Source organism: Bradyrhizobium sp. I1.14.4 (assembly GCF_050435825.1).
Lineage (GTDB): Bacteria > Pseudomonadota > Alphaproteobacteria > Rhizobiales > Xanthobacteraceae > Bradyrhizobium.
In genome coordinates this window covers 1-55,762 of record NZ_JBNDLA010000035.1, presented here as the reverse complement: position 1 = coordinate 55,762, position 55,762 = coordinate 1, and the positions used below count along the sequence as shown (strand labels likewise).

Here is a 55,762-nt window from a genome sequence, read left to right as displayed (position 1 = left end):
GCTGAAGAGAAGACCGACTTCACCGTCGTGCTGGCTGCCGCCGGCGACAAGAAGATCGAGGTCATCAAGGAAGTCCGCGCCATCACCGGCCTGGGCCTGAAGGAAGCCAAGGACCTCGTCGAAGGCGCTCCGAAGCCAGTCAAGGAAGGCGTCAACAAGGACGAAGCCGACAAGATCAAGGCCCAGCTCGAGAAGGCTGGCGCCAAGGTTGAGCTCAAGTAATGCGCGATCCGGGAGCGCCGCAGGGCGCTCCCGGGCCATGCAAACGGCGTGCGACAGGTTGTCGCGTAGTGCGCCGGACACAAAAAAGTGTGGGGATCCGTGGACTTAACCCTCGAATCTCCTTTATTGCCATCCCATATCGGGTTGGCAGCGGAAAAACACGGTAGGCGGCGGGGGCGGCAGGGCTCTCGGCGGAAGCCGTTGGGAGACAGTCAGATTTCGGGCTTTTTCAGTCCGTAAAGCGGAACGTTTGGACGGGCGGGTGCAGTGATGCGCCCCGCGCGTCGCTTTGCGTTTTGAAGGCGACGGAGGCCGAGCCGGGGATTTAATTCCTGACTTTGCGTTTCGTTCCTTCGGGGCGATCCGAAATTCAACCCGGGGGCGATGGCAGTCGCGTCCGGAAGGTTCGCCCCACAAAGGCGACGAAAATGAGAGGCCATGATGGCGCAGCAGACATTCACCGGTCGCAAACGCGTACGCAAGTTTTTCGGTCACATCAAGGAAGTCGCCGAGATGCCGAACCTCATCGAGGTTCAGAAGGCATCCTATGACCAGTTCCTGATGGTTGACGAGCCTGTCGGCGGGCGCCTCGACGAGGGCCTGCAGGCGGTGTTCCGCTCGGTATTTCCGATCTCGGATTTCTCCGGCACCTCGATGCTCGAATTCGTCCGCTACGAGTTCGAGCAGCCGAAATATGACGTCGACGAGTGCCGCCAGCGCGGCATGACCTTCGCTGCGCCGCTCAAGGTGACGCTGCGCCTGATCGTGTTCGATATCGACGAGGAAACCGGCGCCAAGTCGGTGAAGGACATCAAGGAGCAGGACGTCTACATGGGCGACATCCCGCTCATGACGATGAACGGCACCTTCGTCGTCAACGGCACCGAGCGCGTCATCGTCTCGCAGATGCACCGTTCGCCCGGCGTGTTCTTCGATCACGACAAGGGCAAGACCCACTCGTCCGGCAAGCTGTTGTTTGCCGCGCGCGTGATTCCGTATCGCGGTTCCTGGCTCGACATCGAATTCGACGCCAAGGACATCGTGTTCGCGCGCATCGACCGCCGCCGCAAGCTGCCCGTGACTTCGCTGATGTACGCGCTCGGTCTCGATGGCGAGCAGATCCTGTCGATTTTCTACAAGAAGATCACCTACAAGCGGACCAAGGACGGATGGCGCGTGCCGTTCGACGCCAACCGCTTCCGCGGCTACTCGACCATCAACGACCTGATCGACGCCGACACCGGTAAGGTGGTGCTCGAGGCCGGCAAGAAGCTGACCGTGCGCAGCGCGCGTCAGATGCAGGAAAAAGGCCTGAAGGCGCTGCGCATGTCGGACGAGGAGCTCGTCGGCAACTATCTCGCCGAGGACCTCGTCAACCCGAAGACCGGTGAAATCTACGCCGAGGCGGGCGAGGAGATCACCGAGAAGTCGCTCAAGGTGTTGAACGAGCAGGGCTACAAGGACCTGCCGCTGCTCGACATCGACCACGTCAATGTCGGCGCCTACATCCGCAACACGCTGTCGGCCGACAAGAACATGACGCGTGAGGACGCGCTGTTCGACATCTACCGCGTGATGCGTCCGGGCGAGCCGCCGACGCTGGATTCGGCGCAGGCGATGTTCCAGTCGCTGTTCTTCGATTCCGAGCGCTACGACCTTTCCGCGGTCGGTCGCGTCAAGATGAACATGCGCCTCGAGCTCGATGCGCCCGACACCCATCGCACGCTGCGCAAGGAAGACATCCTGGCGGTGATCAAGACGCTGGTCGACCTGCGCGACGGCAAGGGCGAGATCGACGACATCGACCACCTCGGCAACCGCCGGGTGCGCTCGGTCGGCGAGCTCATGGAGAACCAGTACCGGATCGGCCTGCTCCGCATGGAGCGCGCGATCAAGGAGCGCATGTCGAGTGTCGATATCGACACCGTGATGCCGCAGGACCTGATCAACGCCAAGCCCGCGGCCGCCGCTGTGCGCGAGTTCTTCGGTTCCTCGCAGCTCTCGCAGTTCATGGACCAGACCAACCCGCTGTCGGAAATCACCCACAAGCGGCGCCTGTCGGCGCTTGGCCCGGGCGGTCTGACCCGCGAGCGTGCCGGCTTCGAAGTCCGCGACGTGCATCCGACGCATTACGGCCGCATCTGCCCGATCGAAACCCCGGAAGGCCCGAACATCGGCCTGATCAACTCGCTGGCGACGTTCGCGCGCGTCAACAAGTACGGCTTCGTCGAGACGCCCTATCGCAAGATCAAGGACAGCCGCGTCACCGACGAGGTGGTCTATCTGTCGGCGATGGAAGAGGGTCGCTACCGCGTCGCGCAGGCCAACGTGCCGCTCGATGCCAAGGGCCGCTTCACCGACGACCTCGTGGTCTGCCGTCACGCCGGCGAGGTGCTGCCGGTGACGCCGGACAAGGTCGACTACATGGACGTGTCGCCGAAGCAGCTGGTTTCGGTCGCCGCGGCGCTGATCCCGTTCCTCGAGAACGACGACGCCAACCGCGCGCTGATGGGCTCGAACATGCAGCGCCAGGCGGTGCCGCTGGTTCGCGCCGAGGCGCCGTTCGTCGGCACCGGCATGGAAGGCGTGGTCGCCCGTGACTCGGGCGCGGCGATTGCCGCGCGCCGCTCGGGCGTGATCGACCAGATCGACGCCACCCGCGTCGTGATCCGCGCCACCGAAGATCTCGATCCGACCAAGTCGGGCGTCGATATCTACCGGCTGATGAAGTACCAGCGCTCCAACCAGTCGACCTGCATCAACCAGCGTCCGCTGGTGAAGGTCGGCGACATCGTCAAGAAGGGCGACATCATCGCTGACGGTCCGTCGACCGATCTCGGCGAGCTCGCGCTCGGCCGCAACGTGCTGGTCGCGTTCATGCCGTGGAACGGCTACAACTTCGAAGACTCGATCCTGCTCTCCGAGCGGATCGTGAAGGATGACGTATTCACCTCGATCCACATCGAGGAATTCGAGGTGATGGCCCGCGACACCAAGCTCGGTCCTGAGGAAATCACCCGCGACATTCCGAACGTTTCGGAAGAAGCGCTGAAGAACCTCGACGAAGCCGGTATCGTCTACATCGGTGCGGAAGTCCGCGCCGGCGACATCCTGGTCGGCAAGATCACGCCGAAGGGCGAGAGCCCGATGACGCCGGAAGAGAAGCTGCTCCGCGCCATCTTCGGCGAGAAGGCCTCCGACGTCCGCGACACCTCGCTGCGCGTGCCTCCCGGTGTGCAGGGCACCATCGTGGAAGTCCGCGTGTTCAACCGCCACGGCGTCGACAAGGACGAGCGTGCGCTGGCGATCGAGCGCGAGGAGATCGAGCGTCTGGCCAAGGACCGCGACGACGAGCAGGCGATCCTGGACCGCAACGTCTACAACCGCCTCGCCGAGCTGCTGGAGAACCGCCAGGGCATCGCCGGCCCGAAGGGCTTCAAGAAGGATACCAAGATCACCCGTGCGGTGCTCGACGAGTATCCGAAGTCGCAGTGGTGGCTGTTCGCCTCGCCGAACGACAAGCTGATGGCCGAGATCGAGGCCATGCGGAAGCAGTACGACGAGTCGAAGAAGGGCCTCGAGCAGCGCTTCCTCGACAAGGTCGAGAAGCTGCAGCGTGGCGACGAGCTGCCGCCCGGCGTGATGAAGATGGTCAAGGTCTTCGTCGCGGTGAAGCGCAAGATCCAGCCCGGCGACAAGATGGCCGGCCGTCACGGCAACAAGGGTGTGGTGTCGAAGATCGTGCCGATCGAGGACATGCCGTTCCTCGAGGATGGTACGCATGCCGACATCGTGCTCAATCCGCTCGGTGTGCCCTCGCGCATGAACGTCGGTCAGATCCTTGAGACGCATCTCGGTTGGGCGTGCGCCGGCCTCGGCAAGCGCATTGGCCAGACCATCGACGCCTACTATCAGAAGCAGGATCTCAAGCCGCTGCGCGAGACCCTGAAGAAGATCTATGGCGAGGACGAAACCATCAAGTCGCTGAACGACAGCGAGCTGGTCGAGCTCGGCCGCAATCTGAGCCACGGCGTGCCGATCGCCACCCCGGTGTTCGACGGCGCCAAGGAGGCCGACATCGAGGAGATGCTGAAGCTTGCCGGCTTCGACGCCTCCGGCCAGTCGACCGTCTATGACGGCCGCACCGGCGATCAGTTCGATCGCAAGGTGACGATGGGCTACATCTATATGCTCAAGCTGCACCACCTCGTGGACGACAAGATCCACGCGCGTTCGATCGGTCCATACTCGCTCGTCACCCAGCAGCCGCTGGGCGGCAAGGCGCAGTTCGGCGGCCAGCGCTTCGGCGAAATGGAGGTCTGGGCGCTGGAAGCCTACGGCGCCGCCTACACGCTGCAGGAGATGCTGACCGTGAAGTCGGACGACGTCGCCGGCCGTACCAAGGTGTACGAGGCGATCGTGCGCGGCGACGACACCTTCGAGGCCGGTATTCCGGAATCGTTCAATGTGCTGGTCAAGGAAATGCGCTCGCTCGGCCTCAACGTCGACCTGCACAATTCCAAGGTGGGACCGGCGTCGACGTCGGAAGCGGCCGAGTAACGCTGCGATCATGCCCGGCGCGGAACGCGCCGGGCCTTCGCACTCCGCTCGGACGTTGAGAGGAGCGCGCTCTGAATAAAAGTTTCGAATTTGCTGCCGGTGACGATCGGCACGCGAGGAGAAGACCATGAATCAAGAGATTATGAATCTTTTCAATCCGACGACGCCGGCCCAGGTCTTCGACCAGATCCGGATTTCGATCGCGTCTCCGGAGAAGATTCTGTCCTGGTCGTATGGCGAGATCAAGAAGCCGGAGACCATCAACTACCGCACGTTCAAGCCGGAGCGTGACGGCCTGTTCTGCGCGCGCATCTTCGGGCCGATCAAGGACTACGAGTGCTTGTGCGGCAAGTACAAGCGGATGAAGTACAAGGGGATCATCTGCGAGAAGTGCTCGGTCGAGGTGACGCTGTCGCGCGTCCGGCGCGAGCGCATGGGCCATATCGAGCTGGCCGCGCCGGTCGCCCACATCTGGTTCCTGAAGTCGCTGCCGTCGCGCATCGGCCTTCTGCTCGACATGACGCTGAAGGATCTCGAGCGGATCCTGTACTTCGAATACTACGTCGTGCTCGAGCCGGGTCTCACCGCGCTGAAGGACCGTCAGCTGCTGTCGGAAGACGAGTATCTGAAGGCGCAGGACGAGTACGGCCAGGATTCCTTCACCGCCATGATCGGCGCGGAGGCGATCCGCGAGCTGCTCAAGGGGCTCGAGCTCGAGAAGCTCGAGGCGACGCTGCGTGCCGACATGGCGGAGACCGACTCCGACATCAAGCACAAGAAGCTCGCCAAGCGGCTGAAGATCGTCGAGGCCTTCCGCGTTTCCGGCAACAAGCCGGAATGGATGATCATGACGGTCGTGCCGGTAATTCCGCCGGACCTGCGTCCGCTGGTGCCGCTCGACGGCGGCCGGTTCGCGACCTCGGACCTCAACGACCTGTATCGCCGCGTCATCAACCGCAACAACCGCTTGAAGCGGCTGATGGAGCTGCGTGCGCCTGACATCATCATCCGCAACGAAAAGCGCATGTTGCAGGAGGCCGTCGACGCGCTGTTCGACAACGGCCGCCGCGGCCGCGTCATCACCGGAGCCAACAAGCGTCCGCTGAAGTCGCTCGCCGACATGCTGAAGGGCAAGCAGGGCCGGTTCCGTCAGAACCTGCTCGGCAAGCGCGTCGACTATTCGGGCCGTTCGGTGATCGTGGTCGGTCCGGAGCTGCGCCTGCATCAGTGCGGCTTGCCGAAGAAGATGGCGCTCGAGCTGTTCAAGCCGTTCATCTACTCGCGGCTCGACGCCAAGGGCCTGTCCACCACGGTGAAGCAGGCCAAGAAGCTGGTCGAGAAGGAGCGTCCGGAGGTCTGGGATATCCTCGATGAGGTGATCCGCGAGCATCCGGTGCTGCTCAACCGCGCGCCGACGCTGCATCGCCTGGGCATCCAGGCGTTCGAGCCGGTGCTGATCGAAGGCAAGGCGATCCAGCTGCATCCGCTGGTCTGCGCCGCCTTCAACGCCGACTTCGACGGCGACCAGATGGCCGTGCACGTTCCGCTGTCGCTCGAAGCGCAGCTGGAAGCGCGCGTCCTGATGATGTCGACCAACAACATCCTGCATCCCGCGAACGGCCAGCCGATCATCGTGCCGTCGCAGGACATCGTGCTCGGCCTCTACTACGTGTCGATCATGCGCGAAGGGCTGCCCGGCGAGGGCAAGATCTTCGGCGACATGGCCGAGCTCGAGCACGCCCTGCATTCGAAGGTCATCCACCTCCACACCAAGATCAAGTACCGGTGGGAAGGCCTCGACGAGGAAGGCAAGCTGTCCAAGCGCTGGATCGAAACCACCGCGGGCCGCGTCATGCTCGGTAACCTGCTGCCGAAGAGCACCAAGATCTCGTACGATATCATCAACAAGCTGATGACCAAGCGCGAGATCTCCGGCGTGATCGACCAGGTCTACCGTCACTGCGGTCAGAAGGAGACGGTGATCTTCTGCGACCGCATCATGGCGCTCGGCTTCTACAACGCCTTCAAGGCGGGCATCTCGTTCGGCAAGGACGACATGGTCGTGCCGGCGTCGAAGTGGAAGATCGTGGACCAGACCCGTACGCTGGCGAAGGATTTCGAGCAGCAGTACAATGACGGCCTGATCACCCACGGCGAGAAGTACAACAAGGTCGTCGACGCTTGGTCGAAGGCCGGTGAAGAAGTCGCCAAGGCGATGATGAAGGAGATCTCCTCCGTCAAGAAGACGGCGAGCGGAGCGGAAGCCGAAGTGAACTCCATCTACATGATGGCGCACTCCGGTGCGCGTGGTTCGCCGGCCCAGATGCGTCAGCTCGCCGGCATGCGCGGCCTGATGGCCAAGCCGTCGGGCGAGATCATCGAGACGCCGATCATTTCCAACTTCAAGGAAGGTCTGTCGGTGCTTGAGTACTTCAACTCGACCCACGGCGCCCGCAAGGGCCTCGCGGACACCGCGTTGAAGACCGCGAACTCCGGCTACCTGACGCGCCGTCTGGTCGACGTCGCGCAGGACTGCATCATCACGCAGACCGACTGCGGCACCAAGCTCGGCATCAAGATGCGCGCGATCGTCGATGCGGGCACGGTCGTTGCCTCGCTCGGCTCGCGCATTCTGGGCCGTACGGCCTGCGATGACGTGCGCGATCCCGCCACCAACGAGATTGTCGTCAAGCGCGACACGTTGATGGAGGAGACCCATGTCGACGCGATCCATCAGGCCGGCATCCAGGAAGTGAAGATCCGCTCGGCACTGACCTGCGAGCTGATCAACGGCATCTGCGCCAAGTGCTACGGCCGCGATCTGGCTCGCGGCACCCCGGTCAACCACGGTGAGGCCGTCGGCGTCATCGCGGCGCAGTCGATCGGTGAGCCCGGTACGCAGCTGACGATGCGCACGTTCCACATCGGCGGCGCCGCCCAGCTCAACGAGCAGTCGTTCGTCGAATCGAACTTCGACGGCAAGATCGTGATCAGGAACAAGGCGATCGCCCGCAACAGCGAGGGCAATCTGGTCGCGATGGTGCGCAACATGGTCGTTGCGATCGTCGATGCCGACGGCACCGAGCGTGCAACCCACCGTATTCAGTACGGTTCGAAGATGCACGTCGACGAAGGCGACATGGTCAAGCGCGGCCAGCGCATCGCGGAGTGGGATCCCTATACCCGCCCGGTGCTGAGCGAAGTCGAGGGCACGATCGGTTTCGAGGATCTGGTCGAAGGTCAGTCGATCTCGGAAACGCTCGACGAGTCCACCGGTATCGCCAAGCGCGTGGTCATCGACTGGCGCACGACGCGCGGCGGTTCGGACCTCCGTCCGGCCATCGTGGTCAAGGGCAAGGACGGCAAGGTGATGAAGCTCGCGCGTGGCGGCGATGCCCGCTACATGCTGTCGGTCGACGCCATTCTGTCGGTCGACATCGGCGCGAAGGTGATGCACGGCGACATCCTGGCGCGTATCTCGACCGAGAGCGCCAAGACGCGTGACATCACCGGCGGTCTGCCGCGGGTGGCGGAACTGTTCGAGGCTCGCAAGCCGAAGGATGCGGCGATCATCGCGGAGACCGCGGGAACGATCCGCTTCGGCCGCGACTACAAGAACAAGCGCCGCATCTCTATCGAGCCGATGGATAAGACCGAGGAGCCGCGCGAGTACCTGATCCCGAAGGGCAAGCACATCCACCTTCAGGACGGCGACATCGTCGAAAAGGGCGATTTCATCGTCGAAGGCAATCCGGCGCCGCACGACATCCTGGCGATCAAGGGCATCGAGGAGCTCGCTGCCTATCTGGTCAACGAAATCCAGGAGGTCTACCGGTTGCAGGGCGTGCTCATCAACGACAAGCACATCGAGGTGATTGTCCGGCAGATGCTGCAGAAGGTGGAAGTCACCGATCAGGGCGACACCGACATGATCTCGGGCGAGCAGGTCGACAAGATCGAGTTCGACGCGCTCAACACCAAGGCCAAGGAAGAGGGCAAGAAGCCCGCCACGGGTACGCCGGTTCTGCTCGGCATCACCAAGGCGAGCTTGCAGACCCGCTCCTTCTTCTCGGCGGCGTCGTTCCAGGAGACCACGCGCGTGCTCACCGAAGCTGCCGTCAACGGCAAGGTGGACCCGCTCGAAGGCCTCAAGGAGAACGTCATTGTCGGCCGCCTGATCCCGGCCGGCACCGGTGCCTCGATGGCGCGGATCCGCGAAGTCGCGGTCAAGCGCGACAAGCTGATCCTCGACGAGCGCGAGAAGCAGCAGGCCGCGATCGTGCCGACGGCTCCGGAAGCGGAGCCGCTGGCGCTGCCGCCCGCGGAATAGGCACCCGCAAGACTACGGTAACGACGAAAAGGCCGGCGTTTAGCCGGCCTTTTTGCTGCTTTCTTTCCCTGCTGCGGTGCAGGGACGCAGTTTGTTCATCTTTCCTTCAGGCAAAAAAGTGCCTTTGCTAGGGTGACTTAGACCGGCTGTTTGGCTGCCGGAGACGACGGAATTCATATGCTTGACTTGGCTATCGTAGGCGGCGGCCCCGGGGGGCTGATGAGCGCCTGGTATTTGAAGCGCAAACTTGGCGACCTCTGTCGCGTCACCATCTTCGAGGCGTCGAACCGCCTCGGCGGCAAGATTGTCACGCGCAAATTCGACACGGCGCCTGCGATGTATGAGGCCGGTGTCGCCGAGATCTACGATTACTCGATGACGGGACCGGACCCGCTGCGCGAGCTGATCCAGCATTTCGGCCTGCAGACGATCCCGATGGATGCCGAGCAGGTGCAGCTCGATGGCGAGCTGCTCGCCGACGTCCCCGGCATGCGCCGCAAATACGGTGCGAAGACCGCGGCCGCGATCGAGGCGTTCCGCAAGCGCTGCAGCGAGCTGGTGTCGCCGATCGAATACTACGAGGGCGTCGGTGCCCACGACAACGAGCACCCCTGGGCCTACAAGACCGCCGAGCAGGTCCTCGACGAGGAAGTCGAGGACGTGACCGCCAAGCGGTTCTTCAAGGTGATGGCGCGCTCCGACCTCGCGACCGAGAGCCACAACACCAACGGCCTCAACGCGCTGAAGAACTATGTGATGGATGTCGACGGCTATATCGGCCTGTATTCGATCCAGAACGGCAACGAGCAGCTGGTCGATTGCCTGCGCTCGGAAGTCAACGCCGACATCCAGCTCAACCATCGCGTTCTCAAGGTCGGCAAGACCGAAAGCGGCCGCTACCAGCTCAACATGATGAACGGCAAGGGGCCGGAGACGCGCGACTTCGATCTGGTGCTGGTCTGCCTGCCGCACTCCTGGCTCGCGACCATGCGCTGGGACGGCGAGACGCTGCGCAAGTCGATGGTCAAGCACGTCGCCTATTTCGATCGTCCCGCGCACTATCTGCGCGTCTCGATCCTGTTCGACGAGCCGTTCTGGGGCGAGAAGATCCCGGGTGCCTGGTTCATGTCGGAATCGTTCGGCGGCTGCTGCATCTATAATGAGGGCGCGCGCCACGATGTCGGCAAGCACGGCGTGCTGAACTGGCTGATCGCGGGCTCCGACGCGCTCGCCTTCGCGAATCTCAGCGACGAGGAACTGATCGACGCCGCGCTGAAGTCGCTGCCGGCCTCGCTCGGCGATGCGCGCGCGCATTTCCTCGAGGGCAAGATCCATCGCTGGTTGTCGTCGGTCAACGCGCTGCCGGGCGGCCTGCCGGTGCGCGACGTCATGACCAACCACCGTCCCGGGCCGAAGGATCACCCCGGCATCGTCGTGGTTGGCGACTATCTGTTCGATTCGACGCTGAACGGACTGCTCGATTCCTCCGACGCCGCGACCGATATCGTCGTTACCGAGATGATGCGGTTGCGCCGCGCCCGCGAGCAGGAGAGCGGCGAGCTGTCCGACAAGATCGATCGCAACTATTTCGACAATTATCGCGGCGCCGGCCCCTACGGCGAAGTCTGGCAGAACTTCACCGACCCGGCCTATATGACGGACCTGATCAAGACGGTCTGGGGCAGGGCGAAGGGCTACAAGCTCCTGATCGCCGGCTCCGCGAGCGGCGAATTGGTCGGCGCGCTGCGCGAGCGAGGCATCGATGCCTGGGGCATCGAGAACAACCGCTACATCCACGGCAAGACGCCGAAGGCGCTCAAGAAGTACAACAAGCTCGGCTCGATCGCCGACATGCCGTTCAAGGACAACGAGTTCGACTTCGTGTTCGAGACCTCGCTGTGCCATCTCGGCGAGAAGCAGGTCGTGCGCGGGGTGCGCGAGCTCAACCGCGTGGTCAAGACCGGCGTCGTGTTTGCGTCGGTGACCTCGGACATGGCGCCGGCGGTGATCGATCGCTACGACCTGCTGCGCGGGGTGAAGAAGCTCGGCACCTGGTGGGAGTGGTCGGAATTGTTCTTCGGCAACGGCTTCGACCTGTCGATGCACCGTCGCGACTGCACCGATGCGCTGTGGACGCTGACGCTGGCCGCCAACAAGGGGCCGGGGCAGTGGTACGCCGACTCCGACAGCCTGCGCTATTCCTTCTTCGACAAGGTCGAATCCGACCTCGACGACTAGCTCTAGCGGAAGCGACCGGCGGCACCTGGCGCAGGGCGATCGGCCTTGCGTCAACCAATTGTCAAACGGCAACAGTGCGGTGATCCCGAATCGACCGGAACGTGTGGCGCGCGCCGGCCGTTCCAAACGCTTTGCCGAATTCATCGTGATCGCATAGGATCGCCGCCGCAGCGTTCGCCGCTGCGGTTTCGATTTGCGGTCATGCCGGCCGTGGAGCATCGGTTGGTTTCATGGCGCCAAGACCTCCTGCATCAGACGATCCGAATCGATCGGCGGCCGAAGATCCCGAGCTGAAGAAGAAGCCAGCCGCCGCGGCCGATCCGCCTGCGGCAACCGCCTCCGCGAAGCCCGCCGCGGCGCCGCCTGATGACGAGGAAGAAGACGAGGACGACGAGTTCGAGCTCGATGACGATGATGATGACGAGGACCTCGTCGTCTTCACCGCCAAGGAAGCCGCCGGCGCGCTCTCCACGATCTTTGGCTTCGTCAGGCCGATCCTGGCGAATTACAAGGGGCCGCTCGCCTGTGTCGCCATCGGCGTGCTGGTCGAGACGTTGTTCAACGTCATCATGCCGCTCAGCCTGAAATTCCTGATCGACGACGCGCTCGGCGAGGAGGATTTCCAGGCGCTCTACAAGATCCTCGGCGTGCTGGCGGTCGCCGGCATCGTCACCTCGATCATCGCGGTCTGGTACGAGCGCTGGGATGCACGGCTGGCCGCCGGCATCATCGCCGACGTCCGGACGCGAATCTTCGATCACGTCCAGAACCTGCCCTCGGCCTATTTCGCGCGCACCAAGCGCGGCGAGATCCTGTCGCGCTTCTCGATCGATCTCGCGGCCTTCGAGGGCTCGGTCAAGACCTTCGCCAACAGCGCGGCGCTGCCGGGCCTCGAATTGGTCGCCGGCATCATCCTGATGCTGTTCCTGAACTGGCAGCTTGCCGTGGTCGCCCTGCTGGTGTTTCCGATTACGCTGATCGGGCCGCGCATCCTGACGCCGAAGGCGGTGCAGGCCAATTACGAGCAGAAGCAGAACGAAGCCGCGCTGCTCGGAATGGTGCAGGAGAACGTCGCCGCGCAGGCCGTTGTGAAGGCGTTCAACCTGCAGCGCCGGGCGCTCGGCTGGTTCACGCTGCGGAACCGCGACGTCCGCGCCAAGGCCGCCTCAGCGATGTTCCTGTCGACCATGGTGGAGCGCACCGTCACCATCGCGGTGCTGCTGCTCCACCTCGTGGTGCTGGCGATCGGCGCCTACCTCGCGACCAAGGGACAGATCACGGTCGGCACCTTCGTGACCTTCGAGAGCGCATTCTGGGAGGTGTCCTACAACATCGCCCATCTCATGCATTTCATTCCGGTGTCGATCTCGTCGGCGGCGGCGGTGCGGCACATCCAGGAACTGCTCGACGAGCCGACCCGCGGCGCCGACCGTCCGGGGGCGCCGGATCTGCCGCGCATCACCAACGACATCTCGTTCGACCGCGTCACCTTCCAGTATGAGGGGGCGCAGACGCCGGTGCTCGACAATCTCAGCCTCAAGCTCAATGCCGGCAAGAGCATTGCGATCGTCGGCCCCAGCGGATCCGGCAAGAGCACGCTGATCAACCTGATCCTGCGGCTCTACGTGCCGGACGAGGGCCGCGTCGCGATCGACGGCGTCGACATCCGCCGGGTGACGCGCGAGTCGCTGCGGGCGAACATGGCGGTCGTGTTCCAGGAGAACATGCTGTTCAACATGTCGATCCGCGAGAACATCCGGCTCGGCAAGGAAGGCGCGACCGACGCGGAGGTCGAGGACGCCGCCAGGAAGGCCGAAATCCATCGCTACATCATGAGCCTGCCGCAGCGATACGACACGCCGGTCGGCGAGCGCGGCGATACGCTGTCCGGCGGGCAGCGCCAGCGCATCGCGATCGCGCGCGCGATCATCCGCAATCCGTCCGTGCTGCTGCTCGACGAGGCGACCTCGGCGCTCGACCAGACCACGGAGGCTGCGATCAACCGCACGCTGCTCAAGGTCGCCGAGGGCCGCACCATGATCTGGTCGACGCATCGCCTGACCTCGGTGGTGGAGATGGACGAGATCATCGTGATCTCCGGCGGCAGGGCGATCGAACGCGGCTCGCACGAGGAGCTGCTGGCCCAGAATGGCGTCTACCGCAAGTTGTGGGACGACCAGGGACATGTGCATCACGACGCGGACGACGAGGATGACGACGACGCGGACGATGATGAAGATGAGGACGAAGACGAGGATGAAGAGGCGTGAGGCCCGCGCCACGTCGTGGGTGACGGCCGGCCGCGAGCTTCGGCGGATCTGGCCTTTACGCCCTGTCTGCGGCGTGCGGACGCTGCCGGAAGCGACTGGCCGGCCGTGCCGCTGACGATGCCGCCGGCGAGCTGTGCAGGCGGCGCAGCCAGCCCCGCCCGAGATAGCCGAGAAAGCGCGCCCAGCGCTGGGCTTGCCAGTAAGGCCCGCTGCCGATCGAGACTTCACGGAAGTTGAATGCCTTGGCGTTCGACCAGGCGTCGCATTCCGCCTTGACCGGATCGTCGTAGAACGCGGTGATCTTCTCCTCGCCCATGCCGTCGGTCGAAAGCCAAGCCGGGATGTGGACGTTGCAGAGCTGAGCCACGTCGGTGAATACCTTGTCGGTCCCGGTACCGGTGACAGGGCAGGTGCTGGCGAAGGCATCTCCGACCAGCACGACGCCGGCCTGCCGATGCCCAGTGCTGACATAGACGTCCGCGGGCCTGATCTTGACGTCGCCGGCGACGTCGAACTCGCCGGTGAGCCGGCGCAGTCGCGGCAGCGCGGCGCTCAGCGTCTCGACCGGATTGCGGCGCATTGCCCGCAGCCAGGGATCGTCGGCCTGGCGATAGGTGAAGAGGTTGGCGCGCATCCGGTTCCCGACCGGAAATAGGGTGATGTAGGGGATGCGGTCGCTCGGCCGCTCCGAGAAATAGGTCATGGCCGCGAACGGGAAGGCGGGGCGGCCCACCGGAACGAAATCGAAACCGATCGAGATCGAGTGGCAAAAGCTCGTGACCAGCCGCTCGATGCCGAGCATCCGGCGCAGCCCGACGTTCAGGCCGTTGGCGAGCACCACGAGGCGCGCCGAGATCTCCTCGCCGCTTGAAAGCACGAGCCGCTGCCGTTCGGAGCTGGTCGCGACATTGACTGCCTTGTCGCAGATGAATTCCGCCGGTCCCGCGATTTCGTTTCGAATCGCTGCGATCAGCGCGTCGTACATGATGCCGTATTGCCGGCTCGGCTGCCGGTCGAGCAGACGGCCGAATCGCGCGATCCAGTTCTCGCCGTCCAGCGTCGCCGAACGGAGCACGGATTCGGCAACGCCGGTCCTGACGAATCGCTCAAGCTGGAGGTCACCGCCGATCTTTTCGACGCGGAAGTCGAACGGATACACTTGGTGGGGGTCGATCAGGAGGGTCGGAATCCCGGCACGGCCGAGCATGGCCGCTGCGGTCGAGCCCGCAAGACCTCCGCCGATGATCGCGATGTCGGTGTAGCGCATGAGGGTTTCCGTGGCCGTCGACCCCGATTTTTGCGCTGCGAATGGCAAATAAAGGCTTAGTTTCGAAGTTTGCCTTCAGGACTAAGTTGTGGAGAGTTGTTTCCAGCCTTATTATATCCGGGTATAATTCGGTGCGCCGCCGACTCGGCCGAGCGAGGTAGGGTGCGGCGACCGTCATGTTTCGTCGCGCGTGGAGCGCCGGCGAAATGCGAAATCTGCAAGCGCCAGAGGCGTTTCTTTGGCTGTCGTTTTGCTTGACTTCACAATCTCTCGCTTATACAACCCGGCCACTTAACGACAGGCGGTGAGCTACGCCAGCGTCGGAACGGAACACCCAAAGGCCCTTTTTGGCGCCGGACGGGCACCAACCTCGACGAATGCCGCTCAAACGCTGTCGATGATAGCTAGGCAATGCCAGGACGATTTTAGTTCTCTTGAGCACGTCCTCTTGAGAGTGAATTCGGATGCATGACCTCGGTGGCGGACCGAACAGCGAACGCTGAACGGTTCGGGATCGCGGTCCTCTGTGGCGTCGATGCGCTTTCCGCTCAGCGATGAGTGGTTGGCGCGATTTCGCTTTGCGCGGGTGCTTGTTCCGCGTCGAGCGGGCCGTACGGGACGGCTAGTCCTGAGAAGAAATTTGCGGAGCCAGTTAAGGTTTTCGCGCGAACTAAAGGGTGAAGGCTGCATGCCGACGATCAACCAGCTGATCGCAAAACCACGTGAAGTGCAGAAGTCGCGCAAGAAGGTGCCGGCGCTGCAGCAGTCGCCGCAGAAGCGCGGCGTTTGCACGCGCGTCTACACCACGACCCCGAAGAAGCCGAACTCGGCGCTTCGTAAGGTCGCCAAGGTGCGCCTGACCAACGGGTTCGAGGTGATCGGCTACATCCCGGGTGAGGGCCATAACCTGCAGGAGCACTCGGTGGTCATGATCCGCGGCGGTCGTGTCAAGGACTTGCCCGGCGTGCGCTACCACATCCTCCGCGGCGTGCTGGATACCCAGGGCGTCAAGAACCGTAAGCAGCGTCGTTCGAAGTACGGCGCGAAGCGTCCGAAGTAAGCGGGAAACGATCAGATGTCGCGTCGCCATTCTGCTGAGAAGCGTGAAGTTCTTCCGGATCCCAAGTTCGGGAACATCATCATTACGAAGTTCATGAACTCGGTGATGTACGCCGGGAAGAAGTCGGTCGCCGAAAACATCGTCTACGGTGCGCTCGGCATGATCGAGGCCAAGACCAAGCAGCCCCCGCTCGGCGTGTTCGAGCAGGCGCTCGAGAACGTGATGCCGACCATCGAGGTCCGGTCCCGCCGCGTCGGCGGCGCGACCTACCAGGTCCCGGTGGAAGTCCGCTCGGTGCGCCGTCAGGCGCTCGGCATCCGCTGGCTGATCTCGGCCGCCCGTGAGCGCAACGAGAAGACCATGACGGAGCGCCTCTCGGCGGAGCTGCTCGACGCCTCGAACAATCGCGGCAACGCCGTGAAGAAGCGTGAAGACGTGCACCGGATGGCGGAAGCCAACCGCGCCTTCTCGCACTATCGCTGGTAAGGCGAATAACGGAATTTAAGGAACAGTCTCATGCCCCGCCAACATGCCATCGAGGACTACCGCAACTTCGGTATCATGGCGCATATCGACGCCGGCAAGACCACGACCACCGAGCGCATCCTGTATTACACCGGCAAGAGCCATAAGATCGGCGAAGTGCACGAAGGTGCCGCGACGATGGACTGGATGGAGCAGGAGCAGGAGCGTGGCATCACGATCACCTCCGCTGCGACCACCGCGTTCTGGAACGGCAAGCGCCTGAACATCATCGACACTCCCGGCCACGTCGACTTCACCATTGAGGTCGAGCGTTCGCTGCGCGTGCTCGACGGCGCCGTTTGCGTTCTCGATTCCAACCAGGGCGTCGAACCGCAGACCGAGACCGTCTGGCGCCAGGGCGACAAGTACAAGGTTCCGCGCATCGTCTTCGCCAACAAGATGGACAAGACCGGTGCCGACTTCTTCAAGTGCCTGGCCGACATCGTTGACCGCCTCGGCGCCAAGCCGATCGCGATCCAGCTGCCGATCGGTGCCGAGAACAACTTCAAGGGTCTCGTCGACCTCGTGAAGATGAAGGGCATCGTCTGGAACGATGAATCGCTGGGCGCCAAGTTCGACTATGTCGACATCCCGGAAGACCTGGTCGAGCAGGCCAAGGAATATCGCGAGAAGATGGTGGAAGCCGCCGTCGAGCTCGACGACGACGCCCTGGCTGCGTTCCTCGACGGCAAGGAGCCGGACGAGGCGACCCTGAAGCGCCTGATCCGCAAGGCCGTGCTGACCGGTGCGTTCTATCCCGTGCTGTGCGGCTCCGCGTTCAAGAACAAGGGCGTGCAGCCGCTGCTCGACGCCGTCGTCGACTACCTGCCGTCGCCGATCGACGTGCCCGCGATCAAGGGTACCGACGATGACGGCAACGAAGTCGTGCGCAAGGCGGACGACAAGGAGCCGCTGGCGCTGCTCGCGTTCAAGATCATGGACGATCCTTTCGTCGGCACCATCACGTTCTGCCGCATCTATTCCGGCGTGCTGCAGTCGGGCACCGGCGTGGTGAACTCGACCCGCGAGAAGAAAGAGCGTATCGGCCGCATGCTGCTGATGCATGCGAACAACCGCGAAGACATCAAGGAAGCCTATGCCGGCGACATCGTCGCGCTGGCTGGCCTGAAGGAAGCGCGCACCGGTGACACGCTGTGCGATCCCGACAAGCCGGTCATCCTCGAGAAGATGGAATTCCCGGAGCCGGTGATCGAGATCGCGATCGAGCCGAAGTCGAAGGCCGATCAGGAAAAGCTCGGCGTGGCGCTTGCCAAGCTCGCCGCGGAAGATCCGTCTTTCCGCGTGTCGACCGACCAGGAGTCCGGACAGACCATTCTCAAGGGCATGGGCGAGCTCCATCTCGACATCAAGGTCGACATTCTCAGGCGCACCTACAAGGTCGATGCCAACATCGGCGCGCCGCAGGTGGCATTCCGCGAGCGCGTGACCAAGAAGGCCGAGGTCAAGTACACGCACAAGAAGCAGACCGGCGGTACCGGTCAGTTCGCCGAAGTGTCGATCGTCGTCGAGCCGAACGAGCCCGGCAAGGGCTATGAGTTCGAATCGAAGATCGTCGGCGGTGCGGTTCCGAAGGAATACATCCCCGGCGTCGAAAAGGGCCTCAACAGCGTGATGGGCTCCGGCGTCGTTGCCGGCTTCCCGGTGGTGGACGTCAAGGTGCAGCTGGTCGATGGCAAGTATCACGACGTCGACTCGTCGGCGCTGGCGTTCGAAATCGCATCGCGGGCTGCGTTCCGCGAGGCGCTGACGAAGGGCAAGTCCGTTCTGCTCGAGCCGATCATGAAGGTCGAGGTGGTGACCCCGGAAGACTACACCGGCTCGGTCATCGGCGACCTGAATTCCCGGCGCGGCCAGATCCAGGGTCAAGACATGCGCGGCAACGCCAACGTCATCAATGCGATGGTGCCGCTCATGAACATGTTCGGTTACGTGAACAACCTGCGCTCGATGAGCCAGGGTCGCGCGACCTTCACAATGCAGTTCGATCACTATGCCGAAGCTCCGGCGAACGTGTCGGCTGAAGTCCAGAAGAAGTTTGCCTGATTGTCGTTGATGGCAGTCAACGATTGAACGGAGAGTCAAATGGCCAAAGCTAAATTCGAACGTAACAAGCCCCACTGCAACATCGGCACCATCGGTCACGTCGACCATGGCAAGACCTCGCTGACCGCAGCGATCACCAAGGTGCTCGCAGAAACCGGCGGCGCGACGTTCACCGCCTACGACCAGATCGACAAGGCGCCGGAAGAGAAGGCGCGCGGCATCACGATCTCGACCGCTCACGTCGAGTACGAGACGAAGAACCGCCACTACGCTCACGTCGACTGCCCCGGCCACGCCGACTACGTGAAGAACATGATCACCGGTGCTGCCCAGATGGACGGCGCGATCCTGGTCGTGTCGGCTGCTGACGGCCCGATGCCGCAGACCCGCGAGCACATCCTGCTCGCCCGCCAGGTCGGCGTGCCCGCGCTCGTCGTGTTCCTCAACAAGTGCGACATGGTCGACGATCCGGAGCTCCTCGAGCTCGTCGAGCTCGAAGTCCGCGAGCTGCTCTCGAAGTACGAATTCCCGGGCGACAAGATCCCGATCATCAAGGGCTCGGCGCTCGCCGCCCTCGAAGACAAGGACAAGACGCTCGGCCACGACGCCATCCTCGAGTTGATGAAGAATGTCGACGAGTACATTCCGCAGCCGGAGCGTCCGATCGACCAGCCGTTCCTGATGCCGGTTGAAGACGTGTTCTCGATCTCGGGCCGCGGCACCGTCGTCACCGGCCGTGTCGAGCGCGGCGTGATCAAGGTCGGCGAGGAAATCGAGATCGTCGGTATCCGCGACACCCAGAAGACCATCGTCACCGGCGTCGAAATGTTCCGCAAGCTGCTCGATCAGGGCCAGGCCGGCGACAACATCGGTGCGCTGCTTCGTGGCACCAAGCGCGAGGAAGTCGAGCGTGGCCAGGTGCTGTGCAAGCCCGGTTCGGTCAAGCCGCACACCAAGTTCAAGGCTGAGGCCTACATCCTCACCAAGGAAGAGGGCGGTCGTCACACCCCGTTCTTCACCAACTATCGTCCGCAGTTCTACTTCCGCACCACCGACGTGACCGGCGTTGTGCACCTGCCCGAAGGCACCGAGATGGTGATGCCGGGCGACAACATCGCGATGGAAGTGCACCTGATCGTGCCGATCGCGATGGAAGAGAAGCTGCGCTTCGCGATCCGCGAAGGCGGCCGCACCGTCGGCGCCGGCGTCGTCGCCGCCATCATCGAGTAAGGGTGGATCAGTCAAGGTTGCAGCGGGTGGGTTCGTCCACCCGCCGCTCACCACTCGCTATTCGCTAATTGAGCGACGAAGAAAGAGATACGGCAATGAACGGCCAAAACATTCGCATCCGTCTCAAGGCGTTCGACCATCGAATCCTCGATACGTCGACCCGTGAGATCGTGAACACGGCGAAGCGCACCGGTGCGCAGGTTCGCGGACCGATTCCGCTGCCGACCCGCATCGAGAAGTTCACCGTCAACCGTTCGCCGCACGTTGACAAGAAGAGCCGCGAGCAATTCGAGATGCGCACTCACAAGCGCCTTCTCGACATTGTCGACCCGACCCCGCAGACCGTCGATGCACTGATGAAGCTCGACCTGGCCGCCGGTGTCGACGTCGAGATCAAGCTCTAAGGTTTTGGATTTTTACGTCCGCCGCTTGCGGACAGAAAGACAGGAAGCACGCCGATGCGCTCCGGAGTGATCGCACAAAAGGTCGGGATGACGCGGGTCTTTACGGAGACCGGCGAGCATATCCCTGTGACCGTGCTGAAGTTGGGCAACTGCCAGGTGCTGGGCCACCGCACGACCGAGAAGAACGGCTACGTCGCTCTTCAGCTCGGCTCGGGCGCCCGCAAGACCGTGTACATGCCCAAGGCCGAACGCGGCCAGTTCGCGGTCGCCAAGGTCGAACCGAAGCGCAAGGTCGCCGAATTCCGCGTGTCCGAGGACGCGCTGATCCCGGTCGGCGCTGAAATCCAGGCGGACCATTTCGTGGTCGGCCAGTTTGTCGACGTGACCGGCACCTCGATCGGTAAGGGCTTTGCCGGCGGCATGAAGCGCTGGAATTTCGGCGGTCTGCGCGCCACCCACGGTGTGTCGGTCTCGCACCGTTCGATCGGTTCGACTGGCGGCCGTCAGGATCCGGGCAAGACCTTCAAGAACAAGAAGATGCCCGGTCACATGGGCGTCGACCGCATCACCACGCTCAATCTGCGGGTGGTTTCGACCGACGTCGAGCGCGGCCTGATCCTCGTCGAAGGCGCCGTTCCCGGCTCCAAGGGCGGCTGGATCTCGGTGCGCGATGCGGTGAAGAAGCCGCTTCCGAAGGAAGCGCCGAAGCCCGGCAAGTTCAAGGTTGCCGGCGGCGAGGCTGCCGAGGCTGCGGCCGAGAAGGAGGGCGTGTGAGATGGAACTGAAAGTCACCACCCTTGAAGGCAAGGAAGCTGGCTCGGTTCAGCTGTCGGACGAGATCTTCGGTCTTGAGCCGCGCAAGGATATTATCCAGCGTTGCGTGCAGTGGCAGCTCAACAAGCGCCAGGCCGGCACCCACAAGACCCAGGGCCGCGCCGACGTCTGGCGCACCGGCAAGAAGATGTACAAGCAGAAGGGCACCGGCGGCGCCCGTCACGGCTCGGCCCGCGTGCCGCAGTTCCGCGGCGGTGGCCGTGCGTTCGGTCCGGTGGTTCGCTCCCATGCGACCGACCTGCCGAAGAAGGTGCGTGCGCTGGCGCTGAAGCACGCGCTGTCGGCCAAGGCCAAGGACGGCGGGCTTGTCGTGATCGACTCTGCCGCCGTCAAGGAAGCCAAGACCAAGGCGCTGCTCGGTCACTTCTCCGGCCTCGGGCTCACCAACGCGCTGATCATCGACGGCGCCGAGCTGAACGTCGGTTTCGCGACCGCGGCCCGCAACATCCCGAACATCGACGTGCTGCCGATCCAGGGCATCAACGTCTACGACATTCTCCGCCGCCAGAAGCTGGTGCTGACCAAGGCTGCGGTTGATGCGCTGGAGGCGCGCTTCAAATGAAGAACATCGATCCGCGCCACTACGACGTCATCATCTCCCCTGTCGTGACGGAAAAGGCGACACTCGCCTCCGAGCACAACAAGGTGCTGTTCAAGGTCGCCGGCAAGGCCACCAAGCCGCAGATCAAGGAAGCGGTCGAGAAGCTGTTCGACGTCAAGGTGAAGAGCGTCAACACTCTCGTTCGCAAGGGCAAGACCAAGGTGTTCCGCGGCAATCTCGGCTCGCAGTCGGACACCAAGCGCGCGATCGTGACCCTTGAAGAGGGCCACCGCATCGACGTGACTACCGGACTATAAGGCGCAACGACGATGGCATTGAAAACCTACAATCCCACGACGCCGGGCCAGCGCCAGCTGGTCATGGTCGATCGTTCGGCGCTCTACAAGGGCAAGCCGGTGAAGACCCTGACCGAGGGCAAGCTCGGCAATGGCGGTCGCAACAACACCGGTCGCATCACCGTGCGTTTCCGCGGCGGCGGCCACAAGAAGGCCTACCGCACCGTCGACTTCCGCCGCGACAAGGTGGACATGCCGGCGGTCGTGGAGCGGCTGGAGTACGATCCGAACCGCACCGCGTTCATCGCGTTGATCAAGTATCAGGACGGCGAGCTGGCTTACATCCTGGCACCGCAGCGTCTGGCGGCGGGCGACACCGTCGTTGCCGGCAACTATGTCGACGTGAAGCCGGGCAACGTCATGCCGCTCGGCAACATGCCGGTCGGCACGATCGTGCACAACATCGAGCTGAAGATCGGCAAAGGCGGCCAGCTGGCGCGTTCGGCCGGCACCTATGCCCAGATCGTCGGCCGCGACCAGGACTACGTGATCGTCCGCCTGAACTCGGGCGAGCAGCGTCTCGTGCACGGCCGTTGCCGCGGCACGATCGGCGCGGTCTCGAACCCGGATCACATGAACATCTCGATCGGCAAGGCCGGTCGTACCCGCTGGCTCGGCTGGCGTCCGCATAACCGCGGCGTCGTCATGAACCCGATCGATCACCCGCACGGCGGTGGTGAAGGTCGTACCTCGGGCGGTCGTCACCCGGTCACTCCGTGGGGCAAGCCGACCAAGGGCAAGAAGACCCGCACCAACAAGTCGACCAACAAATTCATTCTCCTCAGCCGCCACAAGCGGAAGAAGTAAGGAACGCCGGACATGGTTCGTTCAGTCTGGAAAGGCCCGTTCGTCGAGGGTTCTCTGCTCAAGAAGGCAGATGCCGCGCGCGCGTCCGGCCGTCACGACGTCATCAAGATCTGGAGCCGCCGCTCCACCATCCTGCCGCAGTTCGTCGGCCTGACCTTCGGTGTCTACAACGGCCAGAAGCATGTGCCGGTGGCGATCAACGAGGAAATGGTGGGTCACAAGTTCGGCGAGTTCTCGCCGACCCGGACCTTCCACGGCCACTCGGGCGACAAGAAAGCCAAGAAGGCTTGAGGATTAGACGATGAGCAAACCAAAGCGCGAACGTAGCCTCGCGGACAATGAGGCCAAGGCCGTCGCCCGCATGCTGCGCGTCAGCCCGCAGAAGCTCAACCTGGTGGCGCAGCTGATCCGCGGCCGCAAGGCTTCGGCTGCGCTCGCCGACCTGCAGTTCTCGCGCAAGCGGATCGCAGTCGACGTCAAGAAGTGCCTGGAATCGGCGATCGCCAATGCCGAGAACAACCATGACCTCGATGTCGACGATCTCGTCGTTGCCGAGGCGCATGTCGGCAACGGCATCGTGATGAAGCGTTTTGCTCCGCGCGGCCGTGGCCGTTCGGGCCGTGTGTTCAAACCGTTCTCGCACCTGACCATCGTGGTTCGTCAGGTCGAGGCCGAGGCAAGCGCCTAAGAAGGGCGCAGGAGAAGACGATGGGTCAAAAGATCAATCCAATCGGGCTGCGTCTCGGCATCAACCGGACCTGGGACTCCCGTTGGTTCGCCGGCAAGCAGGAATACGGCAAGCTCCTGCACGAGGACGTCAAGATCCGCGAGATCCTGCACAAGGAGCTCAAGCAGGCGGCCGTCGCCCGCATCGTGATCGAGCGTCCGCACAAGAAGTGCCGCGTGACGATCCACTCGGCCCGTCCGGGCGTCGTGATCGGCAAGAAGGGCGCCGACATCGACAAGCTGCGCAAGAAGGTTGCCGACATCACCTCGTCGGACGTCGTGATCAACATCGTCGAAATCCGCAAGCCGGAGCTCGACGCGACCCTGGTCGCTGAATCGATCGCCCAGCAGCTCGAGCGCCGTGTTGCGTTCCGCCGCGCCATGAAGCGCGCCGTGCAGTCGGCGATGCGTCTCGGTGCCGAGGGCATCCGCATCAACTGCTCGGGCCGTCTCGGCGGCGCCGAAATCGCGCGCATGGAGTGGTACCGCGAAGGTCGCGTGCCGCTGCACACCCTGCGCGCCGACGTCGACTACGGCGTTGCCACCGCGTTCACGACCTTCGGCACCTGCGGCGTCAAGGTCTGGATCTTCAAGGGCGAGATCCTCGAGCACGACCCGATGGCCCAGGACAAGAAGATGGCCGAGGGCGACAATGCGCCGCGTTCGCGCCGCGACGCCGCTTGAGGCAAAGCAGGAATTTGAGGGCTTACAGCCATGATGCAACCTAAGAAAACGAAGTTCCGGAAGGCGCATAAGGGCCGTATCCACGGCGTTGCGACCTCTGGCGCGACGTTGGCGTTCGGCCAGTTCGGCCTCAAGGCGATGGAGCCTGAGCGCGTCACCGCCCGTCAGATCGAAGCCGCCCGCCGCGCGCTGACCCGTCACATGAAGCGCGCCGGCCGCGTCTGGATCCGCGTGTTCCCGGACGTGCCGGTGTCGAAGAAGCCCGCCGAAGTCCGCATGGGCTCCGGCAAGGGCGCGCCGGAATTGTGGGTGGTCCGGATCAAGCCGGGCCGCGTGATGTTCGAGATCGACGGCGTGCCGGTGCAGACCGCCAAGGAAGCGCTGTCGCTCGCCGCCGCCAAGCTGCCGATCAAGACGCGCTTCGTTGCGCGCATTGCGGAGTAATCGCCATGGCCGAGATGAAAGTTGAAGACATTCGCGCGATGAGCGACGACCAGCGGGAAGACGCGGTCCTTAACCTGAAGAAGGAACGCTTCAACCTGCGTTTCCAGCGCGCCACCGGGCAGCTGGAGAACACGTCGCGGATGCGGGAAGCCCGCCGCGATATCGCTCGTATCAAGACCATCGCCGCGCAGCAGCGCGCGAAGAAGAAGTAAGGGGCCAGCTATGCCGAAACGTACTCTGCAGGGCGTGGTCGTCAGCGACAAGCAAGCCAAGACGATCGTGGTGCGCGTCGACCGCCGCTTCACCCATCCGATCTACAAGAAGACGATCCGCCGTTCCAAGAACTACCACGCGCACGACGAGAACAGCCAGTTCAAGCCGGGCGACATGGTCTGGATCGAGGAATCGAAGCCGATCTCGAAGCTGAAGCGCTGGACCGTGGTCCGGGGCGAACACAAGAAAACGGCCTGATTATCTCGGCCTGGCCGAGGAAATTCAGGGAAATTTTGGGCGCGCTAAAGCGCAGAAAGAGGACGAGGTGCATCAATGATTCAGATGCAGACCAACCTCGACGTGGCCGATAATTCAGGCGCACGCCGTGTCATGTGCATCAAGGTTCTTGGAGGTTCCAAGCGCCGCTATGCCACCGTGGGCGACGTTATCGTTGTGTCGATCAAGGAAGCCATTCCGCGTGGCAAGGTGAAGAAGGGCGACGTGATGAAGGCCGTCGTGGTCCGGGTCCGCAAGGACATCCGCCGCGCCGACGGTTCGGTCATCCGTTTCGACCGCAACGCCGCCGTGCTGATCAACAATCAGTCGGAGCCGGTCGGTACCCGTATCTTCGGCCCGGTGCCGCGCGAGCTGCGCGCCAAGAACCACATGAAGATCATTTCGCTTGCGCCGGAGGTGCTGTGATGGCTGCCAAGATCCGCAAGGGTGACAAGGTGATGGTGCTCACCGGCCGCGACAAGGGTCGCACCGGGGAGGTGTTCGAGGTGCGTCCGGACGACAACAAGGCTCTCGTTCGCGGCATCAACATGGTGAAGCGTCACCAGAAGCAGAGCCAGACCCAGGAAGGCGGCATCATCTCCAAGGAGATGCCGATCGACCTGTCCAACATTGCGTATGTCGGCAAGGACGGAAAGCCGACCCGCATTGGGTTCAAGATTCAGGCCGATGGCAAGAAGGTTCGTGTTGCCAAGAGCTCGGGAGCAGAGATCGATGGCTGATACAGCTTACACGCCGCGCCTGCGCGCGGAGTATGACAAGAAGATCCGCGGCATGATGACCGAGAAGTTCGGTTATGCCAACGTGATGCAGGTGCCGCGCCTCGACAAGGTCGTGCTCAACATGGGCGTCGGCGATTCCGTCAACGACCGCAAGAAGGCCGAGACCGCCGCTGCCGAGCTGAGCCAGATCGCCGGCCAGAAGGCGATCGTGACCTATTCGCGGATCGCGATCGCGACCTTCAAGCTGCGCGAGAATCAGCCGATCGGCTGCAAGGTCACGCTGCGCAAGACCCATATGTACGAGTTCATCGACCGCCTGGTGAACGTGGCGCTGCCCCGCGTCCGCGACTTCCGCGGCCTGAACCCGAAGAGCTTCGACGGCCGCGGCAACTATTCGCTGGGCATCAAGGAGCACATCATTTTCCCCGAGATCGACTTCGACAAGGTCTCGGAAGCGCGTGGCATGGACATCACGGTCTGCACCACCGCCAAGACCGACGACGAGGCGCGTGCCTTGTTGACCGCTTTCAATTTCCCGTTCCGGCAGTGAGTAGCTGAGCCAAAGCCACTCAAACGCGGATACCCAGGAGCCAAGCATGGCAAAGAAGAGTTCGATCGAGAAGAATAACCGGCGCAAGCGGATGGCGAAGAACGCCGCTCCGCAGCGTGCGAAGCTGAAGGCGATCATCGCCGACAAGACCAAGCCGATGGAAGAGCGCTTCGCGGCAACGCTGAAACTCGCCGAGATGCCGCGCAACTCGTCGGCGACCCGCATCCGCAACCGCTGCGAGCTGACCGGGCGTCCGCGCTCGAACTATCGCAAGAACAAGCTCTCGCGCATCGCGCTGCGTGAACTCGGCTCCAAGGGCCTGGTTCCCGGCCTCGTGAAGTCGAGCTGGTAAGGGGAGGGTCGGAAAAATGTCTACGCACGATCCGATCAGCGATCTCATCACCCGCATCCGCAATGCGCAGATGCGTTCGAAGTCCAAGGTCTCGACCCCCGGTTCGAAGATGCGCGCCAACGTGCTCGAGGTGCTGAAGACCGAGGGTTACATCCGCGGCTACGCCAGCGTCGAGCATGCGTCCGGCCGCAGCGAGCTCGAGATCGAGCTGAAATATTTCGACGGCGAGCCGGTGATCCGCGAGATCGAGCGCGTCTCGAAGCCCGGCCGTCGTGTTTACGCCTCGGTGAAGAACCTGCCGCGGGTGAACAACGGTCTCGGCATTTCGGTGTTGTCGACGCCGAAGGGAATCATGGCTGACCACGAGGCGCGCGACGCCAACGTGGGCGGCGAAGTTCTCTTCACGGTGTTCTGAGGAAGGAATTTGCGATGTCACGTATCGGCAAAAGGCCGGTGGCGATCCCGTCGGGTGTCACGGCAAGCGTCGAGGGCCAGACGGTGAAGGTGAAGGGGCCGAAGGGCCAGCTTCAGTTCGTCGTGCATGACGACGTCGAGGTGAAGTTCGAGAACGGCCAGGTCAAGGTCGCTCCGCGCGTCAAGACCAACCGCGCGCAGGCGATGTACGGCACCGCGCGCGCCCAGGTCGCCAACCTCGTCGAGGGCGTCACCAAGGGCTTCGAGAAGAAGCTCGAGATCACCGGCGTCGGTTACCGCGCCGCGATGCAGGGCAAGAACCTGCAGCTCGCGCTCGGCTACAGCCACGACGTGGTCTACGCGATCCCGGAAGGCATCACCATCGCGGTGCCGAAGCCGACCGAGATCACGATCACCGGCAACGATCCGCAGCGCGTCGGCCAGGTCGCCGCCGAGATCCGCGCCTACCGTCCGCCGGAGCCCTACAAGGGCAAGGGCGTGAAGTACGCCAACGAATTCATCTTCCGCAAGGAAGGCAAGAAGAAGTAAACGGAGCCGGTCATGTCACTCAAGGTTACGAATGCCCGGCGCAAGCAGCGCGTGCGTCTTGCGCTTCGCCGTTCGGCAGGCGGCCGTCCGCGGCTGTCGGTGTTCCGCTCGTCCAAGCACATCTACGCCCAGGTCATCGACGACCAGAAGGGCGAGACGCTCGCGTCCGCCTCGTCGCTGGAGAAAAACCTGCGCGACGCCGGCAAGACCGGCGCCGACATCGATGCGGCGAAGGCGGTCGGCAAGCTGCTCGCGGAGCGCGCGGCGCAGAAGGGTGTCAAGGAAGTCGTGTTCGATCGCGGCGCCTACATCTATCACGGGCGCGTCAAGGCGCTCGCGGATGCGGCGCGCGAAGGCGGATTGAGCTTCTAAACGAATCGAACGATTACAAGGAAAGAGGCTTGGGCCTCCTAGAGATTGGAAAACACCATGGCAGGTGAACGCGAACGCGGCGGACGCGAACGGAGCAGGGATCGCGAAGAGCGCGACAGCGAGTTCGTCGACAAGCTCGTCCACATCAATCGCGTGGCGAAGGTCGTCAAGGGCGGCAAGCGCTTCGGCTTTGCGGCGCTGGTCGTGATCGGCGACCAGAAGGGCCGGGTCGGTTTCGGCCACGGCAAGGCGCGCGAGGTGCCGGAGGCGATCCGCAAGGCGACCGAGTCGGCGAAGCGTAACCTGACGCGCGTCGCGCTTCGTGAGGGCCGTACGCTGCATCACGACATCGCCGGCCGTCACGGCGCTGGCCGCGTCTATCTGCGTGCCGCTCCGGCCGGTACCGGCATCATCGCCGGCGGTCCGATGCGCGCGGTGTTCGAGACGCTCGGTATCCAGGACGTGGTGGCGAAGTCGATCGGCTCGTCGAATCCCTACAACATGGTTCGCGCGACCTTCGACGCGCTGAAGCATCAGGATTCGCCGCGCTCGGTGGCTGCACGCCGCAACATCAAGGTCTCCACCCTGCAGTCGCGCCGCGTCGGCGGCGACGCCGAAGTGGTGGCGGAATAACCCCCGCGCGATTAGCCAGCGCGCTATTTGGAGTTACTGTCATGGCCAAGGCCAGCAAGACCATCAAGGTCGAGCAGATCGGCAGCGCAATCCGCCGCCATCACTCGCAGCGTTCGACGCTGATCGGCCTCAAGCTCAACAAGATCGGCCGGGTTGCCGAACTGCAGGATACCCCTGAAGTTCGCGGCATGATCAGCAAGGTTCAGCATCTCGTCCGCGTCGTCGGCGAGTAAGCAGAGATAAGGAGAAGGGCGATGAAGCTCAGCGATATCGCCGACAACGCCGGCTCGCGCAAGAAGCGCATGCGTGTCGGCCGTGGCATCGGTTCCGGCAAGGGCAAGACCTCGGGCCGCGGCGGCAAAGGCCAGACCGCGCGTTCGGGTGTCCGCATCAAGGGTTTCGAAGGCGGCCAGATGCCGATGCATCGCCGTCTGCCGAAGCGCGGCTTCAACAACATCTTCCGGCTCGACTTCGCCGAGATCAATCTCGACCGTCTGCAGGAAGCGATCGACAACAAGCTGGTCGATACCGGCGCGACGGTGAACGCCGAAACGCTGGTGAAGGCCGGCGTGCTGCGCCGCGCCAAGGACGGTCTGCGGCTGCTCGGCCGCGGCGAGATCAAGACCAAGCTGACCATCGAAGTGCACGGCGCTTCCAAGTCGGCCATTGCCGCGGTCGAGAAGGCCGGCGGTTCGGTCAAGATCCTGGCCCCCGCCAAGGAAGACGGCGAGGCGGCGTAACATCTGCGTCATTGCCCGCGGCCTGCGCGGGCATCCGCAGATCGAATGATGGACTTATCGAGGCCGAGCACCAGATAATGTCCGGTGTCTGCCGGCTGCCCAGAGGGGGCGCCGGCGAACGGGGCTCCGGGAGAAAGCCGAACATGGTCTCAGCAGCCGAACAACTTGCCGCCAACCTGAATTTCGGACAGCTGGCGAAGGCCGACGAGCTGAAGAAGCGCATCTGGTTCACCCTGGGTGCGCTGCTTGTTTATCGGCTCGGCACCTACATCCCGCTGCCGGGCATCGACCCCAACATCTGGGAGCAGGTGTTCCGCAGCCAGTCCGGCGGCATCCTCGGCATGTTCAACATGTTCGCCGGCGGCGGCATCCACCGCATGGCGATCTTCGCGCTGAACATCATGCCGTACATTTCGGCATCGATCATCGTGCAGCTGTTGACTACCGTGTCGCCGCAGCTCGAGGCGCTCAAGAAGGAAGGTGAGGCGGGCCGCAAGACGCTGAACCAGTACACCCGCTACCTGACGGTGATCCTGGCGCTGTTCCAGTCCTATGGCATCGCGATCGGCCTCGAAGGCGCCGGCAATGTCGTCAGCGACCCCGGCATGTTCTTCCGGATCTCGACCGCGATCACGCTGACCGGCGGCACCATGTTCCTGATGTGGCTCGGCGAGCAGATCACCTCGCGCGGCATCGGCAACGGCATCTCGCTGATCATCCTGTCCGGCATCGTCGCCGAGCTGCCGTCGGCGCTCGCCAACATGCTGGAACTCGGCCGCCAGGGCGCGATGTCGACCGGCCTGATCCTGATCGTCATCGTGATGGCGGTCGCCGTGATCGCCTTCATCGTGTTCATGGAGCGTGCGCAGCGCCGGCTCTTGATCCAGTATCCGAAGCGCCAGGTCGGCAACAAGATGTTCGAGGGCCAGTCCTCGCATCTGCCGCTCAAGCTCAACACCTCGGGCGTGATTCCGCCGATCTTCGCCTCGTCGCTGCTGCTGCTGCCGACCACGGTCGCGAACTTCAACGCCGGCAAGGGGCCGGAGTGGTTCCAGTGGCTGACCACCCAGCTCAGCCACGGTCGTCCGCTGTTCTTGCTGCTCTATCTGGCGCTGATCGTGTTCTTCGCCTTCTTCTACACCGCGATCGTGTTCAACCCGACCGAGACCGCGGACAATCTGAAGAAGCACGGCGGCTTCATTCCGGGCATCCGGCCCGGTGAGCGCACCGCCGAATACATCGACTACGTGCTGTCGCGCGTCACGGTGCTTGGCGCGGTGTATCTGGCGATCGTCTGCCTGATTCCTGAAATTCTGATTTCCTACGCTTCGGTGCCGTTCTACTTTGGTGGCACCTCGCTCCTGATCGTCGTCAGCGTGACGATGGATACGGTGTCGCAGGTGCAGGGCTATCTGCTCGCCCATCAGTATGAAGGGCTGATCAGAAAGTCGAAGCTCAGGGGAGGCCGCCGCCGCTGATCGCGGCGCGGCTTCAAACTCAAAACACAGGTGTGCGGACGTCGCCCACCTAGCCGGGGGGCGAAACCGATATGAGATTGATCCTTTTGGGGCCGCCGGGCTCGGGCAAGGGAACCCAGGCGCAGCGGCTGGTGCACCGGCATGGCATCGTTCAGCTCTCGACCGGCGAGATGCTGCGCGCCGCGGTTGCCGCGGGCACGCCGGTCGGCTTGCAGGCCAAGGAGATCATGGCCAATGGCGGCCTGGTTCCCGACGAGGTCGTGGTTGGAATCATTGCCGACCGGATCGAGGAGCCCGACGCCAAGAAGGGCTTCATTCTCGACGGTTTCCCGCGCACCGTGCCGCAGGCCGAGGCCCTGGACGAGCTTCTCAAGAGAAAGCACCTCAAGCTCGACGCCGTTGTTGAGCTGCGCGTCAACGAGAGCGCGCTGCTCGCCCGCGTTGAGAAGCGCGCCGAGGAAACCCGCGCGCGCGGCGAGGAAGTGCGCCTCGACGACACCCCCGAAGTGCTGACCAAGCGCTTGGCGCAGTACCGCTCGCTCACGGAACCGCTGATTCACTACTATTCGGAGCGGCGGAAGCTCCTGACCGTCGATGGCATGATGACCATCGAGCACGTGACTCGCGAGATTAATCGGATCCTGACTGCGCTCGGCGCGCTGGAACCGAAGGAGGACGAGGAGTCCAAGAGCGCCTCGAAGGCCTCCCGGACGGCCAAGAAGACCGCGAAGCAGACGATCAGGAAGGTGGTAGGTAAATCGGCCAAAAAGCCCGCCAAATCGGCCCGGAAGGCGGTCTCCAGGGCCAAGGCGGCCAAGAAGACTGCAAAGAGGCCGGCCAAGAGGGCTGCAAAGAGGGCCGCCAGCGCCGCGAATGCCCGTAAGGGTGCAAAAGCCGCCAAAAAGACCGCAAAAAAGCTTACGAAAAAGCGAGCTAAACGCTAGGAGCGGTTGACGAAACCGACATGAATCCTTTAATAAGCCTCGCATCCACGTTGGATAGTTTTATGACGATGCCGGGCCCCGAAGGACATGAGGGGAAGGGCGTCGTGTTCGCGTTTGTGGACACAAGCCCGAGAGAGCAAGAACTTGAGAAGCCCGTATCCGTGATGGATCGGCGATAGGAGAGAAGTCCGTGGCCCGTATTGCCGGCGTCAACATTCCTACCAACAAGCGCGTCCTGATCGCGCTTCAGTACATCCATGGCATCGGCCAGAAGAACGCCGCCGACATCATGGAGAAGGTCAAGATCCCCGTGGACCGTCGCGTCAACCAGTTGAGCGACCAGGAGGTCCTGCAAATCCGCGAAGTCATCGACCGCGACTACATGGTCGAGGGCGATCTCCGTCGCGAGGTCGGCATCAACATCAAGCGGCTGATGGACCTCGGCTGCTATCGCGGCCTGCGTCATCGCCGCGGTCTGCCGGTGCGCGGCCAGCGCACCCACACCAATGCGCGCACGCGCAAGGGGCCGGCCAAGGCGATCGCCGGCAAGAAGAAGTAATTTGGCGAATAGCGAATAGTGGGTGGCGAATAGTTCTATTCGCTGCTCGCCATTCGCTAATCGCTTTTTGAGGTGTAGCCGCTGGCACTACGGCGGCGCTTGAGATCACAGGAAAGGTTTGAAATGGGCAAGGAAGCCACCCGCGTACGCCGCCGCGAACGTAAGAACATCGCCTCCGGCATCGCGCACGTGAATTCGTCGTTCAACAACACGACCATCACCATCACCGACGCGCAGGGCAACACCATCGCCTGGTCGTCGGCCGGCACCATGGGCTTCAAGGGCTCGCGCAAGTCGACCCCCTATGCCGCGCAGGTTGCGGCCGAAGACGTCTCCAAGAAGGCGCAGGAACACGGCATGCGCACGCTGGAAGTTGAAGTGGCCGGCCCGGGTTCGGGCCGTGAGTCGGCGCTCCGCGCGCTGCAGGCTGCGGGTTTCACCGTCACCTCGATCCGCGACGTGACCACGATCCCGCACAACGGCTGCCGTCCGCGCAAGCGTCGGCGCGTTTGATCTGTCGTCGCGGGCGGCGATCTGCCGCCCCGCGATCGTTTTTGGAATTGACCGCGCGGAGTGCTCCGCGATCTCCAACGCCAGGTTCGGCCATTCGACGGGCCCGACGACTGGCACATGGGTGAACAAGTGACGATCCAGAAAAATTGGCAAGAACTCATTAGACCGAACAAGCTGCAGGTGACGCCGGGCTCGGACGCGAGCCGGTTCGCCACTGTGGTCGCCGAACCGCTCGAGCGCGGCTTCGGCCAGACGCTCGGCAACGCGCTGCGCCGCATCCTGTTGTCCTCGCTGCAGGGCGCAGCGGTGCAATCGGTGCACATCGACGGCGTGCTGCACGAGTTCTCCTCGATCGCCGGTGTCCGTGAAGACGTCACCGACATGGTGCTCAACATCAAGGACATCTCGATCAAGATGCAGGGCGAAGGCCCGAAGCGCATGGTCGTGAAGAAGCAGGGGCCGGGCGCCGTCACCGCCGGCGACATCCAGACCGTCGGCGATGTCACCGTGCTTAACCCCGACCTCCAGCTCTGCACGCTGGACGATGGCGCCGAGATTCGCATGGAGTTCACGGTCGCGACCGGCAAGGGCTATGTCGCCGCCGAGCGCAACCGTCCCGAGGATGCCCCGATCGGCCTGATCCCGGTCGACAGCCTGTTCTCGCCGGTCCGCAAGGTCTCCTACAAGGTCGAGAACACCCGTGAGGGCCAGATCCTCGACTACGACAAGCTGACCATGACGATCGAGACCAACGGCGCGATCACGCCGGAGGACGCAGTGGCCTACGCTGCGCGCATCCTGCAGGATCAGCTCAACGTGTTCGTCAACTTCGAAGAGCCGCGCAAGGAAGTGACGCAGGAGATCATCCCCGATCTCGCGTTCAACCCGGCGTTCCTCAAGAAAGTCGACGAGCTCGAGTTGTCGGTGCGTTCGGCGAACTGCCTGAAGAACGACAATATCGTCTACATCGGCGACCTCGTGCAGAAGTCGGAAGCGGAAATGCTCCGCACCCCGAACTTCGGCCGCAAGTCGCTGAACGAGATCAAGGAAGTGCTGGCCCAGATGGGTCTGCACCTCGGCATGGAAGTGCCGGGCTGGCCGCCGGAGAACATCGACGAGCTCGCCAAGCGCTTCGAGGATCACTACTGATCCGATTTCACCGTCGTGGCCGGAAAATCTCCGGCCACGATTTTTTAATGCCGCACGATCCCGGAAAAGTGCGCAGCGGTTTTCCGACGAGGATCATGCCAAACAAAGTAGCAAAAGCGCGTTAGGGCGCTTTTGCGGGCGAACGCAGGATGCCCACCTGCAAACTTGTCGCTGAACCACCGCGGCAGAATTGAAGAAGGAAGAAGTCAATGCGTCACGGCAAGGTTCATCGGAAGCTCAACCGCACCGCCGAGCATCGGCGTGCGATGTTCGCCAACATGGCGGCAGCCCTGATCAAGCACGAGCAGATCGTCACCACGCTGCCGAAGGCCAAGGAGCTGCGGCCGATCGTCGAGAAGCTCGTCACCCTCGGCAAGAAGGGCGGGCTGGCGCTGCGCCGCCAGGCGATCTCGGAGCTGCGCGACCTCGACCAGGTCAGGAAGCTGTTCGATACGCTGGCGACCCGCTACAAGGACCGCCAGGGCGGCTACACCCGCATCATCAAGGCCGGCTTCCGCTACGGCGACAACGCGGCGATGGCCGTGATCGAGTTCGTCGACCGCGACGTCGATGCCAAGGGCCAGGACTCCGGTCCGACCCAGGACAAGGAAGCCGAGGCGGCGTAAGCCGGTCTCGAGCCCAGGTTTTTGAAAACGGCGCCTTCGGGCGCCGTTTTTGTTTTGCGCATCTGCCGTGCCGTGGTTGCGGTAGCGCCGTGAGGCCCAAATATCTCCCACACAACCGACAGGAGCCCTCTCATGAAAATCGACCTTTCCGGAAAGACTGCGCTGGTAACCGGCTCCACGGCGGGCATCGGCAACGCCATCGCTAAGGGGCTGGCCGCGACCGGCGCCGAAGTCGTGGTCAATGGCCGCGGTCAGGCCAAGGTCGACGCGGCGATTGCCGCGATCACCAAAGCGGTGCCAGGCGCGAAGGTCCGCGGCATCGCCGCCGACGTCTCGACATCGGCCGGTTGCAAGGCTTTGCTCGCGGCGCTGCCCGACGTCGACATCCTCGTCAACAATGCCGGCATCTTCGAGCCGAAGGCTTTCTTCGACATTCCCGACGAGGACTGGAGCCGCTTCTTCGAGGTCAACGTGATGTCGGGCGTGCGGCTGTCGCGCGGCTATATGCAGGGCATGCTGAAGCGCAACTGGGGCCGCATCGTTTTCATCTCCTCAGAATCAGGCCTGAACATCCCGACCGAGATGATCCATTACGGAATGACCAAGACCGCGCAGCTTGCGATCGCCCGCGGGCTCGCGCAGCTGACCCGCGGCACCGCTGTGACCGTTAACTCCGTACTGCCCGGACCGACCATGTCCGAGGGCGTCGAGACCTTCGTCAAGGATCTCGCGAAGCAGAACGGCCAGTCGGTCGAGGAGGCGGCCTCCAACTTCGTCAAGCAGCACCGGCCGAGTTCACTGTTGCAGCGCTTTGCCAGCACCGAGGAGATCGCCAATCTCGTGGTCTATGTCTGCTCCAGGCAGGCATCCGCGACCAACGGCGCCGCGCTGCGTGCCGAGGGCGGCATCGTCAATACGATCGCGTGAGGTGCGGCCATGTCAGCCTATGTAATTTCCGAGGTCGACGTGAAGGAGGCCGCAGGTTTCGAGACTTATCGCACGATCGCCGCCAAGGCCATCGCGCAATATGGCGAGCGCTATCTCGTGCGCGGCGGTGCTGCCGATGTGGTTGAAGGCGGACCGCCGCTGAAGAACATCATCGTCGTCGAATTTCCGTCCATGACGCGCCTGCGCGAGTGGTACGCGTCACCGGAATATGCCGAGGCGCTCAAGCATCGGCGAACGGCGCTCGACCGCCGGCTGATGTTCGTCGAGGGCGTGCCGCCGGTTTAAGCCGCTCCTCTGCCGCCGGCGCAAGCTAGCCTTTGGCCCCGTCGAGGAATTCGCTGAAGCCCGAGGGGCTGTAGGGGCCGAAGCACAATTGCTCCAGAACGCCAATTCCCGTCTGGCTGCCCTGGCGGGCGCGCACCACCTGTTGCACGTGCACGTTCTCGCGGGCCAGCGGGTCGAGCCTCATCGGATCGAACGACTCGCCGCCGAACTCCAGCTCTCCCTTCCACATGCCCTGGCCCCATTGCGGATGACCGTAGCCGAGGCCCTTCATCTGGAATTTGAGGATCGGGTCGAGCGCGATGGTCGAGGTGTGGCCGTCGATGTCGACGAGGTCGATTTCAGCCGACTGCGCCAGACGCGTGTTCGGCACGTAGGTCACGCGGTGCCGCGCGGTCGCCATGCGGCGGTCGCGGCCGTCGACGGCGCCGGGTATATCAGCCTCGCTCTGGTAGAGCGGGGCGGTGATGCCCTCGCGGACCAGCGCCTCGCCATGCGTCCCGTCGAAGAAGATGGCGTGCGAGATGTGGTCGTTCCAGACCAGTGGCGCCCAGAGAAAGAACACGCTCGGCGGCGGCATCGGCGCGCCTCCGACATCGCGTTCGCCGACACTGCGCACGCCCCAGGAGCGATCCTTGGTGCCGTAGCACGTGTGATCGTCGACCTTGATCTCGCCGTCGGGGTGACGCACGACGCCGCGCCAGCGGCCGAACTGGTCGAACCGGGTCGAATCCATGGCGCGGCGGTCGCCCGACCAAAGCGTCTGGCGCGCTTCCTGGATCGCGGCCGTGCGCGCGGAGAAGGTCAGGTCGCAGGCGAGGCCTGTCGCATTGTCGTCGAGCACGACTCGGGTCCGCAGCATCGGTTCGATGACCTCGAGCCTGAACGGGCCGACCTGCATCTCGGTCCGCTCGAGCGGCGCCCGGCGCGAACCGTAGAAGCAATGCTGCCGTCCGCCGCGCTCCACGACGCTGAAGGCGCAATCGAGGATCTTGCGGTGCGGGTAGATCGCGATGCCGATGCCGAAATAATACGCGCCGTCGGCGGTATAGCCATTGAACCAGGTCCGATCATAGACATTGCGGTCGCTGGTCGAGGGAACCGCGATCGGCTCCGGCGTCTGGTGGATGGGGAAGTCGTCAAGTTTGTTGAGCACGTCGATCCCTTTCGATGTCCGAACGCGTTTCTTTCATGCGAACCGGTATCAACTTCGCTCGAAAACGCTCTAGTCCTGCCAGTATGAAAAACTGTTGTGATCCAGTGCTTGCGCGCAGGCGCCACGGGTCATTTTCAGGAACAGCGCGTCACCGCGCTCGGAACGCTGGACGCTGAGTGCGGAGACGACGCCCATCATGATTCCGTGCAGCGTGTAGCGCCGGTAATCCCGCCAGCAATCATCCCAGCCATAGTCCCGCACGCCGCGACGGATCAGCTCCGAATGATAGAACCGCACCAGATCGGCTTCTTGAAGCCGCCGTTCGGACGGATCGATGCCGGCCGACAGAAAATAGGCCACGTCGACGATGCCCGGACCCACCGTCAGGGTCTGCCAGTCCAGCGTCGCCATTGGACGGGTGTTGCCGCGTACGTCGAACAGCATGTTGTCGAGCCGGAAGTCCGCATGCTGCAGCGTTCGCGGCGCCGATCGATCGGACTGGTAGCGCGGTATCGCGTCCGGAAGCCTGTCGATCAACGCCAAAAATTCCGGCTCGATCACGCCGCGATACCGTTCCTTGTAGTGACCGATGATGCCGGGCAGCACCGCGCGAAGGTCTCTGCGCCGGCTTGCGGCCACCACGAAGCATTGTACCGCATCGAGGCTCGGGTCGTTCCATCGCGGCGCATGCAACGCCGCGGCCTCGGTCATCGCTGTCCGGCTGTCGGCGATCGAGCATCCGGCGAGCTGATCGCCCGGGCGTGCGGGTGCCAGATCTTCCAGGATCAGTGTGAAGTCGTCGGTCGCCGGATCGATTTCGGCGAGGATCGGCCGTGGGGTGTGAATGGCGACCGTGGTCGCCAATTCGCGATAGAACGCGACCTCGCGGACGTAAAGCGTGTGCGCGGAACCGGAACGGCGGCTGTCGGGATCTGCGGCCGGGAATTTGCCGACGACGCTTGCAGGCGCGCGTGGCTCGTCCCCGTCATAGCTTAGACGAAATCGATAGGAGTCGCCGACGAGGCCATTGCCGACCGGCTTGCACGCGAGATCGATGACCCTGACCTGGTCAATCACACCGGCTTCGCGCAGCGCCCGCGTCATCCACTCCGGATCGATCCGCGACGGATCAGCCGTGAGCAAACTCATCGGTTTCCTCCCATCCCCGTGGGCGTCACCACCGCTCCAGCCGCGCGTTGCACGGCCGGATTGAGGGCGGGGTGATCGTTGCGCAAATCATACAGGCGATGTCGTGGCTTTGGCAAAAGCCGTGCGCGGGCCTGTGGGGATATCTCGCGAGCAGTGCAGGGCGGCTCAGCGTCAGCGTAACCCGCCGTCCTTGATGGTGGGATGGTGGATTACGCCTTTGGCTAACCCATCCTGCGCAGCAGCCTTACCAGCCTTCCAGCACGATCTTGCCGCGCGACTTGCCACTTTCGAGCAGCGCATGGGCGCGCTTGAGGTTGGCGGCGTTGATGGTCCCGAAGGTCTGGTCGAGCGTGGTGCGCAGCACGCCCTTGTCGAGGAGGTCGGCGACATCGTTGAGCAGATGATGCTGCGCGATCATGTCAGGCGTCTGGAACGATGAGCGCGTGAACATCGATTCCCAGTGCACCGAGACCGCCTTGCCCTTGAACGCGGCGACGTTGAACTCCGGCGGATCGTCGATCAGGCCGAACTTGCCCTGCGGCGCGATGAAATCGGCGATCGACTTGTAGTGCTGATCGGTGAAGGTGAGGCTGGCGACGAGCCCGACCGGCGGCAGCTTCAGCTGCTCGATCTGCTCCTTCATCGGCTGCGAGTGATCGATCACGGCATGCGCGCCGAGATCGAGGCACCATTTTCGCGACTCCGGCCGCGTCGCGGTCGCAACCACGGTCAAGCCGGTGAGGCGGCGCGCCAGCTGGATCAGGATCGAGCCGACGCCGCCGGCGCCACCCGTGATCAGCAGCGTGCGCGGATCGAGGCTCTTGCCGGCCACGGCGCCGAGCCGGTCGAACAGCAGCTCCCACGCGGTGATCGAAGTCAGGGGCAGGGCGGCCGCCTGCGCGAACGACAGAGATGCCGGCTTGTTGCCGACGATGCGCTCGTCGACCAAATGAAATTCCGAATTGGTGCCCTGGCGCAGGATCGAGCCCGCGTAGAATACTTCATCGCCGGGCTTGAAGAGGGAGACGTCGGGCCCGACCGCGTCGACCACGCCGGCCGCATCGAAACCGAGGATCTTGTATCCTCCGTCGGTCGGCGCCGCGCGCTTGCGCACCTTGTAGTCGACCGGGTTGGCCGAGATGGCCTTGACCGCGACGCGGATGTCGCGCCCCTTCGGCTCGGGCTTGGCGATCTCGAAATCGACGAGTGAATCCGCCGCCTCGATCGGCAGCGACTTTTGGTATCCGACGGCCTTCATGGCTGGTCTCCGTAATGGGCGATTGCCTGCCGTCTTACCTGTCGCGCTGGCGTCCTTTTGGCAAGTACTGTAAAAACAGGGAACTAGTCCCTGTTTGTATACTATTGGGAAATATCCGATGAAACGGCAGAATTTCGCCCGGCGGCCAGGCTGCGCGGTCGAGACGGCGCTCGACCTGATCGACGGCAAATGGAAGGGCGTGATCCTGTATCATTTGCAGGCCGGCACCCAGCGCTTCGGCGAGCTGCGTCGGCGGATGCCCGGCATCACCCAGCGCATGCTGACCAAGCAGCTGCGTGCGCTCGAGGACGATGGGCTCGTAATCCGCAAGGTCTACGCCGAGGTGCCGCCGCGGGTCGAATACACGCTCTCCGAACTCGGCGAGAGCCTGCGCCCGGTGATCGATATCCTGAAAGCCTGGGGCGAGGGCCATCAGGAGCGGTTGTCCTGCGCGCCGGCGCCGGAGGTTGTTGTGAAGAAAGCGAAGCGCGCGGCCTGACAATTTGAAATGAAGAAGGCCGGGAGCGATGTCGCTCCCGGCCTTCTGTTGTCGACGACAGATCAGATCGCGTCAGAAGGCGACCTGCGTACGCAGCGCCACCGCGTCGAACTTCGAGCCGACATCCGCAGGCGATGTCGCCGAGGCCTGCTTGGCGATGTCGCCGTGCAAATAGTTCAGCATGAAGCGGACATTGTTGTTGACGTACCAGTTCAGCGCGGCGGTGTAGACGGTCTGCCGTCCACCCGCGACACCGACCGCCTGGCCGACCTGGTCGTTGAGATTCATCGTGCTGACGCGGCCGGCGATTTCCCAGGCGCCCCAGCCGCCGGCGAGGGAGAACGGATCGTGCGGCTTGATACCGCCGTAGGAGGCCGTTGCTGGGTTGTAGGCGTGGTTCTCGCCGGTCAGCACGTAACCGACCTGCGCGTAACCGCCGTCGAATTTCAGGCTCGGCGCGCCGAACGGGGGCAGCCCGGTATTTGCAGAACGGTCGACATTGAACCAATAATATTCGCCCTGCGCGATGAACGGGCCATAGGTTGCTGCCGCCTCGACGCCGTAGACCTGCGCGCCTGAGACGTTGGCGATTGCACCGGTCGAGATCAGCGTCGTTGGATCGATGCGCAGCTCGGGCCGGTCGCTGAGCGTGAGCGTCTGCGCCTGCGTGAGCTGGTTGCGCGGCGGCTGCACCAGCCATTCCGCATCGGCGCCGATATGCACCGAATAGTTGTTGCCGCTGATCGGATTGCCGGCGACGCGGATGACGCCGCCATATTGCTCGGACGTGCCGGCCGGCGAGACGCTTGAGGCAGAGTGGATCGAGCCCGTTGTCGGTCCGGTGACATAGCCGCCGATCCAGAGCTGGTCGTTCCACCAGCGGGTGCCGGCGCCCGAACGGAAGTCACCGGCCGCGATGTTCTGCGCGATGATGCCGACCGAGGCGCGCTCCATGAACAGGATGTCGTTGGAGCTGGTCGCTTCGTCCAGCGTCCACGGGATGTCCATGATGCCGCCTTCGATCGCCATCTTGCCGCCGAACGGCTTGAAGCCAGTGTAGCTCAGATAAGCATTTTCGACGCCGGAGGTGCCGCCGCCCGGCAGCGATCCCGGTGCCGCACCGCCGAAGCCGTCGGACGAGCCGCCGAAGTCGTAGATCAGCGCGTAATTCCAGTCGCCGAAGAATTTGCCGACGATACCGATGCGGGCGCGGCGGAGGTTCTCGCCGCTGTCGAGCTTCTGCGGCGACGTGCCCGCGGAGTTCGGACGATAGTCGTAGCCGCCGACATCCCAGTGCACGCGGCTCGTGATCGCAACGCAGTTCTGTTCGTCCGCGGTGCAGATCGTCGGCCGGTTGTTCGGCAGCGTCACCACGACGCCCGACGGCGCGACCGGGCCCTTCACCGGGATCGCGGCGTTGGCGCTTGCGACCCGCGCGGCCTTGGCATCGGCCGCCTTCGCGTTGGCGTTTGCGCTGGCTGCGGTCGCGGTGTTGGCGTTGGTCTGTTTCTGCAGTCTGTCGAGTTTCTGCTCGAGCATCTTCAGCTGCTGCTTCAGCAGCGCGATTTCCGCGTCGCTGCCGCCCCCGGCCGATTGCGAATAAGCCGGCGAGGCGGCGAGCGCCCCTGCCAGCCCTATGGCGATTGCACCAACTTTTGTCGCACCCATTGCGCACCCCTGTTGTGTTTGAATTCCCCACTCACTCACGCACTGAAAACGTCCTAGGAGCTGATCGTGACTGACGCACGACAGCGCTTCCAGGCATCGCAGTTCCGCTTGTTGTCCGCGGGCAACAAGCGGAGCGGCGCAGTGAGATGACAGCCATCATAGAAGCTTCGCGGCGCGCTTCAACGCGGCCGCCGCTGGTTTTGCACCGGTCCGGCGGAAGCCGTTTATCCGGCCGGGCGCCCTTCAATTGCCCCGCGAACACGCCTATATTCCGGCGTTTCCTCGAGAGGTGAGAATGCTCCGACCTGTTCGCTTCGCTGCCATATCCGCTCTGTGCACGTTGGCTTTCATGGGGAATCCTTCCCCATCCGCGGCCCAGGACCGCCGCGTGCCGTCCTCGCAGGCCGAGCTGCAGCTGTCCTATGCGCCGATCGTGCAGCGGGTGCAGCCGGCGGTGGTCAACGTCTATGCCGCCAAGACGGTGCAGAACCGCAATCCGTTCCTGGACGATCCGATTTTCCGCCGCTTCTTCGGCGTCCCGGGGCAGCAACCCGAGCAGATGCAGCGCTCGCTCGGCTCCGGCGTGATGGTCGACGGCTCCGGCCTTGTGGTCACAAACAATCACGTGATCGAGGGCGCCGACCAGGTGAAGGTCTCGCTCGCCGACAAGCGCGAATATGAAGCCGAGATCGTGCTGAAGGACAGCCGTACCGACCTCGCGGTGCTGCGGCTGAAGAATACCGACAAGGAGAAGTTCGCAACGCTCGACTTCGCGAATTCCGACCAGCTGCAGGTCGGCGACGTGGTGCTCGCGATCGGCAATCCGTTCGGCGTCGGCCAGACCGTCACGCACGGCATCATCTCGGCCTTGGCGCGCACTCAAGTCGGGATCACGGATTATCAATTCTTCATTCAGACCGACGCCGCGATCAATCCTGGCAATTCGGGCGGCGCGCTGGTCGACATGACCGGCCGGCTCGCCGGCATCAACACGGCGATCTTCTCGCGCTCCGGCGGTTCGCAGGGCATCGGATTCGCGATCCCGGCCAACATGGTGCGCGTGGTGGTGGCCTCCGCCAAGAGCGGCGGCAAGGCGGTGAAGCGGCCATGGCTCGGCGCGCGGCTGCAGGCGGTCACGCCGGAGATCGCGGAGACGCTGGGACTGAAGCTGCCGAGCGGCGCCTTGGTCGCCAACGTCGCGCCGAACAGCCCCGCGGCGAAGGCCGGGCTCAAGCTGTCCGACCTGATCGTCGGGATCGACGGCACACCGGTCGACGATCCCAACGCGTTCGACTACCGCTTCGCGACCCGTCCGCTCGGCGGGAACGCGGAGATCGAGGTGCAGCGCGCCGGCAAGCCGGTGAAGCTCACCGTGCCGCTGGAGACCGCGCCCGATACCAACCGCGACGAGATCGTGCTGACCGCGCGCTCGCCGTTCCAGGGCGCCAGGGTGGCCAACATCTCGCCGGCGCTGGCCGATGAGCTGCATCTCGACGCCGGCGCCGAGGGCGTCGTGGTGACCGAGCTCGCCGATGACGGCACCGCCGCCAATGTCGGCTTCCAGAAGGGTGACATCATCCTCGCCGTCAACAATGAAAAGATCGCGCGGACTGGCGACCTCGAGAAGGCATCGAAGACGGGGACGCGGGTCTGGCGCATCACGCTGATGCGCGGCGGCCAGCAGATCAACGTGACGCTCGGCGGATGAGCCCCAAGCAACCCCGCGAGGCTGCAAACCTGTTCGCCGCGGCGGGGATGGAGCAGGACGCGCCGCACCCGCTGCCGGACCGGTTGCGCCCGCGTACGCTGGCCGACGTCGTCGGCCAGGATCACATCCTCGGCCCCGACGGCGCGCTGACCCGCATGCTGGAGACGCGCACGCTGGGCTCGCTGGTGTTCTGGGGACCGCCGGGCACCGGCAAGACCACCGTTGCGCGGCTGTTGGCCGACGCCACCGAGCTGCACTTCGAGCAGATCTCCGCGGTGTTCTCCGGCGTCGCTGATCTGAAGAAGGCGTTCGATGCCGCACGCGCCCGCCGCGAAACCGGCAAGGGCACGCTGCTGTTCGTCGACGAGGTGCACAGATTCAACCGCGCGCAGCAGGATTCCTTCCTGCCGGTGATGGAGGACGGCACGGTGGTGCTGGTCGGCGCCACCACCGAAAATCCGTCGTTCGAGCTCAACGCGGCGCTGCTGTCGCGCGCCCGTGTGCTGGTGTTTCACTCGCTCGATGCTGCCGCGATCGAAAAACTGTTTGCCAATGCCGAGAAGATCGAGGGCAAGAAGCTGCCGCTCGACGCGGAAGCGCGCGCCGTGCTGGTGCGGATGGCCGATGGCGACGGCCGCGCCTCGCTGACGCTCGCCGAGGAGGTCTGGCGCGCCGCGCGCAAGGGCGAGGTGTTCAACGCCGAGCAGTTGCAGGACATCCTGCAACGGCGTGCGCCGATCTACGACAAGTCGGCCGACGGCCACTACAATCTGATCTCGGCGCTGCACAAGTCGGTGCGCGGCTCCGATCCGGATGCGGCATTGTATTATCTCGCGCGCATGCTCGATGCCGGCGAGGATCCGCTGTTCCTGGCGCGGCGCGTGGTGCGCATGGCGGTCGAGGACATCGGCCTGGCCGATCCGCAGGCGCTGGCAGTCTGCAACGCCGCCAAGGATGCCTATGACTTCCTGGGCTCGCCGGAGGGAGAGCTCGCGATCGCGCAGGCCGTGGTCTATCTCGCCACCGCGCCGAAATCGAACGCGGTCTACAGCGCGTTTGGCGCAGCGATGCAGACCGCAAAGCAGGGCGGCTCGCTGCTGCCGCCGAAACACATCCTGAATTCGCCGACCAAGCTGATGAAGTCGGAGGGCTATGGCTCCGGCTATCAATATGATCACGACATGCCCGACGCATTCTCCGGCCAGGACTATTTCCCGGAAGCGCTGGGCCGCCAGACCTTCTACGATCCGCCGGACCGCGGCTTCGAGCGCGAGATCCGCAAGCGACTGGATTACTGGCAGCGGTTGCGCAGGGAGCGGGGCGGAAGCTAGAGCACGATGAGATTAGGCTGTGGCCGCGAATAACGCGCGTTCCGTTCCTGCCTGCGGCGTGGAGGCGTCAGTTGCAGGAGCCCGCAAATGCCATATGCAACAGCCTTGGGGCAAGGAACACTTGCGTAATTTCGGAATAGTAGAAGAATATCCCTGAATTGCCCGACGTGTCAAGTTGCTTGGTCGAACGCCAGCCGCCGCCGGCTACCTTGCATGGGGTTGTTCTCGATATTTTGGCAGCGCCCGCTGCGGCGGCCCATAATTTCATATTGCTCTAGCGCGTCACTTGACGCTCTTCACAAATTCCAAGATCTCATCCGTCAACCGCGTGTCCGGAGTGTTGATCGCATAGACCTCCGACATATGGCTGTGCTGGGGCAGCATGAAACTGCGGGCGCAGCCGCTCGGCCGCTTGCAGGTGGCCTGCTTCAACAGTTCGAACTGCTCAACGAAGCGCGGCGGGTCGAGCTCGGCTGCGGTGATCAGGAGCGGGATCGGACTTGCGACGAGGCCTTGCAGCGAAGACCGCTCGGCATAGCGCGAGGGGTCGGAGCCGTAATAGGTGAGCTCGGCATCGCCGGCCGGCGAGGCCGTCAAATCGTAGATACCCGACACCATGATCGCGCCGGCAAGGCCGCCGCCCTTCACCTTGTGGAATTCGCCGTGGGAGACATAGCTCGCGACATGGATCGCGCCGACCGACTGGCCCATCAGGAAGATGCGCCTGGGGTCGCCGCTGCGGGACGCGATGTTGTCCGTGACCCACTGCACGATCGCGCCCATGTCTTCCGCGCCGGCCGGCCAGGGAAAGGCCGGCGCCAGGCGATAGGTGGCATTGACGCCGACAAAGCCGCTCTTTGCGGCCCACAGCATGACGTTGTCGTAGAACGGGCTGCCGGGGGCGCGCTTGCTGCCGGCAACAAAGCCGCCGCCATGGATGTAGATCAGCACCGGCCGCGGCGGCGCCGCTGTGTCCGGCGTGAAGATGTCGAGCAAATGGCGGTCGGCGGGGCCGTATTTGACGTCGCGCTCGACCTTGACGCCTTGATAGGGCTCTTTCTGTTGCAGCGGCGCATAGAGCGCGGCCGTCTTGGGCGGGTCGATGACGCGGCCGAGTTCCAGGAGCTTCCACGCGAGGTCCTCCGGCATCGGGCTTTGCTGGGCCAGCGCCGGGCCGGTGAGCATCAGGGCCGTCGCCAAAGCCGATACCGCCAGTCTCATTGCAGGGCCCCCATCGCATGCCGTACGCGGCCGAACATGGCCGATGTTGTGCCGGATTTACACCGATTCGCCGTGACGATTCGCGGCGTTTGCGCTACCCAACGGCTTAACTTCGGAGTTGCAACCCCATGAGCCGCCGCGTCAAGAGACCTCTCCGCCCAGCCGCCGACCGCGCCAAGGGTGCGCATCCCAAGGGTGCGCATCCCAAGGGCGCGCGTCCCCATCGCGGCGCGGCGGCCGAGCGGGCGCCGTCGCATCGTCCGGGCGGCAAGCCAGTGGTGCGCCTTGGCGACAAGCAGCGTGTGCCCAAGCCATTCGTAGCTGAGCCGGAGAAGAGCGTCGCCGAGCCGCCGCCGTTGCCGACCAAGGTGCAGACCGTGGTGGTAACGGCGGACGAGAACAACATGCGGGTCGACCGCTTTCTCGAGGCGCGTTTCCCTGGCCTGTCGTTTTCCCACATCCAGCGCATCGTTCGTAAGGGCGAGTTGCGCGTCAACGGCAAGCGTGCGGACAGCAAGGACCGGCTGGAAGAAGGGCAGAGCGTCCGCATTCCGCCGCTAAAGCTCGACACGCCGAAGGCCGCCGGCAGCCTCTCCGAAGCGGCCAGGAAGACGCTGCAAGATCTCAAGGACATGATCCTGTTCGAGGACGCCGACGTGATGGTGCTGAACAAGCCAGCAGGTCTGGCGGTTCAGGGCGGCTCCGGCATCACGCGCAATGTCGACGACATGCTGGAGGTGATGCGCGACGCCAAGGGGCAGAAGCCGCGGCTGGTGCATCGGCTCGACAGGGAGACCTCCGGCTGCCTGCTGATCGCCAAGACGCGTTTTGCCGCGACCGCTCTGACCGGCTCGTTCCGTCATCGCTCCGCGCGCAAGATCTACTGGGCGCTGGTGGCCGGCGTGCCGAAGCCGAAGCAGGGCCGAATCTCGACCTATCTCGCCAAGGAAGAGAGCGAGGAGGACAGCATCATGCGGATCGCGGCGCATGGCGACGAAGGCGCGAGCCACGCCGTCACCTATTACGCCGTGGTCGAGACCTCTGCGACGAAGCTCGCCTGGGTCTCGCTCAAGCCGGTGACCGGCCGCACCCATCAACTGCGCGCGCACATGGCGCATATCGATCACGCGATCGTGGGCGACCCGAAATATTTCAACAAGGAAAACTGGCAGCTGCCCGGCGGCCTGCAGAACCGGCTGCATCTGCTCGCCCGCCGCATCGTGATTCCGCATCCGCGCGGCGGCGTGATCGATGCCACCGCGCCGCTGCCGCCGCACATGCTGCAATCCTGGAATCTGCTCGGGCTCGAGGCCGAGCGGTTCGACCCGATCGAGAACGCGCCCGAGGAGTGACGGCGGACGCCGTCTCTCACAACATCCTTCGCGGACAGCAACAACGATCAAAGCAGCTCCGGGCGCGGCGGCTATGCTGCTGCGCGCCGGTCGTTGCCGGTATGCCATCATCAAAGAGGTTGTCCATGTCCGGGATCTGGCTGCGCGTCGCTTTTTTCCTTATCGGCTGGGCCGTCGCCTCGGGGTCGGCACATGCCGAGACCATGGTCCTCCGCGGCGGCACGCTTTACGCATCGGCCGATGCGGCTGCGCTACCGGATGCGGTGATCGTGATCACCGACGGCGTCATCAACGCGGTCGGCAAGTCCGGTGAGGTCCAGACGCCTCCGGATGTGCGCGTGATCGATTGCAGCGGCAAGACGATTGTTGCCGGGTTCTGGAACAGCCACGTGCATTTCACAGAACATGTCTGGCACAACGCCGGCGAGGCGCCGGCCGCGGCGCTGACGCAGCACATGCAGGAGATGCTGACGCGCTGGGGCTTCACCACGGCCTGGGACCTCGGCTCCGATCCAAGGAACACGCTGCCGCTGCGCAAGCGCATCGCGGCTGGCGAGGTCGCCGGTCCCAGCATCCTGCTCGCCGGCAACGTGTTTCCCAAGGGCGGGCATCCCGTCTACCTGCCGCCCGGATTGCAGCTTCCCGAAGCCGCGACACCGGAGGAGGCGGCGAAGTGGGCGCGCGACTGGCTCGCGATGGGCGAGGACGGCATCAAGCTGTTCACCGGCGCGTTCATGGGCGACAAGCCCGTCGTGAACATGGATCCGGCGATTGCGAAAGCGGCCGTGGACGTGGCGCATGCGCAGGGCAGGCCGGTGTTCGCGCACCCGCAGAACAAGATCGGCGTCGAGACGGTGATCGCATCCGATGTCGACGTGCTCGCGCACACCACGCCAAGCGAGCCCGGCTACACCGGGGACCAGCTGGCGCGGTTCAAGGCACAGGGGACGGCGCTCGTTCCGACGCTGTCGCTGTTCACGACCGTCGTTCTCGATCCAAACGTTACAAATCGTCTGGTCGCGGCGACCGTCAACCAGCTCAAGCAGTTTTCGGAGAACGGCGGCACGGTGCTGTTCGGCACCGATGTCGGCTTCACCACGCTGTACGACACCACGCAGGAATTTGAGCTGATGCATCGCGTGCTCTCGGAACGCCAGGTGCTGGCCTCGTTGACGACCAACCCGGCGCGGTTCTTCAAGGCGGCGAAGAAGGGCAAGGTGGAGCAGGGCTTCGACGCCGATCTCGTGGTGCTGGACGGCGATCCGCTCAGCGACGTCGGCAATCTCGCGAAAGTGAGCACCACCATCCGTGCCGGTCACGTGATCTATCAGAAGCCGTGAAGGCCGGCCGGGGAACTCGCATATCAAGGGTCGCGTTGACGCATGCAGCAATCACTTGAACCATCGCTGCTTCGTCACGAGATATGGACCATGAAACGATCCTTGATTGTTGCCTGCACCTTGCTCTGGGCCATGGGAGCGGCGAGCGCTGTTGCGCAAATCGTTACGCCCGGCGGCCGTTCGATCTACGACCCGCCGATACCCCAGCCTCCGCCGTCGCCGAAGATCGAGGTGCCGGCGATCCCCAAGATGGATGCGCCGACGCAGCCGAACCTCCGTTCTCCGCCGCGCAGTTCGTTCAGCGACCGCGTCAGCCGGTGCCTGGACGAGGCCGCCGCCGCCGGCATGAACCAGGGCGATCGCGCCGCTTATTCGCGATCCTGCGCTAACCAGGACTAACGCCGGCAGACGTCAAAACATCAGCTTGTAGCCGATGTGGCTGCCGACGAATCCCAGCCGCTCATAGAAGCGGTGCGCATCGGGGCGCGCCTTGTCGGTCGTCAGCTGCACGAGATTGCAGCCCTTCGCCGTGCATTGCGCGATCGCCCATTCGAACATCTGCTGCCCAACGTCCGAGCTTAACGAAATCCGCCGGCCTTTCGGGCCGGCGGATCGTTGTGTCGCGAGGTGCGGTCGTCAGTGGTCCCAACCGCCGCCTTGATCCCAGCCGCCACCATGATGATGGCCGCCGCCGTCGAAGTCGAAGACGTCGAACAGATCGCTGAGCGCCGGGCTGTTGACCGGAACATAGGGATTGCCGGGCGCCGCAACCGGGTTCGGGAAGTTGTCGCGGCTGCGATGGGTGATCGGCTCCAGGCGCCAATTCCGCTCGATGAATTTGATGATCGAGACGTGATCGGAATATTCATGCGAGATGTGGCCCTGCCGCGCGAACGGCGACACCACGATCAGCGGAATACGCGTGCCGTCGCCGAAGTAGTCGAGCGGCTGCACATAGCCTGAGTCGAAGTAGCCGCCACCCTCGTCGAAGGTGATGAAGATCGCCGTGTCCTTGGCATAGTCGGAGCCCTCGACCTGGTCGACGATCTTCTTCACGAAGCCCTCGAACAAGTTGAGCTTGGACGACGACGGGTGACCGTCGGTGAAGCCGCTCGGCTTGACGATGGAGACCGCCGGCAGCGCGTGCTTGGAGAGGTCGGAGTAGAGATCGACCGAGTCCTTGATATGGGCTGCGACCTGGTCCGGGTGCGACATGATCGAGGTGTCGTACTGGAACGGATTGCAGATGTTGCAGTACTCGTCCGCGTTGGGGCCGGCTGCACCCCAGTTGAGCTGGTAGGGATCGTTGACGTAGTTGTTCCACTGGTCGCCGTAATACTTCCAGGAGATGTTCCGCTCGTTCAGGCTGTCGCCGATGCTCTTTCGGGTCGACGGCGGGATCGTGAACGGCGTGTTGGACGGGTTGGTGTCGGTGTAGGCGTTCCTGCCGTTGCCGAAGTAACCCGGATTGTAGTTGTTCAAGAGATAATAGTGGCCGGGTTCGCAATTTGCATTGATCCGGATCCCCTTCAGGTAGTCCAGGATCGGCTTGACGCCGGGCTGGCTCGGATCCGAGCAGTCGCTGTAGGAGCCGCCGCCGGACACCGGGCTCGTCTGGTAGGGCGGCGGGAAGCCGCCATTGCCGCCGGCGCCGTAGCCGTCCTCGGTGTACCAGTTGTTGGTGCCGGCAGCCGGATTCGGATTCTCGATCTGATGGACGATGCCGGCGTCGGGCGTGCCGCCGAACACCTGCGTGCCGTTCGGCGGGACGGCGGCGTTGCCGTAGGTGTCGCTGAAGTAAAGCATGTCGGCATGGCCGAACATGATGTGGTTGGCACCGGTGCCGCCGTTGACGGACTGATGGAAGTTGTCGCTCATCGCATATTTCTGCGCGAGAGACGTGAAGTAGGGTACGTCGCCTTTCTGCACGTTGTAGAAGCCGAGCGCAGTCGAACCCTCGCCTGTGGTCGTTGCCGTCGGCGAGTATTCCGTGGAGAAGTTGGAGGGCTGCGTCGCACCGTTGGCGCCGGCACCGACGGTCACTTCGACCCAGGCGAACAGATTGCCGCCGCAGCCCGACGGATTGTCGCGGCTGGCCGCCGAGTGGTTGCAGTTCAGCTGCTGCCACATCTGGTAGAACCGATGCACCGGGCTTGCCGCATAGGCGTCGTAGGGCATGGCGTCGCTGTTGGTGAGCTGGAACGGACCGGCCGGCAGCGCGCTGACATTGGTGATGCGCTGGTCGGGGGTCTGCGAGGTCTGGCCGGTGCCGCCGCTCAGCAGGAACTGGTAGTACTCGGACGGCAGGCCGGATTCCGACTGCTGCGCCAGCGCAAGCGAAGCCTCGCAGGTCGTGATCGGCGAGCTGCCGCATTTGTTCGGGATGTAGGAGACTTTGGGGCCGCCGACCAGCGGAGCCGGCAATTGATCCTTGGGGAAGTTCTGCTTCGGCGGGCTCAGCAGGAACGCGTCGTTAAGGCCGGTATCCGTCGCTGCCTGCTGATGCGCCTTTTCGAAGTTCGGCCCGGGGATCGCGTTCTTGCTGGCGTCGAGCTTGACGATGCCCTGCGAGAGCAGGTTGAACACACTCTCGCCGGAACGCTGGGGCACGTAGGTCGCGAACACGTGGTCGAAGCTGCGGTTCTCGCCGATGATGACGATCACGTGCTTGATCGGCGACCGCGTCTCGTGTCCACCGTGGTGATTCCAATCCTCCGCAAGCACCGGGCCGGCGGTGAATTGACCCAGCGCAAGTGCGCTGAGGGTAAGGCGGCAACCCTGCAGCCAACGTGACTTGTGCTTGTCGCGCATTAAAGCTCTCCTTTTTGCTGATTGAGCGGCTTGGTGGAACTTGCGGTGTCTCGCGGCACGACCTTGATCCGCCCCATCATGCCGCCGTCCTCATGCTCGAGGACGTGGCAGTGGTAGACGAAGGTGCCGACGATGTTGGGATCGCGAAAATCCATGCGCAGGCGCACGCTCGGATATTTCAGCATCCGACCGTTGTAGTAGGGGACGTTGACGGTATCGCGCAGGAACGGCTCGTTGACTGCAACGCCGGACCAGTCGAGCAGCTGGAAGTGGAGCTGATGGATGTGGAAATCATGCAGCTCCATCGAGCGGTTCTCGATGATCCAGTCCTCGACGTCGCCCTGCCGTACGGTGATATCGGGCACATCCGACTGCGGATCGAACGGCTTCGGCGTCTCTCCATCGATGGTCATGAAGAACTTGGTCGGGCTGTTCGGATCGTTCGGATTCTCCGGCTGCTCGGAGAAGAACAGCTTCCTGACCCGCACCGGTGGGACGTCTCCGACCCACGGCCGCTCCGGTCGCGGCAGCGGGTCGGCGTGAGCAGGCAGTGCGGCCTCTGGCTCGCGTGCACCGGCCAAAGCGGTGATCGCAACCAGCGCGCGGTTGGGGTCGTTTTCGCCGGCGGGCCCGGTGTCGACCGCGCGCGTCACCAGCATGGCCGAGCTGCCGGCCGGCGGTCCCTTGACGATGAATTCGGCGCGCGAGCCCGGCGGCAGGCCGATATGGTTGACCCATTGCACTGATGGCGATGGGCTGCCCTGGAACTGCAACGGCACCCCATCGAGCCCGACGATGCCGATCTGCTGCGGCGCACGGCCGATCAGCAGCGCGAGGTTGAGATAGGTGATCGCGGACGCGTTCAGCACCCGCCAGAGCTGCCGTTCGCCCGGCTTCATCGCGAGCCTGGCCGGCGGATAGTTCGGATAGGGCACCGGCACGAAGTTGACGGAGAGATCCTTCGACGGCTTGCCGAAGCCGGTGCCGGAGTTGGCGACGTCGCCATCATTGTCGAGCTGGCTCTTGGTCATGACCGGCTCGAATTTCGACGGCGGGGCGTCGGGATTGACGAGATCCTGGTCGCGGATCACGAGCACCCGCTCAGGCAATCCGGCGAGCGAAGGATCAGCGCGCTCGATGCCTTCGATGATGATGGCGCCGGAGGCGCCGCCGAGCACCTGCGTCTTGCTGAAACCGTGCAAATGCGGGTGGTACCAATAGAGGCCGGGCGGCGCGTCGTCCGGAATGCGCAGACGGTATTCGAACGGCGCGTCGTCGGGCTGGATAGAGGTCTTCAGCACATCGTCCTGGTGACAAACCGGCGGCACGGTCAGCCCGTGGAAGTGCAGATTGGTCGAGATCGGCGTCATCGCGCCGCTCTCGCAAACGTCGGCTTTCTGTCTCGTCGTGCAGATCGGCGCGCCGGCGAGTGGGCGGTCGATCGCAGGCGTTGCCGTATCGAGGTCGACAAGGTCGTTCTTGAAATGGATGACCAGCTGATCGCCCGGCTTCAGCCGCAGGGTCGGCGACGGCTTGCCGTCCGGTGTCAGGTAGCAATAGCGGCTCGTTCCATCCGGCAGCCTCTCGTCGTGGATGCTGAGGTCGGTTTCGAGCACGCCGCCGCTGCTGCGCAGTTCGGCAGGTTCCTCGATCGCGCTTCCGGGCTTGGGCCGGGCACAAACGTCCCGTTGCGCGCGCGGCGCGTCCTGCAAGCCCGTGGCACGGAGCCAGGCCGTCACGCCGCTCGCGGCAAGCCCAAGGCAGGCCGCGGCCATGACACAACAAACGGTCGAAAGTCGTCGTGCCACGCCGCCCCGCCAATACGTCGCCATCGGCGCGCGAGCGCGCACTGACGCCACACGTGACGTCGGTCCACGTCTTGCGACCGCAAACGGTCGACAAATGCTTCTGTTTGGTTTTGGGAGGCTAGCCGCGCGTTGTTGCCGGAATCTGGCAGGTTTTTAACAGGTGGATGACAGCAACTTGCGGCACTTCGACGCGGAGCGCGAGAGAGATGCTCAAACCCGCTGACCGATCAACCGGATGGACCATTCGCGGACTGAATTGCGGAGAAAGCAGGACGCGCAGGCAACCGTCAGATATTTTTTTGCCGTAACCGATCCTCTCATGCGTCGTCATGCCGACGACGAACAGGTTCCAACGAACGGCCTCGTGGCTTCGAGCAAATGCGAGCGAGATTAGCGCCTGAACTGCGCCAAAAACATCCGCGGCGAATCGTGCGGGCTTTCGACGTCCGAGATCATCCAGCCGTCGGGTCTGGCTTGCGGGATTTGGAGGCGCCTCAGGAACGGGCCGGTCCACGCTGGCCGAATTCAGCGGCGTGTAGCTTCACGAAGTCACGCATGTTCATCGGTGCTTCGCCGGTGAGCTTGTGCATGGCATCCGTCATGCGGTCGTAACGCCCCTGCCTGTTCAACTCCGTCATGGCCGAAAGGTGGTTCACGACGTGCTCGGGAAACCCTGCCAGCCGGAGGCCTCCGCTCCACGCCGGGAGTGGGACCTCGCGATATCGGATGGGTCTGCCAAGCGCCTCGGAGAAAACCGACGCGTAGTGGGTCAGATCCGCAGATTCCGGCCCTGTTAGATCGTAAATTTTTCCGATATGCGGTGCGGGATTGTCGAGGATAACAGCCACGGCACGCGCCACATCAATCGCTGAGATCGGTGAGGTCTTGCCGCCGCCCATCGGCAGCGCCAACTCGTCCGAGGCCCGCACGCCGGCGGCGGCAAGCATGAGAAAGAAACCCTCGAGAAAGACTGTCGGCCGTACAGTGACGACCGGCAGTCCCGACCAGGACAGAGCCTGCTCCGCCAGCCAGTGCAACTTGTGCTGTGGGCTGTTGGTCGTCTCGCTGATGCTCATCTGCGTGACCGTCATCTGCGACATGTTCACGAATGCCTCGACGCCGTGGTGGCGGGCCACCGCAGCGGTGTTGATCGTGGCTTCCAGATATGCCGCCGAGACCGACATTCCGAAATAGATGCGCCCGCAACCTTCGATGGCACGGTGCATCGAGGCGAGGTCCGTCAGGTCGCCTTCCACAACCTCGGCACCGAGCCGCCGCAGGGCTTCGGCGCGCGTGTCCTCGCGGCGAACCAGAGCGCGGACTCTATGTCCTTTCGCAAGGAGGAATTCGGTGAGGTTGCGGCCGATACCGCCGACAGCGCCGGCTGCTCCGGTTACCAGAATCGGGGTGTGGTGTTCATGTTTGGTCGTCATGTCGTTGACCTCGGGTGACACAGCAAGACGGACTGGTAGGCCCGGCTTGCGCCGGTATTTCCTGTTATGCGGCGGCCTGACCTAGCGCGTGGGCAACCCGGCCTGCCGCATGACGAAGCGCTGGATACGCGGGATGATGATCACCAGCATCGGCACGATCACGACGTAGCTCGTCGCCGCGGCTCTCACCCAGCGCACGGCGAAATCGGGCTGGAAGCCATAGTTCAAGGCGAGACCGATGAACGACATGCTGATCGAGGTGATCAGACCGGTGATCATGGAGATTGCGGGTCCGATCATTTTTGGCGGAAGGGCCATTTGCTTGCTCCGGGGAACAGGATTATTATTTAGACGACGTATAACTTATACGGTGTAAAAGCAATAGAGCCGATGCCGCGAACCGCCGATCCGGAGCTACCTCACAGAATTTTGAAGGCCGCCGACGCCCTGTGGCAGTCGGGCGGCGAGGACGCCGTGACGATCCGCGGCGTGGCGGCGGAGGCAGCCACTACGACGCCGACAGTCTATAGCTACTACGCCGACCGGGAGGCGCTGCTGACGGCGTTGCGCACGCTCGCCTTTCAGCGCTTCTCAGCCTACCTCGCGAAATCGCGCGACTTCCGCGATGCCTGCGTACGACATCTCGAGTTCGGCACGAGCCATCCCCGCGACTATGAATTGCTTTACGGACGCGGCTGGATGGAGCGCCTCACGACGGATGCGCAGGGCAGCGAGATCGCACGATACACCAGCCATCTCGTGCGCGCCGGCGTCGATGAAAGCAGGGCCGCGCACGTTGCCTATCCGGTCATGATGATGCTGCACGGCGTGATTATGCATCGGCTGTTGAACAAGAAGCCGAGTCCGCTCGGCCGCACGATCGCCGCAGCCTGCCTCGATGCCTGCATGACGCTGCTCGAGGGCGCGCGGCAGGGAAAATAGGACATCGTTGCGGATTCGTCCGTCCAAGGCGAGAAGCGGCATGTGCGGTCGTACGCCTGCCTCGGCGTCGGAAAGCAGGCAGATTGGCCTTAGTATCTGTCCGAGAACATCTTGAATCATCGGAATCGTTTGTGATTCAAGGGAGGCGGTCCGAATTTGAAGGGGCGCCCATGTGGACGAAGGAGA

The 55,762-nt window shown here is 63.7% G+C and carries 56 protein-coding genes and 1 pseudogene (1 of these 57 cut by a window edge); 45 read left to right on the top strand and 12 right to left on the bottom strand.

The window, feature by feature from the left end; genetic code table 11:
- From rplL to ABIB78_RS35710, 5 genes are all read left to right on the top strand, one after another.
- Positions 1–222, top strand: partial view of a 50S ribosomal protein L7/L12 gene (gene rplL / locus ABIB78_RS35730; RefSeq protein WP_050420389.1) — the 3' portion only. 156 nt of this gene lie to the left of the window's left edge; the window shows 222 of its 378 coding nt (coding positions 157–378); its start codon lies off the left edge, out of view; it ends in the stop codon at positions 220–222.
- Between the two features lie 441 nt (positions 223–663).
- The gene (gene rpoB / locus ABIB78_RS35725) at positions 664–4,782 is read left to right on the top strand and encodes a DNA-directed RNA polymerase subunit beta (RefSeq protein ID WP_429033526.1); all 4,119 of its coding nucleotides are present in this window, start codon (positions 664–666) and stop codon (positions 4,780–4,782) included.
- 127 nt (positions 4,783–4,909) lie between these two features.
- Complete coding sequence (rpoC, locus tag ABIB78_RS35720) at positions 4,910–9,112, top strand: DNA-directed RNA polymerase subunit beta' (RefSeq protein ID WP_429033523.1); 4,203 nt, start codon at positions 4,910–4,912, stop codon at positions 9,110–9,112.
- 177 nt (positions 9,113–9,289) lie between these two features.
- Positions 9,290–11,350 carry an FAD-dependent oxidoreductase gene (locus ABIB78_RS35715; RefSeq protein WP_429033521.1) on the top strand — a complete coding sequence of 687 codons (2,061 nt, stop codon included), beginning with the start codon at positions 9,290–9,292 and terminating at the stop codon, positions 11,348–11,350.
- Positions 11,351–11,580: 230 nt separating this feature from the next.
- The gene (locus tag ABIB78_RS35710; protein WP_429033519.1) at positions 11,581–13,620 is read left to right on the top strand and encodes an ABC transporter ATP-binding protein; all 2,040 of its coding nucleotides are present in this window, start codon (positions 11,581–11,583) and stop codon (positions 13,618–13,620) included.
- A gap of 55 nt (positions 13,621–13,675) precedes the next feature.
- On the opposite strand, the gene ABIB78_RS35705 is transcribed toward ABIB78_RS35710, so the two are convergent.
- A complete protein-coding gene (locus ABIB78_RS35705) occupies positions 13,676–14,887 on the bottom strand; it encodes an FAD-dependent oxidoreductase (RefSeq protein ID WP_429033516.1) in 1,212 nt (403 codons plus the stop codon).
- Between the two features lie 688 nt (positions 14,888–15,575).
- Here ABIB78_RS35705 and rpsL point away from each other — a divergent pair.
- The 33 genes from rpsL to ABIB78_RS35540 all read left to right on the top strand — a co-directional run bounded on the left by rpsL (position 15,576) and on the right by ABIB78_RS35540 (position 35,903).
- Entirely contained in the window at positions 15,576–15,947 is a 372-nt protein-coding gene (gene rpsL, locus ABIB78_RS35700) for a 30S ribosomal protein S12 (protein ID WP_028168167.1), read from the top strand.
- Between the two features lie 15 nt (positions 15,948–15,962).
- The gene (rpsG, locus tag ABIB78_RS35695) at positions 15,963–16,433 is read left to right on the top strand and encodes a 30S ribosomal protein S7 (protein WP_021081660.1); all 471 of its coding nucleotides are present in this window, start codon (positions 15,963–15,965) and stop codon (positions 16,431–16,433) included.
- A 30-nt stretch (positions 16,434–16,463) separates the two neighbouring features.
- Positions 16,464–18,536, top strand: coding sequence for an elongation factor G (gene fusA / locus ABIB78_RS35690; RefSeq protein WP_429033513.1), 2,073 nt, complete (start codon positions 16,464–16,466; stop codon positions 18,534–18,536).
- Positions 18,537–18,575: 39 nt separating this feature from the next.
- Positions 18,576–19,766: an elongation factor Tu gene (tuf, locus tag ABIB78_RS35685; RefSeq protein ID WP_092114995.1), complete on the top strand. Its 1,191-nt coding sequence runs from the start codon at positions 18,576–18,578 to the stop codon at positions 19,764–19,766.
- Between the two features lie 95 nt (positions 19,767–19,861).
- Complete coding sequence (rpsJ, locus tag ABIB78_RS35680; RefSeq protein ID WP_002712302.1) at positions 19,862–20,170, top strand: 30S ribosomal protein S10; 309 nt, start codon at positions 19,862–19,864, stop codon at positions 20,168–20,170.
- Between the two features lie 54 nt (positions 20,171–20,224).
- Positions 20,225–20,944, top strand: a complete 720-nt coding sequence (rplC, locus tag ABIB78_RS35675; protein ID WP_429033509.1) for a 50S ribosomal protein L3 — start codon at positions 20,225–20,227, stop codon at positions 20,942–20,944.
- A gap of 1 nt (position 20,945) precedes the next feature.
- Positions 20,946–21,566 (top strand): 50S ribosomal protein L4, encoded by a 621-nt coding sequence (gene rplD, locus ABIB78_RS35670; protein WP_429033506.1) that lies wholly within the window; start codon positions 20,946–20,948, stop codon positions 21,564–21,566.
- The gene (locus tag ABIB78_RS35665) at positions 21,563–21,862 is read left to right on the top strand and encodes a 50S ribosomal protein L23 (protein ID WP_016843746.1); all 300 of its coding nucleotides are present in this window, start codon (positions 21,563–21,565) and stop codon (positions 21,860–21,862) included. Before rplD ends, ABIB78_RS35665 begins: the two co-directional genes overlap by 4 nt.
- 12 nt (positions 21,863–21,874) lie before the next feature.
- Positions 21,875–22,708, top strand: a complete 834-nt coding sequence (gene rplB, locus ABIB78_RS35660; protein ID WP_021081655.1) for a 50S ribosomal protein L2 — start codon at positions 21,875–21,877, stop codon at positions 22,706–22,708.
- A gap of 12 nt (positions 22,709–22,720) precedes the next feature.
- Entirely contained in the window at positions 22,721–22,999 is a 279-nt protein-coding gene (gene rpsS, locus ABIB78_RS35655) for a 30S ribosomal protein S19 (protein ID WP_018272137.1), read from the top strand.
- Between the two features lie 10 nt (positions 23,000–23,009).
- On the top strand, positions 23,010–23,396 hold the full coding sequence (gene rplV / locus ABIB78_RS35650) for a 50S ribosomal protein L22 (RefSeq protein ID WP_018272136.1): 387 nt from the start codon (positions 23,010–23,012) through the stop codon (positions 23,394–23,396).
- Positions 23,397–23,416: 20 nt separating this feature from the next.
- A complete protein-coding gene (gene rpsC / locus ABIB78_RS35645) occupies positions 23,417–24,118 on the top strand; it encodes a 30S ribosomal protein S3 (protein ID WP_074126939.1) in 702 nt (233 codons plus the stop codon).
- Positions 24,119–24,148: 30 nt separating this feature from the next.
- A complete protein-coding gene (gene rplP, locus ABIB78_RS35640; RefSeq protein ID WP_016843752.1) occupies positions 24,149–24,562 on the top strand; it encodes a 50S ribosomal protein L16 in 414 nt (137 codons plus the stop codon).
- Between the two features lie 5 nt (positions 24,563–24,567).
- Positions 24,568–24,774 carry a 50S ribosomal protein L29 gene (rpmC, locus tag ABIB78_RS35635; RefSeq protein ID WP_024578576.1) on the top strand — a complete coding sequence of 69 codons (207 nt, stop codon included), beginning with the start codon at positions 24,568–24,570 and terminating at the stop codon, positions 24,772–24,774.
- 10 nt (positions 24,775–24,784) lie between these two features.
- The gene (rpsQ, locus tag ABIB78_RS35630) at positions 24,785–25,033 is read left to right on the top strand and encodes a 30S ribosomal protein S17 (RefSeq protein WP_050384839.1); all 249 of its coding nucleotides are present in this window, start codon (positions 24,785–24,787) and stop codon (positions 25,031–25,033) included.
- A gap of 75 nt (positions 25,034–25,108) precedes the next feature.
- A complete protein-coding gene (rplN, locus tag ABIB78_RS35625) occupies positions 25,109–25,477 on the top strand; it encodes a 50S ribosomal protein L14 (RefSeq protein ID WP_011473865.1) in 369 nt (122 codons plus the stop codon).
- Positions 25,477–25,791 carry a 50S ribosomal protein L24 gene (gene rplX, locus ABIB78_RS35620; protein ID WP_429033498.1) on the top strand — a complete coding sequence of 105 codons (315 nt, stop codon included), beginning with the start codon at positions 25,477–25,479 and terminating at the stop codon, positions 25,789–25,791. The genes rplN and rplX overlap by 1 nt, the downstream gene beginning before the upstream one ends.
- Positions 25,784–26,341 carry a 50S ribosomal protein L5 gene (rplE, locus tag ABIB78_RS35615; protein ID WP_429033495.1) on the top strand — a complete coding sequence of 186 codons (558 nt, stop codon included), beginning with the start codon at positions 25,784–25,786 and terminating at the stop codon, positions 26,339–26,341. Before rplX ends, rplE begins: the two co-directional genes overlap by 8 nt.
- Before the next feature lie 46 nt (positions 26,342–26,387).
- Positions 26,388–26,693 carry a 30S ribosomal protein S14 gene (rpsN, locus tag ABIB78_RS35610; protein WP_229165664.1) on the top strand — a complete coding sequence of 102 codons (306 nt, stop codon included), beginning with the start codon at positions 26,388–26,390 and terminating at the stop codon, positions 26,691–26,693.
- Between the two features lie 16 nt (positions 26,694–26,709).
- Positions 26,710–27,108 (top strand): 30S ribosomal protein S8, encoded by a 399-nt coding sequence (rpsH, locus tag ABIB78_RS35605; protein WP_429033492.1) that lies wholly within the window; start codon positions 26,710–26,712, stop codon positions 27,106–27,108.
- Positions 27,109–27,122: 14 nt separating this feature from the next.
- Positions 27,123–27,656, top strand: a complete 534-nt coding sequence (gene rplF / locus ABIB78_RS35600) for a 50S ribosomal protein L6 (RefSeq protein ID WP_092114986.1) — start codon at positions 27,123–27,125, stop codon at positions 27,654–27,656.
- Positions 27,657–27,668: 12 nt separating this feature from the next.
- Positions 27,669–28,028, top strand: a complete 360-nt coding sequence (rplR, locus tag ABIB78_RS35595; RefSeq protein ID WP_029081760.1) for a 50S ribosomal protein L18 — start codon at positions 27,669–27,671, stop codon at positions 28,026–28,028.
- Between the two features lie 57 nt (positions 28,029–28,085).
- On the top strand, positions 28,086–28,661 hold the full coding sequence (gene rpsE, locus ABIB78_RS35590; protein WP_028349043.1) for a 30S ribosomal protein S5: 576 nt from the start codon (positions 28,086–28,088) through the stop codon (positions 28,659–28,661).
- 41 nt (positions 28,662–28,702) lie between these two features.
- Positions 28,703–28,894, top strand: a complete 192-nt coding sequence (rpmD, locus tag ABIB78_RS35585) for a 50S ribosomal protein L30 (RefSeq protein ID WP_028335461.1) — start codon at positions 28,703–28,705, stop codon at positions 28,892–28,894.
- 21 nt (positions 28,895–28,915) lie between these two features.
- Positions 28,916–29,401, top strand: coding sequence for a 50S ribosomal protein L15 (rplO, locus tag ABIB78_RS35580; protein WP_429033488.1), 486 nt, complete (start codon positions 28,916–28,918; stop codon positions 29,399–29,401).
- Positions 29,402–29,544: 143 nt separating this feature from the next.
- The gene (gene secY, locus ABIB78_RS35575) at positions 29,545–30,879 is read left to right on the top strand and encodes a preprotein translocase subunit SecY (protein WP_429033485.1); all 1,335 of its coding nucleotides are present in this window, start codon (positions 29,545–29,547) and stop codon (positions 30,877–30,879) included.
- A gap of 71 nt (positions 30,880–30,950) precedes the next feature.
- The gene (locus tag ABIB78_RS35570; RefSeq protein ID WP_429033483.1) at positions 30,951–31,823 is read left to right on the top strand and encodes an adenylate kinase; all 873 of its coding nucleotides are present in this window, start codon (positions 30,951–30,953) and stop codon (positions 31,821–31,823) included.
- A gap of 190 nt (positions 31,824–32,013) precedes the next feature.
- Entirely contained in the window at positions 32,014–32,382 is a 369-nt protein-coding gene (gene rpsM, locus ABIB78_RS35565; RefSeq protein WP_429033480.1) for a 30S ribosomal protein S13, read from the top strand.
- Positions 32,383–32,505: 123 nt separating this feature from the next.
- Positions 32,506–32,895, top strand: coding sequence for a 30S ribosomal protein S11 (rpsK, locus tag ABIB78_RS35560; protein WP_006021048.1), 390 nt, complete (start codon positions 32,506–32,508; stop codon positions 32,893–32,895).
- Between the two features lie 117 nt (positions 32,896–33,012).
- Complete coding sequence (locus ABIB78_RS35555) at positions 33,013–34,044, top strand: DNA-directed RNA polymerase subunit alpha (protein ID WP_420964549.1); 1,032 nt, start codon at positions 33,013–33,015, stop codon at positions 34,042–34,044.
- A 209-nt stretch (positions 34,045–34,253) separates the two neighbouring features.
- Positions 34,254–34,670 carry a 50S ribosomal protein L17 gene (gene rplQ / locus ABIB78_RS35550; protein ID WP_342728492.1) on the top strand — a complete coding sequence of 139 codons (417 nt, stop codon included), beginning with the start codon at positions 34,254–34,256 and terminating at the stop codon, positions 34,668–34,670.
- A gap of 132 nt (positions 34,671–34,802) precedes the next feature.
- Positions 34,803–35,597 carry an SDR family NAD(P)-dependent oxidoreductase gene (locus ABIB78_RS35545; protein WP_429033473.1) on the top strand — a complete coding sequence of 265 codons (795 nt, stop codon included), beginning with the start codon at positions 34,803–34,805 and terminating at the stop codon, positions 35,595–35,597.
- Positions 35,598–35,606: 9 nt separating this feature from the next.
- Positions 35,607–35,903 carry a DUF1330 domain-containing protein gene (locus ABIB78_RS35540; protein WP_429033470.1) on the top strand — a complete coding sequence of 99 codons (297 nt, stop codon included), beginning with the start codon at positions 35,607–35,609 and terminating at the stop codon, positions 35,901–35,903.
- 25 nt (positions 35,904–35,928) lie between these two features.
- Here ABIB78_RS35540 and ABIB78_RS35535 read toward each other — a convergent pair whose 3' ends face one another.
- The 3 genes from ABIB78_RS35535 to ABIB78_RS35525 form a co-directional block, all read right to left on the bottom strand.
- Positions 35,929–37,056: a hypothetical protein gene (locus tag ABIB78_RS35535; protein WP_429033469.1), complete on the bottom strand. Its 1,128-nt coding sequence runs from the start codon at positions 37,054–37,056 to the stop codon at positions 35,929–35,931.
- A 69-nt stretch (positions 37,057–37,125) separates the two neighbouring features.
- On the bottom strand, positions 37,126–38,205 hold the full coding sequence (locus tag ABIB78_RS35530; RefSeq protein WP_429033466.1) for a phosphotransferase family protein: 1,080 nt from the start codon (positions 38,203–38,205) through the stop codon (positions 37,126–37,128).
- A gap of 244 nt (positions 38,206–38,449) precedes the next feature.
- On the bottom strand, positions 38,450–39,463 hold the full coding sequence (locus ABIB78_RS35525) for a zinc-binding alcohol dehydrogenase family protein (protein WP_429033464.1): 1,014 nt from the start codon (positions 39,461–39,463) through the stop codon (positions 38,450–38,452).
- A gap of 118 nt (positions 39,464–39,581) precedes the next feature.
- Between ABIB78_RS35525 and ABIB78_RS35520 the strand changes: the two genes are divergently transcribed.
- On the top strand, positions 39,582–39,962 hold the full coding sequence (locus tag ABIB78_RS35520; protein ID WP_429033463.1) for a winged helix-turn-helix transcriptional regulator: 381 nt from the start codon (positions 39,582–39,584) through the stop codon (positions 39,960–39,962).
- A gap of 72 nt (positions 39,963–40,034) precedes the next feature.
- Here ABIB78_RS35520 and ABIB78_RS35515 read toward each other — a convergent pair whose 3' ends face one another.
- Positions 40,035–41,630: an OprO/OprP family phosphate-selective porin gene (locus tag ABIB78_RS35515; RefSeq protein ID WP_429033460.1), complete on the bottom strand. Its 1,596-nt coding sequence runs from the start codon at positions 41,628–41,630 to the stop codon at positions 40,035–40,037.
- 349 nt (positions 41,631–41,979) lie between these two features.
- Between ABIB78_RS35515 and ABIB78_RS35510 the strand changes: the two genes are divergently transcribed.
- Both ABIB78_RS35510 and ABIB78_RS35505 read left to right on the top strand, forming a co-directional pair.
- On the top strand, positions 41,980–43,338 hold the full coding sequence (locus ABIB78_RS35510; RefSeq protein ID WP_429033458.1) for a DegQ family serine endoprotease: 1,359 nt from the start codon (positions 41,980–41,982) through the stop codon (positions 43,336–43,338).
- Positions 43,335–44,669 (top strand): replication-associated recombination protein A, encoded by a 1,335-nt coding sequence (locus ABIB78_RS35505; RefSeq protein WP_429033456.1) that lies wholly within the window; start codon positions 43,335–43,337, stop codon positions 44,667–44,669. Before ABIB78_RS35510 ends, ABIB78_RS35505 begins: the two co-directional genes overlap by 4 nt.
- 282 nt (positions 44,670–44,951) lie before the next feature.
- Here the strand turns inward: ABIB78_RS35505 and ABIB78_RS35500 are convergent, their stop codons facing one another.
- A complete protein-coding gene (locus ABIB78_RS35500; RefSeq protein ID WP_429033453.1) occupies positions 44,952–45,890 on the bottom strand; it encodes an alpha/beta hydrolase in 939 nt (312 codons plus the stop codon).
- 128 nt (positions 45,891–46,018) lie between these two features.
- Between ABIB78_RS35500 and ABIB78_RS35495 the strand changes: the two genes are divergently transcribed.
- The 3 genes from ABIB78_RS35495 (at position 46,019) to ABIB78_RS35485 (ending at position 48,981) form a co-directional block, all read left to right on the top strand.
- Positions 46,019–47,242, top strand: a complete 1,224-nt coding sequence (locus ABIB78_RS35495; protein ID WP_429033452.1) for an RluA family pseudouridine synthase — start codon at positions 46,019–46,021, stop codon at positions 47,240–47,242.
- 125 nt (positions 47,243–47,367) lie between these two features.
- Positions 47,368–48,582, top strand: coding sequence for an amidohydrolase family protein (locus ABIB78_RS35490; protein ID WP_429033449.1), 1,215 nt, complete (start codon positions 47,368–47,370; stop codon positions 48,580–48,582).
- 90 nt (positions 48,583–48,672) lie between these two features.
- Complete coding sequence (locus ABIB78_RS35485) at positions 48,673–48,981, top strand: hypothetical protein (protein WP_429033446.1); 309 nt, start codon at positions 48,673–48,675, stop codon at positions 48,979–48,981.
- Between the two features lie 12 nt (positions 48,982–48,993).
- Here ABIB78_RS35485 and ABIB78_RS35480 read toward each other — a convergent pair.
- The 6 genes and pseudogenes from ABIB78_RS35480 to ABIB78_RS35455 form a co-directional block, all read right to left on the bottom strand.
- Positions 48,994–49,158, bottom strand: a pseudogene (locus ABIB78_RS35480) (GNAT family N-acetyltransferase); the annotation flags it as partial.
- Between the two features lie 60 nt (positions 49,159–49,218).
- Positions 49,219–51,393 carry an alkaline phosphatase family protein gene (locus ABIB78_RS35475; RefSeq protein ID WP_429033445.1) on the bottom strand — a complete coding sequence of 725 codons (2,175 nt, stop codon included), beginning with the start codon at positions 51,391–51,393 and terminating at the stop codon, positions 49,219–49,221.
- Complete coding sequence (locus ABIB78_RS35470; RefSeq protein WP_429033442.1) at positions 51,393–53,201, bottom strand: multicopper oxidase family protein; 1,809 nt, start codon at positions 53,199–53,201, stop codon at positions 51,393–51,395. Before ABIB78_RS35470 ends, ABIB78_RS35475 begins: the two co-directional genes overlap by 1 nt.
- 118 nt (positions 53,202–53,319) lie before the next feature.
- A complete protein-coding gene (locus ABIB78_RS35465) occupies positions 53,320–53,715 on the bottom strand; it encodes a hypothetical protein (protein WP_429033439.1) in 396 nt (131 codons plus the stop codon).
- Positions 53,696–54,634, bottom strand: coding sequence for an SDR family NAD(P)-dependent oxidoreductase (locus ABIB78_RS35460; protein ID WP_429033437.1), 939 nt, complete (start codon positions 54,632–54,634; stop codon positions 53,696–53,698). Before ABIB78_RS35460 ends, ABIB78_RS35465 begins: the two co-directional genes overlap by 20 nt.
- An 81-nt stretch (positions 54,635–54,715) precedes the next feature.
- Entirely contained in the window at positions 54,716–54,952 is a 237-nt protein-coding gene (locus ABIB78_RS35455; protein ID WP_429033436.1) for a DUF2798 domain-containing protein, read from the bottom strand.
- Positions 54,953–55,063: 111 nt separating this feature from the next.
- Between ABIB78_RS35455 and ABIB78_RS35450 the strand changes: the two genes are divergently transcribed.
- Positions 55,064–55,576 carry a TetR family transcriptional regulator gene (locus tag ABIB78_RS35450; protein ID WP_429033433.1) on the top strand — a complete coding sequence of 171 codons (513 nt, stop codon included), beginning with the start codon at positions 55,064–55,066 and terminating at the stop codon, positions 55,574–55,576.
- Positions 55,577–55,762: the final 186 nt, after the last annotated feature.

Bases quoted from the DNA above. Each gene is read 5' to 3' on its own strand.
- ABIB78_RS35490 (WP_429033449.1), top strand. From the start codon at position 47,368: ATGTCCGGGATCTGGCTGCGCGTCGCTTTTTTCCTTATCGGCTGGGCC.
- ABIB78_RS35555 (WP_420964549.1), top strand. From the start codon at position 33,013: ATGGGTGAACAAGTGACGATCCAGAAAAATTGGCAAGAACTCATTAGA.
- tuf (WP_092114995.1), top strand. From the start codon at position 18,576: ATGGCCAAAGCTAAATTCGAACGTAACAAGCCCCACTGCAACATCGGC.
- rpsQ (WP_050384839.1), top strand. From the start codon at position 24,785: ATGCCGAAACGTACTCTGCAGGGCGTGGTCGTCAGCGACAAGCAAGCC.
- ABIB78_RS35570 (WP_429033483.1), top strand. From the start codon at position 30,951: ATGAGATTGATCCTTTTGGGGCCGCCGGGCTCGGGCAAGGGAACCCAG.
- rplX (WP_429033498.1), top strand. From the start codon at position 25,477: ATGGCTGCCAAGATCCGCAAGGGTGACAAGGTGATGGTGCTCACCGGC.
- rplR (WP_029081760.1), top strand. From the start codon at position 27,669: ATGTCACTCAAGGTTACGAATGCCCGGCGCAAGCAGCGCGTGCGTCTT.
- rpsE (WP_028349043.1), top strand. From the start codon at position 28,086: ATGGCAGGTGAACGCGAACGCGGCGGACGCGAACGGAGCAGGGATCGC.
- rpmC (WP_024578576.1), top strand. From the start codon at position 24,568: ATGGCCGAGATGAAAGTTGAAGACATTCGCGCGATGAGCGACGACCAG.
- ABIB78_RS35525 (WP_429033464.1), bottom strand. From the start codon at position 39,463: ATGAAGGCCGTCGGATACCAAAAGTCGCTGCCGATCGAGGCGGCGGAT.
- rplC (WP_429033509.1), top strand. From the start codon at position 20,225: ATGCGCTCCGGAGTGATCGCACAAAAGGTCGGGATGACGCGGGTCTTT.
- rpsN (WP_229165664.1), top strand. From the start codon at position 26,388: ATGGCAAAGAAGAGTTCGATCGAGAAGAATAACCGGCGCAAGCGGATG.
- rpsC (WP_074126939.1), top strand. From the start codon at position 23,417: ATGGGTCAAAAGATCAATCCAATCGGGCTGCGTCTCGGCATCAACCGG.
- ABIB78_RS35510 (WP_429033458.1), top strand. From the start codon at position 41,980: ATGGGGAATCCTTCCCCATCCGCGGCCCAGGACCGCCGCGTGCCGTCC.
- rplD (WP_429033506.1), top strand. From the start codon at position 20,946: ATGGAACTGAAAGTCACCACCCTTGAAGGCAAGGAAGCTGGCTCGGTT.
- ABIB78_RS35485 (WP_429033446.1), top strand. From the start codon at position 48,673: ATGAAACGATCCTTGATTGTTGCCTGCACCTTGCTCTGGGCCATGGGA.
- ABIB78_RS35715 (WP_429033521.1), top strand. From the start codon at position 9,290: ATGCTTGACTTGGCTATCGTAGGCGGCGGCCCCGGGGGGCTGATGAGC.
- rplF (WP_092114986.1), top strand. From the start codon at position 27,123: ATGTCACGTATCGGCAAAAGGCCGGTGGCGATCCCGTCGGGTGTCACG.
- rpsJ (WP_002712302.1), top strand. From the start codon at position 19,862: ATGAACGGCCAAAACATTCGCATCCGTCTCAAGGCGTTCGACCATCGA.
- rplP (WP_016843752.1), top strand. From the start codon at position 24,149: ATGATGCAACCTAAGAAAACGAAGTTCCGGAAGGCGCATAAGGGCCGT.
- ABIB78_RS35530 (WP_429033466.1), bottom strand. From the start codon at position 38,205: ATGAGTTTGCTCACGGCTGATCCGTCGCGGATCGATCCGGAGTGGATG.
- ABIB78_RS35520 (WP_429033463.1), top strand. From the start codon at position 39,582: ATGAAACGGCAGAATTTCGCCCGGCGGCCAGGCTGCGCGGTCGAGACG.
- ABIB78_RS35475 (WP_429033445.1), bottom strand. From the start codon at position 51,393: ATGCGCGACAAGCACAAGTCACGTTGGCTGCAGGGTTGCCGCCTTACC.
- rplO (WP_429033488.1), top strand. From the start codon at position 28,916: ATGAAGCTCAGCGATATCGCCGACAACGCCGGCTCGCGCAAGAAGCGC.
- ABIB78_RS35495 (WP_429033452.1), top strand. From the start codon at position 46,019: ATGAGCCGCCGCGTCAAGAGACCTCTCCGCCCAGCCGCCGACCGCGCC.
- rpsH (WP_429033492.1), top strand. From the start codon at position 26,710: ATGTCTACGCACGATCCGATCAGCGATCTCATCACCCGCATCCGCAAT.
- ABIB78_RS35455 (WP_429033436.1), bottom strand. From the start codon at position 54,952: ATGGCCCTTCCGCCAAAAATGATCGGACCCGCAATCTCCATGATCACC.
- rplQ (WP_342728492.1), top strand. From the start codon at position 34,254: ATGCGTCACGGCAAGGTTCATCGGAAGCTCAACCGCACCGCCGAGCAT.
- rplN (WP_011473865.1), top strand. From the start codon at position 25,109: ATGATTCAGATGCAGACCAACCTCGACGTGGCCGATAATTCAGGCGCA.
- ABIB78_RS35705 (WP_429033516.1), bottom strand. From the start codon at position 14,887: ATGCGCTACACCGACATCGCGATCATCGGCGGAGGTCTTGCGGGCTCG.
- secY (WP_429033485.1), top strand. From the start codon at position 29,545: ATGGTCTCAGCAGCCGAACAACTTGCCGCCAACCTGAATTTCGGACAG.
- rpoB (WP_429033526.1), top strand. From the start codon at position 664: ATGGCGCAGCAGACATTCACCGGTCGCAAACGCGTACGCAAGTTTTTC.
- rpsG (WP_021081660.1), top strand. From the start codon at position 15,963: ATGTCGCGTCGCCATTCTGCTGAGAAGCGTGAAGTTCTTCCGGATCCC.
- ABIB78_RS35545 (WP_429033473.1), top strand. From the start codon at position 34,803: ATGAAAATCGACCTTTCCGGAAAGACTGCGCTGGTAACCGGCTCCACG.
- ABIB78_RS35500 (WP_429033453.1), bottom strand. From the start codon at position 45,890: ATGAGACTGGCGGTATCGGCTTTGGCGACGGCCCTGATGCTCACCGGC.
- ABIB78_RS35665 (WP_016843746.1), top strand. From the start codon at position 21,563: ATGAAGAACATCGATCCGCGCCACTACGACGTCATCATCTCCCCTGTC.
- rpsL (WP_028168167.1), top strand. From the start codon at position 15,576: ATGCCGACGATCAACCAGCTGATCGCAAAACCACGTGAAGTGCAGAAG.
- ABIB78_RS35515 (WP_429033460.1), bottom strand. From the start codon at position 41,630: ATGGGTGCGACAAAAGTTGGTGCAATCGCCATAGGGCTGGCAGGGGCG.
- rpsK (WP_006021048.1), top strand. From the start codon at position 32,506: ATGGGCAAGGAAGCCACCCGCGTACGCCGCCGCGAACGTAAGAACATC.
- ABIB78_RS35540 (WP_429033470.1), top strand. From the start codon at position 35,607: ATGTCAGCCTATGTAATTTCCGAGGTCGACGTGAAGGAGGCCGCAGGT.
- ABIB78_RS35710 (WP_429033519.1), top strand. From the start codon at position 11,581: ATGGCGCCAAGACCTCCTGCATCAGACGATCCGAATCGATCGGCGGCC.
- fusA (WP_429033513.1), top strand. From the start codon at position 16,464: ATGCCCCGCCAACATGCCATCGAGGACTACCGCAACTTCGGTATCATG.
- rpmD (WP_028335461.1), top strand. From the start codon at position 28,703: ATGGCCAAGGCCAGCAAGACCATCAAGGTCGAGCAGATCGGCAGCGCA.
- rplV (WP_018272136.1), top strand. From the start codon at position 23,010: ATGAGCAAACCAAAGCGCGAACGTAGCCTCGCGGACAATGAGGCCAAG.
- rpsS (WP_018272137.1), top strand. From the start codon at position 22,721: ATGGTTCGTTCAGTCTGGAAAGGCCCGTTCGTCGAGGGTTCTCTGCTC.
- ABIB78_RS35460 (WP_429033437.1), bottom strand. From the start codon at position 54,634: ATGACGACCAAACATGAACACCACACCCCGATTCTGGTAACCGGAGCA.
- rplE (WP_429033495.1), top strand. From the start codon at position 25,784: ATGGCTGATACAGCTTACACGCCGCGCCTGCGCGCGGAGTATGACAAG.
- rplB (WP_021081655.1), top strand. From the start codon at position 21,875: ATGGCATTGAAAACCTACAATCCCACGACGCCGGGCCAGCGCCAGCTG.
- rpoC (WP_429033523.1), top strand. From the start codon at position 4,910: ATGAATCAAGAGATTATGAATCTTTTCAATCCGACGACGCCGGCCCAG.
- ABIB78_RS35505 (WP_429033456.1), top strand. From the start codon at position 43,335: ATGAGCCCCAAGCAACCCCGCGAGGCTGCAAACCTGTTCGCCGCGGCG.